Genomic DNA, 57,671 nt, shown 5'->3' on the forward strand with positions numbered 1-57,671 from the left:
TTTTGAAATCCTGCAGAAGAAGTATCTGCAATAGATAAACAAGATGCATTAAACATGCGAGAAAGATAATAGCATGACAAAAAATTTAATGCAAGCTCTGACTATCAAAAAATCCAAAAAGTTATTTTTTTATCAATTTAATTAAAGTATAATAAAACGGTTGAGGGGACAATATGACATAGAGATATGTCTATATAAGGAGGAGAAGAAAGAAATGGGGAGAATTTCTAAATTGATTCCTGTGCTCTCACGTATCGTGATGTTCATCGGAATCATCATGGTCTTCATGACCACAAACTTTAAGTCTGAAGCGGCTATGGATGTGGATGACATAGCGCAAATAAATCAGACTATGACTTCTGTCACTGTTGAGTTACACCCGAAGTTAGTAAAGCAAGTAAAAACGATCCGCTATGGTATCTGTGAGATTACCAAAGGTATGGAGACTATTAAAGCAGCTGATGCAGCCGATGCGCAGGCTAATAGTAAGAATGGTATTTCCTGCAAGCTTTCAGGCAATACTTATACCTTCAATAATCTTAAGCCGGGAACGAGTTATTATATATGTTTTGGATATAACGACTACAAGCATGATACATTCAGACATAAGATAACTACTTTGCCTGATAAGCCGACAGGAGTAAAGGCTTATGCATACAGTACTATTAGTACTACTTTGAAGGTGGACTACAGATCCGGTGTCAACGAATATAAGTATTCACTTTACAACGCTGAGGATGAGCTTGTTGACAAGGGTAGAGTGGGCAATAACACCTATGCTGGTACAGTTGATTTTTATACAAAATATAAGGATTTTCCCAGTGTTAAGAAGTTGGTTCTTACACCTGTAGCTGAAATCAACTCAAAGGATTATTACGGTGAGAGTGTTACCACTTACATCATTGATCAGCCCGATATTGTACGTGGTGCCAAGAAAAGAGCATGCACACTCAAAAACGGAAAGCTTTCTTTATCCTGGTATAAGGTAGATGGCGCCACCGGATATGATATTTATATTTCTGAAAACAGAACAAGTGGCTATGAAAAGGCAGCTACCGTTAAGGGTAAAAATGATTCAGTCACCATCAAAAAGTGCCACAAGAAAAAGATAAAGAAAAATAAGACATACTACGTTTCCATCAGACCCAAGTATAAAAAGAACGGTACTACATATACCGCCCATAATATTGTTGTGTGGGAAGTATCTAAAAAAGGGTCCAAAATCTGGCGTAACGACTAATATTGAAAGGGAAACAAATGAAAAACAAAATGAAGAAATATAGTTTAGGCATTCTAGGCGCACTTGCGTGCATTTTACTTTTTATAGCAGGACCGGGAAGGATAGAAGCAAAGGCTGAGTTCTCGCTTCCATATAAGGATTCTGTATTTGAGTACTATGTATATCCGGACAGCAATGCATTTACAATCACTAAGCTTCGCTCTAATGCTGCTACGATTACTATTCCTAAAACAATTACATACAACGGCAGACAGCTTCATCTCTATGAAGACATGAGCCAGCCTATCTCTTACAATCTTTTCAAAGATAAGAAAAATGTTAAGAAGGTAATATATTCAGAGGGTATAGAGAGGATATATGGTTGTCAGAATGCAGGCAGCGTTCAGACAGTAGTACTTCCAAACTCAACAAAGTATATTGATGCATATGCTTTCTATGACTGTACATCTCTTACAAATATAAATATTCCTGACGGGATTTATCATATTGGAAACTCTGCTTTTTCCGGATCAGGCATCACAACATTAAAGGTTCCTTCTAAAGTGAGAAGAATAATGAGCAGTACCTTTAGCAGATGTAAAAATCTTGATACAGTAGAGATACCTAATGGAGTGACCAAAATCGGTAGTTCTGCCTTTGCTTTTTCAGGTATAAAAAGCATAAGTCTTCCTAAGTCAGTAACAAGTATTGAAGACAGCGCTTTCAGAGATTGTGCAAATCTTGCAACCGTAAAGATATCATCAAAAGTTGAGTATATCGAGCAGCTTGCCTTTATGAACTGCACATCTCTTAAATCATTTTCAATAAAGAGCACTAAGCTTAAGCGTGTGGGTTATGATGCATTTAAGGCTACTCCCAAGAAGGTAAAGTTCTCTCTTCCAAAGAGCAAGAGATCTTCCTATAAAAGTATGCTGAAAAAGGCCGGCGCATCAAAGAAGGCTAAATTCAAGTAATGAGGGGATTATGTGGCGTAAATTAAAAAAGATCGCTGTTACAATACTGGCGGTACTTGGCGTACTGTTCATAATAATTATGCTTATGCCGGATGATGAGGAACAAGAGGACCGTCCAAGAGAAGAGGCGGAGGTTACTTCAGACATTGAGGAAAGTGCATCTGCTGAGAGCTCTGTGGTAGAACAGACTCCGGCAGATGCAGCGCCTTCGGAAGTAGAGACTATCTCGGTTGGCGTAGAGGCTAAATCAGCTACCATAATGATTTATATGAACGGTTCAGATCTTGAGACCAACGCAGGAGAAGCAACGGATGACATATCTGAGATGATTTCATCCGGAATAGGCGATAATGTAAATGTAATAATTCAGACCATGGGAACCAAGGAGTGGCAGAATTATGGCATTTCATCAAATACAGCCCAGACCTATAAAATTGAGAACGGCGATCTTACGCTTGTTAGGGATAATCTTGGACAGCTTGACTGTACATCAAAGGATACTTTGTCTGAATTTATCGGCTTTTGCAAAGATAACTATTCTGCGGAACGCTATATTTTCATTTTTTGGAACCACGGCGGCGGTCCGGTATACGGATTTGGATATGATGAATGGCAGCCGGAGGAGTCAAGTCTTACCATTGCTGAGATGGCAGCAGCTTTTTCTGAGCACAGTGATATATATTTTGACATTATCGGTATGGACTGCTGCATTATGGCCAATCTTGAGACCTGCTATGCACTGTCACCCTTTTGCAGATATACGCTTTTATCAGAGGATTTTGAATCGGGACTTGGCTGGAGTTACACAGCCTGGATGAAGAACCTTGAGGAGAATCCCGGCATATCGGCACCTCTTCTTGGTAAAAATATAATTGATGACATCATAAGCGATAACGAAGACAGCTTTATCGGAGATTCTGCCTGCATTGGACTTTTTAACGAGTCCACCATAAGGAATCTTTTTGCAGCCTGGAAAGCTTATGCCTATAAGAATGAGGAAGCTCTCCTTAATAAGAACTACAGTAAAAATCACATGGCCAAGGGTCGCATGAGCAAAGGCTTTTGGGATATGTGGGGATTAGATGACAGTGATGTTACTTTGTCTGATTATTACATAAGTGACATACTGGCGCTGGTGGAGGGTATTGACAGTAGCAGCAGTGAAGCAAAAGAACTTATGTCAGCCCTGAAGGCAGCGGTTTCCTACTATGGTCATACCTCAGATAAAAACGAGCTTACCGGATTATCTGTATCTCTTCCATACGGCGATTCATATTTTTATGACCAGCTAAGAAGTGTTTATAGTGATATAGATTTTGATGAAGATTATATAGATTGGCTTGAAGGTTTTGTATACACGGTAAGTTATGACGACTACTATGATTACGACAGCTTTGAAGATAGCTGGGGCGGCTGGGGCGCCTATGAAGATGAGTACGGTGGTAATATAAGCGGTGGCGGATCCTGCGAATATGGATATGATTACGACACCGGCGATTATTACGGCTATGGAGATGAGTGGGCGGCAGATAACTGGATTTACGACTATGAAGAGGAAATCTGGTACCTGTATGAAAATGAAACCCTGTATCTCTATGATGATATGACCGATACGACCTATTATTATGATGAAGATGCGGATGAGCTATACTATTATGACGAGAGCAGGGATGACTGGTTCCCGGCAGATTGAGGCTTCAGAATTTAAAGGTAAGTTTGCTTGACTTTTCCTTATCCCATCGTTAAACTATTGTGAAGAGCGTTGAGGATGTGGGGCTTGCCCCGGGATGTTCTGTTTTCCTATTCCAGAGAGATGAGTCACTGGCTGAGAGCTCATCAGGTAAAGACAGTTCGGAAATTTCGCATCGGAGCTACAATTTAATGAAATTAAGTGTCTGCCATGTTTTTTGTGGCAGGAATCAGGGTGGTACCGCGGATTATATTCGTCCCTTACATCTAAAAGATGTGAGGGACTTTTTTATCTTTATTTTTCAGGAGGTAAACATGATTAAAGAGCAATTAGACAAAATCAGGGAGAGCGCACTTAAGCAGATCGAAGAGACCGAAGGTCTTGATATGCTTAACGACATTCGCGTTAATATCCTTGGCAAAAAGGGTGAACTTACAAGTATCCTTAAAAGTATGAAGGACGTAGCACCTGAGGACAGACCTAAGGTTGGCCAGATGGTAAATGATGTTCGCCAGGAGATTGAGAATATTCTTGAGGATACCAAGAAGAAAATGGAAGCAGCTGCCAGAGAGGCAAAGCTTGCCAGCGAGACAATAGACGTTACACTTCCTGCAAAGAAGAATAATGTAGGACATCGTCATCCCAATACTATTACACTTGAGGATGTAGAAAATGTGTTCATCGGAATGGGTTACGAAGTAGCTGAGGGTCCTGAGGTTGAGAAGGATTATTATAACTTCGAGGCACTTAACATTCCCGCTGACCACCCTGCAAAGGATGAGCAGGATACATTTTATATAACAGGAGACCTTCTTCTTCGTACACAGACTTCATCCACTCAGGTTCATGAGATGGAAAAGGGTAAGCTTCCTATTAAGATGATCGCACCCGGTCGTGTATTCAGAGCAGATGAGGTTGATGCAACACACAGCCCCAGCTTCCACCAGATTGAAGGTCTTGTAATCGATAAGGACATCACATTTGCAGATCTTAAGGGAACTCTTGCTGAGTTCGCAAAGGAGATATTCGGAGAGGATGTTAAGGTTAAATTCCGTCCTCATCACTTCCCTTTCACAGAGCCTTCTGCTGAGATGGACGTAAGCTGCTTCAAGTGCGGCGGAAAAGGCTGCCGTTTCTGTAAGGGCGAAGGCTGGATTGAGATCCTTGGCTGCGGAATGGTACACCCTCACGTTCTTGAGATGAGCGGTATCAATCCCGAAGAGTACACAGGCTTCGCATTCGGTCTCGGTCTCGAGCGAATCGCAGTGCTTAAATATGAGATAGATGACATGAGATTACTTTACGAGAACGATATTCGTTTTCTTGAGCAGTTCTAATTTGGGAGGTTAAGAATGGACGCATCATTATCATGGATAAAAGCATATGTACCGGATTTAAATGCAAGTGATCAGGAGATCCTTGATGCACTTACTCTTTCCGGAACAAAGGGCGAGGGATTCCATCGCCTCGATAAAAACTTAGAGAAAATCGTAGTAGGTCAGATCGACAAGATCGAGCAGCATCCCGATGCTGATAAGCTTGTTATCTGTCAGGTGAACATTGGATCAGAGAAGATTCAGATCGTAACAGGCGCTAAGAACATGAAGGAAGGCGATAAGGTTCCTGTTGTTCTTGACGGAGGAAGAGTTGCCGGCGGACATGACGGAAGCCCTAATCCCGAAGAAGGAATTAAGATTAAAGCAGGTAAGCTTCGCGGAATCGAGAGTTACGGTATGATGTGCTCTATTGAAGAGCTTGGTTCATCAAAGGATTTCTATCCGGATGCTCCTGAGGACGGACTTTACATCCTTCCCGAGGATACAGAGGTAGGAGCAGATGCAGTAGAGGTTCTCGGACTTCATGACACTGTATTTGAATTTGAGGTAACAAGTAACCGTGTAGACTGCTACAGCATTCTTGGTATCGCAAGAGAAGCAGCTGCAACATTCAAGCTTCCCTTCAAGGCTCCCGAAGTTAAGGTTGAGGAGACAGATGAGAAAGCTTCTGATTATATCTCAGTTGAGATTAAGGATACAGACCTTTGCTCACGTTACTGCGCAAGAGTAGTAAAAGATGTTAAGATCGGACCTTCACCCGAGTGGATGCAGAGAAGACTTGCTGCCAACGGTGTAAGACCTATCAATAATATCGTAGATATCACAAACTATGTAATGCTTGAATATGGTCAGCCTATGCACGCTTTTGATCTTTCAACTATCGCTGGTAATAAGATCGTCGTACAGCGCGCTAAGGACGGCGAGAAGTTTGTAACGCTTGACGGACAGGAGAGAACTCTTGACAGTGAAGTAATCATGATCTGTGACGGCGAGAAAGAAGTTGCTGTCGGCGGTATCATGGGTGGTGAGAACTCTATGATCACAGAGGATGCTACTACAGTTCTTTTTGAGGCAGCTACCTTCAACGGACCCAACATCCGTAAGAGCTCAAAGAGAATCGGACTTCGTACAGATGCATCAGGATTCTTTGAAAAGGGTCTTGATCCCAACAATGCAGAGGATGCTATCAACCGTGCATGCCAGCTTGTAAACGAGCTCGGCTGTGGTAAGGTTACACAGGGCATTGTTGAGGTTAAATCTCCAATCAAGCCTCTTAACAGAATTAAGTTTGAGCCTGAGAAGATCAACAAGCTTCTTGGTACAGATATTGACAGACAGACAATGCTTGATATTTTCGCAAGAGAAGAGCTTTCCTATGATGAAGCGGCAAATGAGATCATCATTCCCAGCTTCAGACAGGATCTTATCGGTATGTGCGATATAGCAGAAGAAGTTGCTAGATTTTGGGGATATGACAAGATTCCTTCAACGCTTCCCAAGAATGCACCTACAACTGGTAAGCTTACCTTCAAGATGACAGTTGAGAAGACAGCAAGAGAGGTGGCTCAGTTCTGCGGATTTTCACAGGCATACGGATACTCTTTTGAGAGTCCCAAGGTATTTGATAAGCTTCTTTTGGCGCAGGATGCACCTGAGAGAAATGCTATTACAATTTCAAATCCTATTGGAGAAGACTTCTCTATTATGAGAACAATTCCTCTTAACGTAATCCTTACAAGCCTTGCTACAAACTACAAGCGCAGAAATAAGGACGTTAAGCTTTATGAGATAGCAAATATCTACGTTGCAAAGGAGCTTCCTCTTAAGGAACTTCCCGATGAGAGAGCACAGTTTGTTCTCGGATTCTACGGAGAGGGCGACTTCTTCTCAATGAAGGGTGCTGTTGAAGAGTTCCTTGGACAGATCGGCATGGCTGATGATCTTGAGTATGATGCTAAGGCTGGTAAGCCTTTCCTTCATCCCGGTCGCCAGGCTTTAGTTTCATTCAAGGGTGAGACCATCGGATATCTTGGTGAAGTTCATCCTGAGGTTCTTGATAACTACGGAATCGGAACGAGAACATATATTGCAGTTCTTGACCTTCCTGCAATCGTACCTCACGCAAATTACAACCGTGTATACACAGGAATTGCTAAGTTCCCTGCTGTTACCCGTGATATCTCAATGGTTGTTCCTACAGCTGTTACTGCAGGCGAAATCGAGAAGATGATCAGACAGCGCGGTGGTAAGAAACTTGAGAAACTTGAGCTGTTCGATATCTATGAAGGATCACAGATAGAGAAGGGCTTCAAGTCAATGGCATATTCACTGGCCTTCAGAGACAAAGAGAAGACTCTTGCAGATGACGAAGTAAACGGTGCTATGAAGAAGATTCTCAACGGTCTTGAGAGCCTTAATATTAAACTTAGAAGTTAATTAAAACCCTCATCCGTCAGCTTCGCTGACACCTTCTCCCAAGGGAGAAGGCTAAAAAGTGTTCCCCTTTGGGGGAAGGTGCCCGTAGTGCAGATGGAAGGCTAAAAAGCCTTCCCCCTTTGGGGGAAGGTGCCCGAAGGGCGGATGAGGGAAAAAGGAGTACACAATGAAAAGAACAAATATATGGACAAAATATAATGCAAAGCAGCTTAAAGAGCTCGAAGCTTTTGCAGATAACTATAAGACATTCCTTGATAATGCCAAGACAGAGCGTGAAGCTATCGACAGCATTGTCAACGAGATTGAGCAAGCAGGTTACCGCGAGCTTAACACTCTTATCGGAAAGAACACTAAGCTTAAGAAGGGTGACAAGGTATACAGCGTTTGGATGAATAAGTCTATCGCTATGTTCCAGATCGGTTCTGATCCACTTGAGACAGGTATGAACATCTTAGGTGCTCATATCGATTCACCCAGAATGGATGTAAAGCAGAACCCACTTTATGAGGATACAAATATTGCTTATCTCGATACCCACTATTATGGCGGTATCAAGAAGTATCTCTATGTTACAATTCCGCTTTCAATCCACGGCGTTGTAGTTAAGAAGGATGGCACAACAGTACAGCTTAACGTAGGTGAGGACGAGGACGATCCGGTATTCTTCATCAGCGATCTTCTCATTCACCTTTCAGGCGATCTTATGAGCAAGAAGGCTGCTACAGTAGTTGAGGGCGAGGCTCTTGATCTTGTAATTGGAAGCAGACCTTTTGTAATTGAGAGCGATGAAAAGAAAAAGGCTGAAAAGAAGAACACAAAGCTTACAGACGGTCAGCAGTATGCAGTAGCATATGAGAAGGAAGAGAAGGAAGTAAGCGGCAAGGTTTCAGGTGCTGTTAAGCGCGGAATCCTTGGCATTCTTAATGACCTTTACGGAATCGAAGAGGAAGACTTCCTTTCAGCTGAGCTTGAAATCGTTCCTGCAGGAAAAGCAAGAGATGCAGGTTTTGACCGCTCAATGATCCTTGCTTACGGTCAGGACGACAGAGTATGTGCTTATCCTTCAATGGAAGCACTTCTTGGTGTTAAGAATCTTAAGAGAACAGGCTGCTGCATCCTTGTTGATAAGGAAGAAATCGGAAGCGTTGGAGCTACCGGTATGCAGAGTAAATTCTTTGAGAACGCTGTTGCTGAGCTTATGAATCTCTGCGGTGATTACTCAGAGCTTAAACTTAGAAGATGCCTTGCAAATTCATGCATGCTTTCATCAGATGTTAATGCTGCATTTGATCCTATGTATGCAGGCCAGTTCGAGAAGAAAAACGCATCTCTCCTTGGCTATGGCCCTGTATTTAGTAAGTTTACAGGAAGCCGTGGAAAATCAGGCTCAAATGATGCTAATGCTGAGTACATCGCTCATCTCAGAAGCATCTTTGAAGAGGATGACGTTGACTTCCAGATGGCAGAGCTTGGTAAGGTTGATGTAGGCGGTGGCGGAACTATCGCATATATCCTTGCTCTTTATGGAATGAATGTTATCGATGCAGGCGTAGCAGTCCTTAATATGCATGCTCCTTATGAAGCAACATCCAAGGCTGATATCTATGAGGCGCTCCGCCTGTATAAGACATTCTTAAATAAGGCCGGAATGACTAATATGTAAAGCACCCTCATCCGGCACTTCGTGCCACCTTCCCCCCCCCCTTTAGGGGGAAGGCAAAAAAATAGCCTTCTCCCCAGGGGGATGGCAGGAAAAGAGCCTTTTCCCCAGGGGGAGGGCAAGAAAAGAGCCTTCTCCCTTGGGGAGAAGGTGCCCGAAGGGCGGATGAGGGATATTAGGAGAAAATATTGAGTACTACAGAAAATAATGCGCAGGACCCTAATCTGGGCCTTCGCACAAGTGATTATTATTTTGATCTTCCGGAGGAGCTGATCGCCCAGGATCCGCTCATGTCCAGGGATGATTGTAAGCTTCTTGTAATGAACAAGGAGACAGGTAAGACAGCCCATAAGATTTTCCATGACATCATAGATTACCTTAATCCGGGGGACTGCCTGGTTCTTAATGATACCAAGGTTATTCCCGCAAGACTTCTTGGAACCAAGAAAGATACAGGAGCTGCCGTTGAAATACTTCTTCTGAAAAGAAGAGAGAATGATATTTGGGAGACTCTTGTAAAGCCCGGCAAAAAGCTTCGGCCGGGAGCAGAAGTTACCTTTGGTGACGGCAGTCTTACAGCAAAGATTCTTGATATCGTGGAAGAGGGAAACAGACTCGTTCAGTTTTACTACGAGGGTATTTTTGAAGAGGTACTTGACAGACTTGGAGAAATGCCACTGCCGCCATATATCACGCATAAGCTTCAGGATAAAAACATGTATCAGACAGTTTATGCCAAGTATGAAGGTTCAGCTGCAGCACCTACTGCGGGACTTCATTTTACACAGGAACTTCTTCAGAAGATTCAGGATAAGGGAATAGATCTTGCCTATGTAACACTTCATGTGGGACTTGGTACTTTCAGACCTGTAAAGGTTACCAATGTACTTGAGCATCACATGCATACAGAGTGGTATCAGGTTACAAAAGAAGCGGCAGATAAGATCAATAAGGCCAAAGAAGGCGGCCACAGAGTAATATGTGTCGGTACCACCAGCTGCAGAACCATAGAGAGTGCAGCGGATGAGAATGGTCACATCGAAGAGTGTGCGGATAATACATCCATATTTATTTATCCGGGCTACAAATTCAAGGTGACTGACTGCCTTATCACAAACTTCCATCTCCCTGAGTCAACGCTTGTGATGTTAGTATCTGCTCTTGCAGGCAGAGAACATGTGCTTAATGCATACAAAGAAGCAATAGATAACAGGTACAGATTTTTCTCTTTTGGCGATGCTTGTTTCTTTACGGACGATGAAATATAAGCTAAGATATATTTATAATGGTATTGCTAAGTTCATTAAAATACATATGTGGGGGATATTATGGACGAGAGAAGAAAATACAAGAGACTTGATCTTGAAGGTGAGCTTATCATGAAGTCAATGTATGGAGGCGGTGACGGTGATGCAGAGACTGTCGCTATTTCCATTATGAACTGCTCAAGGGCAGGAATGGGCTTTATGTCTGATGTTCAGCTGGTCATGGGTGACAATTACGAAGCAAATATCACCATTTGGACCAAAGAAGTCTTGCATGTATTTATCAAAATTGTAAGAGGCACCATGCTTGAGAATGGATATGAATATGGTGCTATCTTTATTGGAATGCCGGAATATGACCGTCAGCGTATTTCTGTATATGAGACTGTACAGGAGACGCTTGCAGGAGAAGAATAACTCCAGGCACCCTAAATAGGAGTGAATATGCAAAATATTGATGATGTAAAGATTGCCGTTGCAGGTGCGGGATATGTAGGACTTTCAATTGCAACACTTCTTTCACAGAGACATCAGGTTACGGTTGTTGATGTAATCCCTGAAAAAGTAGAGATGCTGAATAAGCGTATATCTCCGATTCAGGATGAGTATATTGAGAAGTATTTTGAGGAAAAAGAGCTTAAGCTTTCTGCTACAACAGATGGCGAGGCTGCTTATAAGGATGCTGATTTTGTAGTTATTGCAGCACCTACCAATTATGATAGCAAGAAGAATTATTTTGACACCAGTGCTGTTGAAGCAGTTATCGATCTTGTAAAGAAGGTTAATTCTGATGCCTTCATGGTAATTAAGAGCACGATCCCTGTTGGCTACACCGAGAAGGTGAGAGAGAAGATGGGATCAGACAAGATAATGTTCAGTCCGGAGTTCCTTAGGGAGTCCAAGGCTCTTTATGACAATCTCTATCCCAGCAGAATCATTGTGGGTATGGATGAGAAGGATGAAAAGCTTGTAGAAGCAGCCCATACTTTTGCAAGGCTCCTTGAAGAAGCAGCACTTAAAGAGAATGTAGATGTTCTTTTCATGGGCACTACAGAAGCTGAGGCAGTTAAGCTTTTTGCCAATACTTATCTGGCACTCAGAGTATCATATTTCAATGAGCTTGATACATACGCTGAGATGAAGGAGCTTGATACAGCAAGCATTATCAGAGGTGTCTGCCTTGATCCCAGAATAGGAGATTTTTATAACAATCCTTCCTTTGGATATGGCGGATATTGTCTTCCCAAGGATACCAAGCAGCTTTTGGCTAACTACTCAGATGTACCTGAGAACCTTATAGAAGCTATCGTTGATGCCAATAGGACCAGAAAAGATTTCATTGCTGACAGAGTACTTGATATAGCCGGTGCTTACGGTAACAGCGCAAGCTATGACAAGAGCTTTGAGCATGAGGTTGTGGTAGGAGTTTACAGACTTACCATGAAGAGTAATTCCGATAACTTCCGTCAGAGCAGTATTCAGGGAGTTATGAAGCGCATTAAAGCTAAAGGCGCTACAGTGATCATATACGAGCCGTCTCTTGAGAATGGAACTACTTTCTTTGGAAGCAGGATTGTTAATGATCTTGATGAATTCAAGAAGGAAAGCCAGGCAATCATAGCTAACCGTTATGACAGCTGTCTTGATGATGTAAAGGATAAGGTATACACAAGAGATATCTTTAAGAGAGACTGATATAAATTTATGTAAATAAAAGGAATGTTGCTAAGAGAGAAAATTCTCAGATGCAACATTCCTTTTTTATTCCGTTATATTCACTGTATCCTGCAGGAGAACCCGCAGGTCTCAAAAAATGATTACTGTAAAAGTCTCTTAAGATCATTGAAGAAAGCGGGATAGGAGATACCTACGCATTTATCATCAATGATTCTGGTCTGACCGCTTGCTGCGAGAGCTGCGATTGCAAAACTCATGGCTATTCTGTGGTCACCCTCTGTTTCTATGTCTGCTGCTACAAAAGGACGTCCGCCGTTAATGATCATTCCGTCATCTGTGGGTTCTATATCAACGCCCATAAGTTTTAAGTTGTTGCAGATGGCATCAATTCTGTTTGATTCCTTGACCTTAAGCTCTGCAGCGTCCTTGATGATGGTGGTGCAGTTTGCGGAAGCGGCAACAACAGCAAAGATTGGAAGCTCATCTATCATTGTAGGAATAAGCTTACCTGAAAGCTCGAATCTGCCGTTTACTCCGCCATGGAGCTGTGAATAACGAACGTGAAGATCAGCTCTTGGCTCAATTGATTCATCCACATTCTCAAGTTCTATATCTGCACCCATCTGCTTAAGTACGCAGAGGATTCCTGATCTTGTCTTATTGATTCCAACGTTATGGATCACAATGTCTGAACCCGGAACAAGGAGAGCTGCAGCAATGAAATATGCAGCTGAAGAAATATCTCCGGGTACATTTACCTTGATACCTCTAAGAGGTGAACCGGGATGAAGGATAGCAGCGGCGCTTCCTTTTACATCAACTTCATTATGAATATCTGCACCATAAGCTCTTAGCATTATCTCTGTGTGATTCCTGCTGAGAGCGGGTTCATAAACTACGGTATCGCTGTCTGAATAAAGTCCTGCAAGAAGAATACTGGATTTAACCTGAGCGGAAGCGACAGGACTGTGATATGTGATACCATGAAGCCTTTTGCCTCCCTTGATGATAAGAGGAGCGCAGTCGTTTCCTTTAAGTGAAGATATGTCAGCTCCCATCTGGGTAAGGGGCTTGATGATTCTGTTCATGGGGCGCTGCTCGATGGAGTTATCACCTGTGAGCACAGTATCAAAAGGCTGAGCAGCGAGAATACCGGCAATAAGTCTTGTGGTAGTGCCGCTGTTGCCTGTAAAAAGTCCTGTATCCGGTGCTGAGAGCCCGTGAAGGCCTCTGCCGTGAACGGTTATGGTGGGAACTCCGTGAACGGGACGCTGAGTATGCTCTATCTGTATACCGAGCTTTCTGAAACAATCAATAGTAGAGAGGCAGTCTGCTCCCTCCAAAAAACCTGTGATTTCAGTTGTGCCCTCAGCCAGTGCGCCGAACATGACGCTTCTGTGAGAAATGGATTTATCCCCCGGGACATAAACATGTCCTTTTAACGGTTTAGAACTTTTTTCAATACTTATCATGGATTGCACCTCATTTATGTCTAAGAAAATTATGCAGTTACTTGGCGGATGGATATCCGTGATTGTCTAATAATTGTACAGCTTTTTCCATAGCTTTTCCATCATGAAACTCGATGCTGAGAGTTCCGTGTTCGTCCTCTCTGTTGTGAACAATACCGATATTCTTGATGTTGATCCCATTGACAGAAAGAAGAGTAGCAACAGAAGCAATGTTGCCGGGCTCGTCGGCAATATCGACCCTTGTGATATAGGTTTTCCTGATGGGACCTCTGTTGAGATCGTTGAAGGAATCCCTGTATTCTCTGGCAGATGAAAAGAACTCCATAAGGCCATCGCCGTCGGCCGCATCTATTACGTCTTTCATTTCCTTTATATAGCTTATGTATCTGTTCAGCAGTGTCACGATATTTTTTCTGTTGGTAAGGCATATCTGCTGGAGCATAACAGGCGAAGAGGAAGAGATTCTTGTGATGTCCTTAAAACCGCCTGCTGCTATTGTCTTCATAAGACCGTCTGAATAGTCGCTTCTCTCAACAAGATTCACAAGGCATCCGCTTATTACGTGGGGGACATGGCTTATGGCTGCGGTTGCAAAATCATGCTGCTCATAAGGAATGATGAGAGGAGTGGCACCCATAAGTTCAACAAGCTCTCTGTAGTTTTCAAGACGCTCATCTGAGGTCTTCTCTGTTTTAGTTAGGATATAATAGGCGTTTTCCAGTATTGAAGCCTTGGAGTTGATATATCCGATACGTTCGGTACCTGCCATGGGGTGACCGCCTATGAACTGATCTTCAAGATCCAGTTCCTTAACGTGTTCGTGGATACTTGTTTTTACTGAGCCGATGTCAGACAAAGTGGTCTTTTTATCAAGAAACGGCTTTAATAATGAAAGATTATCATTGTTTCTCTCAATGGGAGCACATAAAAAAATGTAGTCACATCCCGTGAAGTGTTCATCTATAGCGGGCGCTATCTCATCTACGATACCGTCAGCCTTGGCTCTTTCAGAGGTTTCGCGGTGGGGAGTGTAGGAAACTATGCGCATCCCCGGTGCTTTCTCCTTCAGAGCTCTTGCCATGGATCCACCGATCAGTCCAAGACCGATAAAACCACAGGTTATATCGTTTGCATTCATTGAATTTACCTCGAGTTTTTCTCTTTGACATTGCCAAATGCTTGGCGAAATCTATATCACTATAACACGTTAAAGTGTGAAAAGCAATAATTGTGCAAATTGTTTTGAATTACTTGTATTGTATGCACAATTTTAGTAAAATATCTCTATAGGGTTGGGGGAAATCTGAATATTCTCAAGCATTTTACCCAAAGAAATAAATTACTGGAGGAACAGAGATGAAAGTTTACACTAGTGACAAAATTCGCAATGTCGTACTCTTAGGTCACGGGGGAGCAGGAAAAACTTCTCTAGCTGAGGCAATGGCATATCTTGCAGGTATCACATCCCGTATGGGTAAGGTAGCTGATGGAAATACCGTTAGTGATTTCGACAAAGAAGAACAGAAGCGTCAGTTCTCAATCAGCACAACAAATATTGCGCTTGAGTGGGATGATCACAAGATCAACCTTCTTGATGCACCCGGATTTTTCGATTTTGTCGGAGAAGTTCAGGAAGCAATGAGCGTAGCAGATGCAGCGATCATCGTAGTTTCAGGTAAGGCCGGCGTTGAAGTTGGAACCGAGAGAGCATGGGATCTTTGTGAGAAATACGGAATACCGCGTATGTTCTTTGTATCCGACATGGATATTGATGATGCATCATACAGACAGGTAGTTCAGGATCTTACAGATAAATATGGAAAGAAGATTGCACCTTTCAATCTTCCTATTCGTGAGAATGAGAAGTTTGTAGGTTATGTAAATGTTATTCAGGAGAAGGGCTTCCGTTGGGAAGGCAAGGAAGCAGTTGAGTGCGAGATTCCTGAATATAATAAAGAATACTTAAGTCAGTATCGTGATACTCTTATGGAAGCAGTTGCTGAGACCAGTGAAGAGTTCATGGACAGATATTTCAGCGGAGAGACATTCTCTGAGCAGGAGATTCGTTCCGCACTTCGTAACAACGTTTGTGACGGTTCTATCGTTCCCATCGAGATGGGTTCAAGCATTCTCGCTCAGGGCGTTTATACACTTCTTGATGATATCATCAAGTACATGCCCGCTCCCGAGAACCGCAAGATGGCCGGCATCAACATGAAGACCAATGAGATCTTCGAAGCTAACTTCGATTTTGCAAAGCCCAAGACAGCTTTCGTATTCAAGACCATGATGGATCCTTTCATTGGAAAGTATTCCATGATCAAGGTTCGTTCAGGCGTTATCAAGACGGATGATGTTATGTACGATTCCAACAAGGATACAGAGCTTAAGATCGGTAAGATCTATGTAATGCAGGGTAACAAGACAATAGAAGTTCCCGAGCTCCATGCAGGTGATTTCGGTGCTCTTCAGAAGCTTGATATCAGTACAGGTGACACCCTTTCAACCAAGGCTAATCCTGTTCAGTATGCTAAGATGGATATTTCTGAGCCTTACACATACATGAGATATAAGGCAAAGAATAAGGCTGATATCGATAAGATTGCTCAGTCTCTTGCTAAGCTTGCAGCTGAAGATGCGACTCTTAAGGTTGTAAATGATGCTGAGAACCGTCAGTCACTTATCTATGGTATGGGTGACATGCATCTGGATATCGCAGTTAGTAAGCTCCTTAACGAGTACAAGGTTGAGGTAGAGCTGGATAAGCCCAAGGTAGCTTTCAGAGAGACTATCCGCAAGACTTCAGATGTTGAGTACAAATATAAGAAGCAGACCGGTGGACATGGTCAGTATGGTCACGTTAAGATGCGTTTCTCACCTTCAGGTGATGATACCCAGGCTTACACCTTCGAGCAGGAGGTTGTAGGTGGAGCAGTTCCGAAGAACTACTTCCCGGCTGTTGAAAAGGGTATTAACGAGGCATCACAGAGAGGACCTCTTGCAGCATATCCTGTTGTTGGCGTTAAGGCAGTTCTTTATGATGGATCATACCATCCGGTAGATTCCTCAGAAATGGCCTTCAAGGTTGCAGCAAGTAATGCATTCAAGAAGGGCTTCATGGAAGCAGGTCCTGTTCTCCTTGAGCCTATCGCAAGCCTTAAGGTTACTGTTCCGGATGCATATACCGGAGACGTAATGGGCGATCTCAATAAGAGAAGAGGCCGCGTTCTCGGAATGAATCCTACAGGTAACGGCAAGCAGGTTATCGAAGCTGACATTCCTATGATGGAGCTTTTCGGCTATTGCACAACTCTTCGTTCAATGACCGGTGGTGCAGGTGATTATGAATATTCATTTGCACGCTATGAGCAGGCACCTTCAGACATTCAGGAGAAGGAAGTAGCTGCAAGAGCAGAGAAGGTTAAAGAAAACGGAATAGAAGACTAATTAAGTATTTTATGGGGCATCGTCTTATGATGATGCCCTATTTTTTATACTTTTTTTAGCCTTTGTTTAATGTGAGTTGATACTATTATGCTACGATATTTAAAATGAAGGCTAACTTTAATTTGATAATTATGAGGGTTGAATCATGCCGATGTTTGGAATACAGAGCACTCTGAGATATGAGATTGTAGGTGAGTATGCGAGCCTTTTTCTTTCGCTGCTCATTCTTATTTTTATGTCGCTGACAAAACCCAGGCAATCCAAAGCCTTTAGTTTTCTTGTATGGGGCAATTTTACCTCTATTATTGCCACCATTTTAATGATCGTAATCGTGGAGATAGCCAGCAATACCGAGTATTATAGCAGAGGCTCCTTCACAGTACTGCTGATAGTATTTCTTATTCTTTATTCTTTTATTCTTGTTGATACCTTCAATTATATAAATCTTATGAGTGAGCGAAGGATAAAAAGGCGCGACGTTATTGTAATGATTTATATTTTTGTTGCAGTAGCTTATTTTTCAGGTGCAATCTATCAGGTTGCAATGAAAAATTTCTATTATGTTAGAACAGATGGTATCGATATTACACATTTCACAAGATATTACTGCATAGCCGGTATGATCTGTGCAACCATATGCTTTGTTATGTGCTTCCAGAGAAGGGCAACCATTTCAAGAATAGTTATGAGGGGAATCTATATAGTTATTCCTCTTGAGTTTGTCGTACTTATGGCACAGATACTGGACAGAAATTCAATTTTCAGTGCAGCTACTTATACTATGCCCTTTATTGCAATTTACCTCCTTTTCCATTCAAACCCTTATGATGAAGACACCGGATGTCAGAATGTGGGGGCAATGGAGAGCAGATTCATAACAAACAACAGAATGGGAAGAGTGTTCTACCTGGCATATATTGAGTTTCCGCAGCTCCTTGGAAATTCCAGAAATCCCAATTACGAGGTTCTTACACTTGAACTCGCGGATGTTTGCAGGAAAATTGAGCGCATATCAAGAAACATCCACATGTACCGTGTAAATTACGGAACCTTCATAGCAATTATGGAGGTAAAGGAACGCTCTGATGCAGAAAACTACGCGGATCAGATGCATGATATTCTGGATGAATTCTGCAGAACAGATATTGATCATATTCATTATTTCCTTGGTATCGGTGGCGATAGCAGGCGTTTTGTGGCCCAGGGAAATAAATGGACTCAGTTTTTCATGAAATACATAAAGCAAAAATATATGGTGGATGGACAAAATGTGTATGTTTTTGCTAACGGAAACGATTTTCGCTCTTATGATAATATCTATAATATCGAGCAGACACTGGCTGATATCAGAGCAAAGATGAATCCTGATGATGACAGAATCCTGTGCTACGCGCAGCCTATCTACAGTGTTGAAAAGGAAAGCTTCAGATCAGCGGAAGCTCTTATGCGTCTTTGCATAGACGGAAGGATGATTCCTCCGGATGAATTCATTAAGATTGCTGAGAACACCGGCTGCATCCATTCCCTTACCGTTATTATGATGCACAAGGTCTGCAAAGCTGTGGAAGAACTTTCAGAGCAATATGATTTTGATGCCCTTACCATAAACTGTTCAACAGCGGATTTTGTGGACAGAGAATTCTACAAAGAGATTATGGATATCATCCATACCTACAATATCGACCAGAAGAAGATTCGTTTAGAGCTTACAGAATCAATGATGGCGGATAGCTATGATGCGGTTAAGCACAATATGAATATGCTTAACATGGAAGGCATTCAGCTTTATATGGATGATTTCGGCACAGGTTATTCCAATTTGGAGCGTGTTCTTGATGTGCCGGTTCAGACTATCAAGTTCGATAAGTCCCTGCTTTATAAGTCAATTCAGGATTCACGAGTAGAGGATATCATTTCTTACATGATTGATACCTTTAAGAAGAACGGCTTCATCACACTGGTAGAAGGTGTAGAAGATGAGCTTCAGAAGAATTACAGTATAAAGCGAGGCTTTGACTATATTCAGGGCTATCACTATGCAAAACCCATGCCTATAGAAAACCTTAGTAAATATTTTAATAAGAAGTGATGATATCCTGAATTATAGGATTAAAATTTCGGAATTCTTGAATAAGCCCCTTTTATATGGTAAAATTTGAAAAGTTTATTTTCGCGAAAATCCATATAAAGAGGTGCTATAAATGTCAGAGTTATACAATCACAAAGAAGTCGAGCAGAAATGGCAGAAAATTTGGGATGATGAGGATGCATTCGCAGCTACAAATGATTACTCAAAGCCCAAATATTATGCTTTGGTTGAGTTTCCCTATCCTTCAGGACAGGGACTTCATGTAGGACATCCACGTCCTTATACAGCGCTTGATATCGTTGCACGTAAGCGCAGAATGCAGGGCTACAATGTTCTTTATCCTATGGGATGGGACGCTTTTGGTCTTCCCACAGAGAACTATGCCATCAAAAATCACATTCACCCCAAGATCGTAACAGCAAACAATGTAAAGAAGTTCAAGGATCAGCTTCATTCCCTTGGATATTCTTTTGATTGGAAAAGAGAGATCAACACTACTGATCCTAATTACTACAAGTGGACTCAGTGGATTTTCTTAAAGCTTTTCAAGGAAGGCCTTGCATATAAGAAGGAGATGCCTATCAACTGGTGTACTTCATGTAAGGTTGGTCTTGCTAACGAGGAAGTTGTTAACGGTGTTTGTGAGCGATGCGGATCTGAAGTAGTTCGTAAGGTAAAGAGTGAGTGGATGCTGAAGATCACAGAGTATGCTGATAAGCTCATCGACGGACTTGATAGTGTTGATTATATTGAGAGAGTTAAGGTATCTCAGAAGAACTGGATCGGCCGCAGTACAGGTGCTGAAGTTGATTTTGCGATCAAGGATACAGAGGACCATCTGACAGTTTATACCACAAGATGTGATACACTTTTTGGTGCTACATATATGGTAGTATCTCCCGAGCATCCTTATCTTGATAAGTATCAGGACAGAATTGCTAACTGGAATGATATCATTGCATACAGAGAAGCAGCTGCCAAGAAGTCTGATTTCGAGAGATCAGAGCTTGCAAAGGATAAGACCGGTGTTCAGATTGACGGCCTTATGGCAATCAATCCCGTAAATGGCAAAGAGATTCCGATCTGGGTTTCTGATTATGTACTTATGAGTTATGGTACAGGTGCTATCATGGCGGTTCCTGCACATGATGACAGAGACTGGGAGTTTGCTAAGAAGTTTGGTCTTCCTATTATCCAGGTTGTTGCCAAGGACGGTGAAGAGGTAGATGTTAACGCAGCAGCATTTACGGATGTGGCTACAGGCGTACTTATCAATTCAGATTTCATCAACGGTCTTTCTGTAAAGGATGCCAAGGAAAAGATGATTTCCTTCCTTGAGGAAAAGAAGATTGGACATGCACAGGTTAACTACAAGCTTCGTGACTGGGTATTCTCACGTCAGAGATATTGGGGTGAGCCTATTCCGATTGTTGACTGCCCTAAGTGCGGATATGTAGCAATTGATGAGTCAGAGCTTCCGCTTCTTCTGCCTGAGGTAGAGAGCTATGAGCCTACAGATAACGGTGAGTCACCTCTTGCAGCTATGACAGATTGGGTTAATACAACATGTCCCTGCTGCGGAGGTCCTGCTAAGAGAGAGACAGATACAATGCCTCAGTGGGCAGGTTCATCATGGTATTTCCTTAGATATACAGATCCTACTAATGATAAAGCGCTTGCAAGCAAGGAAGCACTTAAATACTGGATGCCTGTAGACTGGTACAACGGAGGAATGGAGCATACAACACTTCACCTTCTGTATTCCAGATTCTGGCACAAGTTCCTTTATGATCAGGGCGTTGTAACAACTCCCGAGCCTTACCAGAAGAGAACAAGTCACGGAATGATCCTTGGTGAAAACGGCGAGAAGATGAGTAAATCTCGTGGTAACGTTGTTAATCCTGATGATATCGTTGAGGATTATGGTGCAGATACACTTCGTACCTATGAGATGTTCATCGGAGCATTCGACCTTGCTGCTTCATGGTCTGAGGATGGCGTTAAGGGCTGCCGCAGATTCCTTGAGAGAGTATGGAAGCTTCAGGATATTCTTGTAGATGGCGATGAATATTCAGACGACCTTAAGGGTGAGATGCACAGAACCATCAAGAAGGTATCAAGTGATTTTGAGAATCTTAAGTACAATACAGCTATCGCAGCAATGATGTCACTTATCAATGACTTCTATAAAAAGAACGCTGTTACTAAGGCTGAGTACAAGACACTTATCACTATGCTCAATCCTGTAGCACCTCATATCACAGAGGAGATCTGGCAGAGAATCGGTGGCGAAGGCAGACTTTATCAGCAGACATGGCCTGAGTATGATGAGGCTCTCACTGTTGAGAACACTGTAGAGATCGCTGTGCAGGTTAACGGTAAGGTACGTGCTACAATCTCAATCGGCAAGGATGATCCTAAGGATGATGTTCTTGCAAAAGCAAGAGAAGCAATCTCAGGTAAGTTTGATGGCAATATCATCAAAGAGATTTATGTTCCAGGCAAGATTGTAAATATCGTTATGAAATAATAACAAAATAAAATGAATTGCAAAAGAACAGGCTGACTACGTGTCATGCCTGTTCTTTTTCTTATAGCTTCCTGCGGATTTCCTATTAAATTTTATTTATGATTTATTGGAATATATCTGCAAAAAAGATCTGTAATTCTCAGATTAACAGAAAATATAATCTTCATTATTTTTTGTTTGAAATATGTATTTAGCAATTCTTAAATTTTTGGAAAATCGTATATTAATGTATGTTTATTTCATTTGATTTGTGTAGAATTAAATTATGCATAAATACTATGCTGTCAAATTTCAGGAAGGTGATTTTTCTTTTAAGAAGGGAGTAGGCGGCGATGAGCGTGATAAATCTTGTACGTGTTGATGAGAAGAAAATTCATGATCTGAGTGTTAAGGAGAAATTCGACTCCACATTCAAACAGATAATCATTATGTTCTGCACAACGGCAGCAATTTTGGCGATAACCATTCTTGCAGCTCTTATCTCAGTAAGAACAATTTATCGTAAGTACTACACAATGAATACCTACCAGGCAGAGATAAGAATTGATGTTCAGGCATTATCCAAAGCTTTTCTGTGGGCACTTTCATCTCCTGATGATGCAATTCGTCAGGAACAGCTTGGAAAAGCTATGGAAAAGTTCGCTGAGTTTGATGCTAACCTTGCTAATCTTGAGACAGTGTTGGATGATACCTCAGCATTAACGGCAGTGTCAAATGATCTTAAGATAGTACAGCAAAATGGAAAGACGCTTGGTGATATGTTCACCGACGGATCAACCTCGGAAGAAATATTCTACTATTTCAATGATACACTGTATCCTTCCATTGATGCTGCGGTACAGGATTTTAAGAGCGTTTCTTCAGGTTCAAAGGAAGCAGCGGCATCTGCATACCGAGCTGCTCTCATTATGGGTATAGTGCTTTCAACGCTTTCCATAATCATTGTTATCATGGTTATGATTTATATCGTTGACGTAAAGAAAAAACTATCCAAGTCTATTCTTGAACCTGTTGAAGAGATTTCAAAGGCTGCAGACGATATGTCCAGAGGAAATCTTAATATCAACATTGATTACACATCAGGAGATGAGCTTGGCAGACTTGCCAAGGATCTGAATGAGTCTACATCAATCACTGAACGTATTGTTGCTGATATCAGAGAAACCCTGAGGATTGTCGCTGATGGCGATTTTACACAGGGAACGCTTCATCCCGAGCTTTATAAAGAGGATTTTGCTCCTATAAAGGAAGCTCTTAATAATATCACAGAATCTCTTTCAGATACTCTTTCACGTGTTAAGGATTCGTCCAACCACGTATCTGAGGGTGCAAGTGGAATGAGCAGAGGGGCTACTGATCTGGCAGAAGGCGCTACAGATCAGGCTGCAGCCGTTGAAGAGCTGACAGCATCTGTTAATACAGTTACAGAACAGACAAAACTCATGGCTGAAACAGCAGAGAAATCCAGAAAGATGGCAGAGAAGGTTCGTGAGGATGCAGATGCCAGCGCTCGTAAGATGCATCTTGTAACAGATGCAATGGTAAGGATCACAGAGGCATCCAACGAGATTGAGCAGGTAACCAATTCAATCGAATCTATTGCAAAGCAGACTCAGTTGCTTGCTCTTAATGCATCTATCGAGGCTGCAAGAGCAGGAGAGTCAGGAAAAGGCTTTGCAGTTGTTGCTGAAGAAATCAGCACATTGGCAAGTCAGAGTTCTGAGGCTGCAAAGAATACTCATCAGCTTATTCAGGATACAATGGAAGAAATCAGAAACGGTAATGATGTTGTTGGAGAGACAACAGATGCCCTTCAGCAGATGCAGGCATCAGTTGAAGAAATTACCGGCATGATAATGGAAACCGGAGAGATGGCACAGAATCAGGCCACCAGCATGGAAGAGATCAACGAAGGTATCGACCAGATCTCCACAGTAGTTCAGAGCAACTCTGAGACCGCTCAGGAATCCAGCAACGTATCCCAGACACTTACCGAGCAGTCCGAAGACCTCAACAGAATGATCAACCAGTTCAAACTTCGCTAGATATGAATCGCCCATCAGTTCATTTTCGGGGTTGGTTAGGCTCGCTTGTTTTTCTAATGTCGAGGCGCTTTCACTATTTCATGCTCCGAAAAAACTTGCAGGCCGAATATAGGTATTTGACTTTATCATGGTCATAACGGCGCAATGCGCCTACAACAAAAAGCAGAAAATCCTTTGAGCAAGCTCAGGATTTTCTGCTTTATTTGTTTTGCCGCTTGCTACGCAAGCTCTATGACCATGATTATTTACACTTTGAAGCGGCCTGCTGCAAACAGTTTTCTCCGCATGAGTGAAAGCGTCTTTCTCCATAAGAAAAACAGACACTCACCTAAAATACCCGAAAATGAACCGATGGGCGATTTCATAGAGCAAAGCTCTTCAAACTGAGATAAACTGCATTGTGCCGTTTGTATGACATTTATAGATAGTTTATAAAATAATAATGATTTTTTAGGTGCGAGTTAACTATAGTTTCATTTTGCATTGATAAAATCAAAATATAACAAACGCCTATAGATATATAACAGAAAATGGAAATTTACTACTTATTTGCCAAAGCTTTAGAAATAAAAAAGCACTAGAAACCTAATGCTTTAATTTTGATACCTTATATTGTGCAAACTCAATTAGTTCATTTTTGGATTCTTTATCTAATTTAGAAAAGTAGTAGAGGAGTTGTAGTTCCAGATTGTTTAATCCAGAATGACGACTATCTGATTTGAAGGAAGAAAGCTCGGCTTCTTCGAGTGTACGAGATGTATAGTCAGGAGCATCAAAATATATCTCATTATCGAGTGGAACGCAGAGCTTTAATAGCTCATCAGTTGTAAGACCATAGAAGTTGGCAAGTTTATATAACGAAATAATGCTTGGGGTACGTTTACCAGCTTCATACTGCTGATAGGTTGGTTGTTTTACATCAATATTGGCAGCAATATAACTTTGCGTATATCCATGAATAGAACGTAACTCTCTTAGTTTATTGGCGATTTTTTCGTTATCATTATCCATTAGTTGATTTGCCTCCGTTTAACAATAGTTTAGTCGAGATTAGGCAAAGGTAGATTAAGATGCGATATATCGATATAGGCAAATGCAATAATTCTCAAAAATCCATTTACGTCAGAACTAATCATCTGACAAAAATCATATATGAAGGGAGCGGTTTTTTATGGCTAAAATGATTAATTGTAAACATTGTGGGCAGGAAATTGCTGCCAGTGCAAAAGTATGTCCTCATTGTGGGGGGAAGAACAAAAAACCATTCTATAAAAAATGGTGGTTTTGGGTTCTTGTAGTATTAGTTCTTTTAATTGGTGCAGGTAGTAACGGAAGTAAAAATACTGATACGAAGAAGGTTGGCGAAGTAGAGACTGCGGATAAAAAGGAAGAATCCAAGTCTGCTGGTACTGAAACAGCATCTACTGAGGCTAAAGAAACCGAAGCAAAAGAAGCAAAGACTGAGTATCATGTAGGAGATATTCTTGAAGATGGGAATATGCGTATAGTTTATGTATCTTCTGGTGATTACCATGAAGATAATGAGTATATGCAACCACAAGATGGAAAGAAGTACATTTATGCAAAATTTGAGTTCGAAAATATTTCAGATTCAAAAGATGCATCAGTTTCTTTCTATAGTTTTGAATGCTATGCAGATGGTTATGCTTGTGATATGCATTATGGAAATGATGAGTCACTTTCCGCTACCTTGTCAGCTGGTAGAACAACTTCGGGTATCCTTGTATTTGAGGTTCCAATTGATGCAAAAGAAATAGAAATTGAATATACAACTAATATGTTCACGTCAGATAAGATCAAGTTTATATATGATGGAGAAAAGGACTCGGGCTACACACCTAAGACTAATACGGCAGCGTCTGCTGATGCTTATAGTGTAGGAAGTATTGTTGAGTCATCAAAAATGAATGTTACATATATTTCCTGTGAGAAAGATACATCATATAGTCAATTCTCAGAGCCTAAATCTGGATATCACTATATTACATGTACTTTTGAATTCGAAAATGTAGGTGATTCAGATCAGGGAGTAACATATTATGATTTTGATTGTTATGCTGATGGAGTAAATTGTGAACAGGCTTATTGGCGTGATGATGGAATCAGTGCAACCTTGTCTGCTGGAAGAAAAACAAAGGGAACAGTGACATACATGGTACCTGATAATGCTACAACTGTAGAAGTTGAATATGTAGCAAATTTCTGGACCTCCAATAGAGTAGTGTTCACTGTTGAGGAATAGGTTTAGTTACAAGATAATCTTACTTAGCGACGGTGCTTATGAATCATGATTAGTAGTGTAATAAGGATTTATCAAATATTAGGAGGAAAATATGAATCAGATTATAAAGAGAAGTATTGTTTTTATCGTTGTTATGACTATGCTTTTATGTATACGGAATGATGTCTAAGCAGCTACGCCTGAAGGAACGATGTACAATCCGGTGAATTTTGGGACAGGTAGATCTTATACAAAAATATGGACCAGATATAATGATGATTTGAATTTCTATGCATCATTTACAATGCTACAAAATGGTTATGTATCTATAAATGCTACTAAACCATTTGATGATTATGGTGAGGTTGCGTCATATAAACTCTATATGTACGATTCAAGTGGAAATGCGGTTTGGGATTGTCTTACTACCGGCCAAAGAGATATACCTACAAGTAGTTATAATTATACTGTTGGTTTAAAAAGCGGCATTTATATCCTGAGATTTGATCCCTCCTTTGTAGTATATTCAGGCGGTATTAGCAGTACTATATCTATTAACACTGTGGCAAATCCTTATTGGGAAGCTGAGAATAATGATAGTTATGAAAAAGCAACAACTCTTAAGCTGAAGAAAAAGTATAATGCCGTTTATGGTGAAAACAATGATATGGATCAGGATTTTTTTAGATTCAAGGTAAAAAAGGGTAAGAAATATGTTATAAGTTTAGGAAATTATAGCGATTTTTCAGCTACTTCTACAATAATTAAAATATATGATCCTAAAAAGAAGGATGCAAGGAAATATGGAAGCAAATATAGTAGTGCCGGTTATGAGCTGGAGAAAAAAGGGCGAGTGACAATTAAGGCAAATAAAAATGGCTACTATTATATTAGATTGTATAATTCTTTTGGATATAGTAATCCTGGTGTGAAATACTCGATTAAGGTCAAGCAAAAGTAAAATTTGGCATAGTTGTAAAAACGCAATGTTCACTTAATAAAAAATTGGATAATCTAAGTTTATATGCCATAAGCACTTTTATATTTTTAATAAGAAAGTGCTTATGGTATTTTGTTGTTATTGCTAAAAGTTTGTAAATATATGTTCGTGAATGGCGGATATTACATTTTGATACTTTAACGTTTTAAAGCGTTGACATACATGGTATTATTGTATACAATGATACGCAAGATTGAAATTAAGTCGTATAACCAATCTTACAATCACAGAAAAAATCTAATAGATTGAATTTTATTTAGCGCCGGTGGGGCCGGAAAACATATATGTTCCACGAAGCTGCTTTAAAAAACGTCGGTTCTTAGGCGGCGTTTTATGACGCCTTAGTACCGCTACGTTTTTTACAGAGCGAGAGCGCCAGCTGAGTGGAATATACATGTTTGCAGGCCAAAACGGTGCGAAGTTAACGCAACTACAGGAGGGAAAAATGCAGGATCAGACATTTCAGAACAGGCCAGTAACTATGAATGAGCACAACAATCTGTTACAGATTGAAGAGCATATGTATATTCTTGATGATGTTAAAAAACCTAATGTTTTCAGGAATATGTTCCCATATGATGAGGTACCAAAGATTCCTTTTAATGACAGAATCGTTCCCCATAATATGCCCAAGGATATCTGGATCACAGATACCACCTTTAGGGATGGACAGCAGTCCCGTGCGCCTTATAGCACTGAGCAGATTGTAAAAATCTACGACATGATGCATGAGCTTGGCGGTCCTAACGGAATGATCAGAGCCAGTGAATTTTTCCTCTACAGCAAGAAGGACAGAGATGCGGTTTATAAGTGCATGGAGAGAGGCTATGAGTTCCCTGAGGTTACAAGCTGGATCCGTGCAAGTAAAGAAGACTTTAAGCTTGTAAAAGAGATTGGCATGAAGGAGACAGGTATCCTTGTAAGCTGTTCTGATTACCATATTTTCTTAAAGCTTAAGATGACAAGAAAGCAGGCTCTGGAGCATTATCTTAGCGTAATCAGAGACTGCCTTGAAGAGGGAATCGCCTGCAGATGCCACCTTGAGGATATTACAAGAGCCGATATTTACGGATTCGTAGTACCTTTCTGCGTTGAGCTTATGAAGCTTCGTGAGGAGTATGGACTTCCTATTAAGGTTCGTGCCTGCGACACCATGGGCTATGGCGTTAATTTTTCAGGTGCTGTTATTCCCAGAAGCGTACAGGGTATCATTTATGCCATAAATACCAATGCCGGTGTTCCCAGTGAGCTTATTGAGTGGCATGGACATAACGATTTCTATAAGGCTGTTACTAACTCAACCACTGCATGGCTCTATGGCTGCTCAGGTGTAAATGCTTCACTTTTCGGAATCGGAGAGAGAACAGGAAATACACCTCTTGAAGCTATGATCTTTGAGTATGCTCAGCTTAAGGGCACTCTTAATGGAATGAATACTCAGGTTATTACTGATCTTGCCCGTTATTATGAGAAGGAGCTTGGGTATCATATTCCGCCTCAGACACCTTTTGTAGGTAAGAATTTCAATGTTACAAGAGCAGGAATTCACGCTGACGGACTTCTTAAGAATGAGGAGATATACAATATTTTTGATACTGATAAATTCCTTGGAAGACCTCCGGTAAGTGCTGTTTCCAACACATCAGGTCTTGCAGGAATAGCACATTGGATCAACGTTCATTATCACCTTAAGGGTGATCAGGCTCTTGGAAAAGATGCTCAGATCGTACAGCTCTTGAAGGAGTGGGTAGATGGCGAGTATGAAAACGGCCGTGTAACCGTTATGTATGATGAGGAGCTTACAAGCAAGATTGATGAGGTATCCAAACTTATCGGAATAGAGATTACAGACGGAGCCGTTAAAACGCTGTAAGAGAGGGCTTATGAATAATAAAGATTTAAAGCAGGAAGTTACAGATAAATATTCTTTGAGGGGCCGTGTTTTTAACAGAATACGAGATGATATACTGAATGGAAAATACTCTGACGGTGAGGAGCTTAAGGAAGTTGCCATAGGTAAGGAGCTTGGCGTAAGCAGAACTCCTGTAAGAGAAGCACTTCGTCAGCTTGAGCTTGAGGGCCTGGTGCAGATCATTCCCAACAAAGGTGCCTATGTTGTAGGTATAAGTATTGAGGATATTCACGATATTTATATGATAAGGTCCAAGCTTGAAGGGCTTTGCGCAAGATGGGCCTGCGATAATATAACTGACGAACAGATGGAAGAGCTTGAAGAAATCGTGTATCTGGCAGATTTTCATGAGAGTAAGGGACATCAGGAGCAGCTCGCCGAGCTTGATAACCGTTTCCATACAATACTCTATGAATCCTGCAATTCCAAAATGCTGGAGCATCTTTTGAAGGATTATCATCAGTATGTCTGGAGGATCAGGCAAAAGACCTTGTCGGGAAGTCGCGGCAAAGACTGCAATAATGAACACAGAGCAATAATGGAAGCTATCAGGGATAAGAACCCCGATAAGGCTGAGGAATTTGCCAATAGGCATATGCGCAGTGCTTATGATAATATGGTAAAGAATGGTTTACTTAACTACAAAAACAATTGACCGGGAGGAGTAGAAATGGCAAAAGTACAGATGACAACACCCATCGTAGAGATGGACGGCGATGAGATGACCAGAATTCTCTGGAAGATGATCAAGGAAGAGCTGATTGAACCCTTTATCGAGCTTAAGAGTGAATACTATGATCTCGGTCTTAAATATCGTGATGAGACTGACGATCAGGTTACAATTGACAGTGCCAATGCCACAAAAAAATATGGCGTAGCTGTTAAATGCGCTACCATTACACCCAACGCTGCACGTGTTGAGGAGTACGACCTTAAGAAGATGTGGAAGAGTCCCAACGGAACAATCCGTGCAATGCTGGACGGTACTGTTTTCCGTGCACCTATCCTTGTAAAGGGAATAGAGCCTAATGTAAAGACCTGGGAGAAGCCCATTACTCTTGCACGTCACGCATACGGTGATGTTTATAAGAATGTTGAGATAGCTGTTCCCGGAGCAGGTAAAGCTGAGCTTGTTTTCACAGGTGCTGACGGAACAGAGATCAGACAGACAATTCAGGAATTTGACGGCCCCGGAATCATTCAGGGAATGCACAACAAGGATGATTCAATAAAGAGCTTTGCAAAGGCATGCTTTGAATATGCCCTTTCAACCAAGCAGGATCTCTGGTTTGCAACAAAGGATACTATCAGTAAGACCTATGATGCCAGATTCAGAGAGATTTTCGATGAGACCTTTGCCAAGAATTATAAGAACAGATTTGATGAGGCAGGAATCGAGTATTTCTATACTCTGATCGATGATGCTGTTGCTCGTGTAATGAAGTCCAAGGGCGGCTTTATCTGGGCCTGCAAGAACTACGACGGCGATGTTATGAGCGATATGGTTTCATCTGCCTGCGGAAGTCTTGCAATGATGACCTCAGTTCTTGTTTCACCCGATGGAATCTACGAGTATGAGGCAGCTCACGGAACTGTTCAGAGACACTATTACAAGTATCTCAAGGGTGAGGAGACATCCACCAACCCTGTAGCAACTATTTTTGCATGGACAGGCGCTATGAGAAAAAGAGGAGAACTTGATGGAATTCAGGGGCTTATCGACTGGGCTGACAAGATGGAAAAGGCCACACTTTCCACTATTGAAAGCGGTCAGATGACAGGAGACCTTCTCCTTATTACCTCTAATCCAAATGCAAAAAAACTTAATTCCGAGAACTTTATCAAAGCTATCAGAAATACTTACGAATCAATGTAAATAAGCTTTGACAATGCTCCAATAATTTAATAAGGTATGATAGTAAACACGCATAAGCTGAGGGGAAAAATGCGTGTTTATTTATGCCCTATAGACAGTTTTAATAGAGTGGAGAAATACAATGGCTTTTTGTCTTAAAGATCTGTTGGAGTTCGATGACATTGTAATCCAATGTCACGACAATCCTGACGCTGATGCCCTCGCCAGCGGCTATGCCCTTAAGTGGTATCTGAAAAAACATGGAAAAGATGCAAGATTCATATATGGTGGAAGATCTCCCATAAGTAAGAGCAATCTTGTTCTCATGAAAGAAAATCTTGGTATTCCCGTAGAATATGTAAATGAGCTTAAACCTCCGCAGCTGCTTGTAACAGTAGACTGCCAGTATGGTGAGAGTAATGTTAAGCATTTTGATGCTGAGAATATAGCGACTATTGATCATCATCAGATATCCGGTACGCTTCCGGAAATGGCTGCCCTTAGGAGTAATTACGGCTCCTGCTCAACAGTAATCTATGAGCTTATGCAGCTGGAAGACATAGATATCAATGAAGATGTGAATATCGCAACAGCGCTTTACTACGGTCTTATGACCGATACCAGCGGATTTGAAGAGATATCTCACCCTTCTGACAGGGACCTTAGAGATTATGCCAGACCCCGTATGGCTGACATAGTTCTTTTCAAAAATTCCAATTTGTCCAAGGACGAGCTGGTTATAGCGGGCGATGCTCTAAAGCATGCCTATTATGACGAGAAGAGGCTTTATGCCATCGTTGAGTCCAAGCCCTGTGATCCCAATATCCTTGGTATCATCAGCGACATGACTCTTGAAGTAGACAGTATAGATGCATGTCTTGTTTACAGTGTTATGCCCTTTGGCGTGAAGATATCCGTAAGAAGCTGTGTCAGAGAGATTAAGGCCAGCGAGCTTGCGGCATTTCTTGCGTCCGGATATGGCGGCGGTGGTGGTCATCTAATTAAGGCAGGAGGACTTCTTAAAAAGGACCTTCTTGAAAAAGCCGGTATAAGCTATGACAATGCTTCCATCAGGAGCTTCCTTGACGACAGGCTTAAAGATTATTTTGAGAATTCTGAGATTATCTTTGCAGGTGAGAAAGTTGAAGATATTTCTGAGTATGAGCACTATATCAAGAAGGAACTGTCTCTTGGTTTTGTTCGTGCTGTAGATCTTGCTGCGCCCGGAACCAAGATTATGATCCGTACTTTGGAAGGCGATATAGATACTATTGTTGAAGAGGATATTTTTATAATAATCGGTATTGATGGAGAGGTTTATCCCATAAGGAAAAAGAGATTTGACGAAAACTACACTCTTTCGGATGACGAGTATGTCTATCCGGGAGAATATGCTCCTTCAGTTATGAATCATGTTAGCGGTGAGAGAGTAAAGATTCTGCCTTTTGCAAGAAGCTGTGTATCAAGGGGCGGATGCGGCATTTATGCCAAAAAGCTGGACCACAGGGTAAAGGTATTTACTAAGTGGGATCCGGAAAAATACTATCTCGGTACAGAGGGTGATTATCTGGTTGTAAGAGCAGATGACCACTCCGATATGTATGTCATCGCAGAAGAAGTATTTAAGAAAACATATATCAAGGAGCAGGCATAATGAGATACGCTGCATTTATCAGCTACAGACACACACCCGGTGACATGGAGATTGCGAAAAAAGTTCACACCGGGCTTGAAACATATAAGATTCCCAAGGGAGTAAGACAAAAGACAGGCAAAAATAAAATAGGACGAGTTTTCAGGGATCAGGAAGAACTGCCTATCGGAAGCGACCTGGATGATAATATTTCTCAGGCGCTTCGCGAATCAGAATTCCTGATCGTTATCTGTTCACCCAGAACTCCTGAATCTTACTGGGTTTGCAAGGAGATCGAGACCTTTATAAAAATGCATGGCAGGAATCATATTCTGGCTGTACTCGTTGAGGGAGAACCCTCAGACAGCTTCCCTGCACAGCTCCTTGTTGATGAGAACGGAGAGTCCGTTGAGCCTCTTGCGGCTGATGTAAGAGGAACAACTCAGAAGGAGATAAACAAAAAGTTCAAGACAGAGATACTTCGTCTTGCTGCCCCTATCATCGGATGTACCTATGATGAGCTTAAACAGCGTGACAGAGAGCGAAGAATAAAGAGAATGTCCAGTATCTTCGGACTTGCTGCATCAGGACTTACCCTTGCCGGAACTGCTTTTGGTATCTATAACGCCAATGTGGCTGAGCAGATGAAACAGCTGGCGGATGAAAAATCAAGACTGGCAGAGGAGATATCCATACAATACGATGGAAAGCTGGAAAATCAGTCCAGATTCTATGCAGAAGAAGCCCTTACTCTTCTTGATCAGGGAGCCCGTGAGGATGCCGCTCTGGTGGCAATCGAGGGACTTCCTTCAGAAGATAATGAAAGACCGTATGTGGCAGATGCAGAGTATGCTTTATCAAAGGTATTATATGCTTACAGTAATTCAAATGATTTTACTGTGGACAGAGTGCTTACACATGAGCTTCCTGTCAAATATATGAAGAGAATAGATGATTCATCAAAGCTTGTGACAATTGATGAAGGAAGCAGGGTCTATGTATGGGATGCACAGGACTGGTCCCTTATGACTCAGATTGAGCCTGCCATAGATGATTTCAATTACTATGAGGATATCAAATACGCTGACGCCGACAGTACGGGCTTATTTGTGGCTGCTGAGCACAATGTCACTAAATATGATTTTGACGGCAATAAGTTATATGAGCTAAAGACTGATGACGTTATCGTACAGTGTGAAGTCTGCGCTGAACAAGGTAAGCTGATTCTTGTGGGACTTAGGTCCATTAGCATCATTGATACCAATGATGGCTCTGAGATAGCATATTTTAACAATGATACAGGTGCTTACTTCAGATCGGAAGGTAAATACATAGAGGAATATAATAAGTTCTATGTGTGTGGAGACAATAGCGATACAGACGGAGCCTGCGTTGCGATAGTTGATTTAAATGACAATACCTACAGAAGTGTTGAGGTCTCAGATGGAATTTATCTTGATTTTACAGTTACACAAAACGGCAGTATAGTCACACTTTATGGCAATAAAGATATGATCAGTGAGGGAGTCACACAGCTTACTGTGGAACTCTTTAACTCTGATTATGAAAAGGTTTGGTCAAAACAGCTTGATGCCAACTACAAGAACCTTTTGACCTATTATGCAAATATCAGATCCAATACATATACAGAAAACGGCGTAACAAACAGTTATGTTTTAGTCACATCTGCTACATATGCTTTTGCTATTGATGAGAATACAGGTGACATTATTAAGACCTTTAATCTTCCTGGAGATGCCACAATGGTTGCAATGACCGTTGATTCTCCCTATGGAAGGGTTGGATACAGACAGGGTAATATCGATTTTGTTGACTTTGTAGAAGGTCGAATCTATTCAGAATTTGAGATTCCAACCAATTTTGCCATTAAAGAAGCCTCACTTTTTAAGGATAAGATAATACTTAGTTCTTATTCAGCTGAGGAGTTATATGTTCTTACGTGGCATGACGCACCTGATCTGGAAGATTTTGTTACCTTTGAAGGAAAAGAAACACCAAGCATGACATCGCCGGATGGTTTATATTTTGCAACTACCGATTATGGCGAATATACCAATGTTAACTTCTATGATAAGGATGGAAAAGAAATCTATTCCTTTGATGAGGGAGAGTTTATCTATAGTGTCCATCTATTTAATGATAAGGCTATTTTGCAGGATAAGCGCAGCTTTTGGATAATCAATCCCTATGAAGGTACCTGTGAAGAGATCACCCTTGAAGAGCTGGGCATTGATATGTATACATATGACATGACACTTTCAAAGGACGGTACAGGAGCTGCTTTATGGAATGCCAGGGATCTTGCTGCTGTTGACCTTGATACCAAAAAGGTAATGATAGAGGCATCTACCGAATCAACTATCGGTAAAGTGATTATGGATTCCGCCCATAAGAAACTCTATGTATCTGAGGGTAAAGATGTTCTTTACGAGATTGACATTGAAGGCAAGACCACAAAGGAATTTAAGGACGAGAATCTGAGCACGGTAGCTAACAGCTACACCAAAGATTTCATTGCACTTAGTCCGGATGATAAGCATATCGCTATCTGCTGTAAGGATGGATATGTAAGGCTTGTAAGTACTGAAAACTATGAGACCGAGGCAAAGATTCCGCTTCAGTCATATCTTAGCGCATTTATCGGATTTACAGATGACGGCACTCATATAATCATGCAGGGAGATGATTATAAGATCCGTATCTGGGACATAGAAAATGAATGCACTGCGTCGTCTATTGACACTTCAGCAACAGTACGACAGATCATCTGTGATGAAGAGGATGGCCTTATGGCATTGTCAGTTGGTTACGGCACAATGCTTTATGAAACAAAAGGGTATGGATGTGTTGGATTTGCTCAGGAGGGTATGTTTTATTTAAAGAGCAACAATTCAATTCTTGTAAGCAGTGATCAGACAGAGGTTAAGAGGACTTATTATAAGAACTACAAGCAGCTTGTGGAAGAGGCCAAAAGACAGTTCCCCGGAGCTGAGCTCACTGAAGAAAAGAAGGCAAAATACAATATAAATTAATGGGAAAATGTATTAAAATGTGCTGAGAAGGTATTTTAGGAGGTATTTAGGGTATGGCAAATTTTAAGACAGTAAAAAATGAGGGCGGACCCACACTGGGTGTTACAAGTGCGCCTGTCATTGAGATGGATGGGTTATTTTTCAGAGATCTTGAGCGCACAGGAGAGCTTGTTCCATATGAGGACTGGAGACTTTCTCCCGAGGAGAGAGCCAAGGATCTGGCATCAAGGATGACTGTTGAAGAAATCGCAGGTCTTATGATGTACAGTGCGCATCAGATAGTTCCCGCTGAGGGTGGCGGCTGGTTCCCTGCAACCTATAGGGGAGGTAAGACTCTTGCAGAGAGCGGCGCTGATGAATGGGAGCTTACAGATCAGCAAAAGAAGTTTCTTACTGAGGATCATGTGAGATATGTTCTTGCCATGGTTCTTAAGAACGGCGAAATTGCAGCTAAATGGAATAATGAAATGCAGGCACTTTGTGAGGAGATGCCTCATGGTATTCCTGTAAATACAAGTACTGATCCAAGACACGGCGCAGGCAGTGCATCTGCTGAGTTTAAGACGGAGGCAAAGGGCACAAGTAAATGGCCCCTTGGACTTGGCCTTGCAGCAACATTTTCAGCTGACACAGTAAAGAACTTTGCCCGTATTGCGGCAAGAGAGTACAGAGCACTTGGTATTACAACTGAGCTGGGACCTCAGATTGATCTTGGAACTGAGCCCAGATGGATGAGAGTATCAGATACCTATGGTCCTTCCAGCAAGCTTGTAACAGAGTATGCCAAGAATTATTGTGAAGGTCTTCAGAATGATCCTGAGGCAGACGGCTGGGGTGAGACAAGTGTAGCAGCCATGGTTAAGCACTGGCCGGGCGGCGGCCCCTGCGAGGCAGGAAGAGATGCACATTATGCTTACGGTAAGTTTGCTGTATATCCGGGAGACAATCTTAAGGAGCACTTAAAGCCTTTCCTTGAGGGTGCATTTAAACTGGATAAAACAGGGCAGGCTTCAGCAGTAATGCCTTATTATACAGTCAGCTACGGTGTTGATCCTTCCGGAAAAAATGTAGGAAACAGCTACAGCAAATACATAATCGGTGATCTTTTAAGAGATAAATACGGTTATAAGGGCGTAGTATGTACAGACTGGGGCATCACACAGGATCCTAATTCAAAGCTTGATTCCTTTGGTTCAAGATGCTTTGGTACAGAGGATTTATCCGAGGCAGAGAGACACCTTTGCATCATCGAGAACGGTGTTGACCAGTTTGGCGGCAATAATAATATCAAGCCTATTCTTGAAGCTTATAAAATAGGCTGCGAGCGTCATGGTGAGGATGCCATGAGAAAGCGCTTTGAGGAAAGTGCTGTAAGACTTCTTTTAAACAGCTTCAGATGCGGACTTTTCGAGAATCCTTATCTTGATCCCGAGGAGAGTAAGAAAGTACTTGGCTGCGATGAGTTCGTAAAAGAGGGCTTCGATGCTCAGCTTAGAAGTATCGTAATGGTTAAGAACAACGGTGTTCTTCCTGTAAGCGGACGTAAGAAGGTATACATCCCCGGAAGACATATCGATGCTCATAAGGGCTTCATGAGAGATATGATGCCTGCCATGGATATCCCGGGAGCAAATCCCGCAGATGTAATACCTTTCTATGATGTTACGGATGATCCTGCAGAGGCAGATATGGCTATTTGCTTCATTGAAAGTCCTATCAGTGACGGATATACAGAGGAGACAGGCTATAGACCTGTGACCCTTCAGTACAGACCTTATACAGCAGATGCTGCAAGAGAGGTCAGCATTGCAGGAGGAGATTTCCGAGAGGATTCAAATAACAGAACATACAAAGGAAAATCCAATACACCTGCCAACGAAAGCGATCTTGATCTTGTAATCAAGGCAAGAGAGCAGATGGGTGATAAGCCCGTCATTGTATCTATCAGAATGAATAATCCCTGCATGGTTTCTGAATTTGAGAAATATGCAGATGCGATCCTTGTTAACTTTGGAGTTGAGACAAAGGCTACACTTACCATCGTGAGCGGTGGCGCAGAGCCTTCAGCAATGCTTCCAGTTCAGCTTCCTGCTGATATGGAAACAGTTGAGAAGCACTGTGAGGATAAGCCCTTTGATTACACTCCTTACACTGATTCTGTAGGTAATACCTATGACTTTGGTTTTGGCCTTAACTTTAGCGGTGTTATCAGGGATGATAGATACGAAAAATATGTATCTAACAGATAAGTTTTTGAAAATCAGAGGTTTACACAATGATCTTAAATTGTCATGATCTCTCAAAGTCGTTTGACGGAAAAGACATTCTGAAAGGAGTGTCTTTTCATATTGAGGATAATGAAAAAGCAGCAATAGTAGGAATTAACGGTGCAGGCAAGACTACACTCATCAGAATGCTTATTGGAGAGCTGACTCCGGATACCGGAACAGTTACACTTTCCAAGGATGTGACAGTTGGATATCTTGCACAGAATCAGAATATCGACAGCGCTCACAGTATCTACGAAGAACTTCGTGAGATGAAAAGAGATGTTATTAATCTCGAAAAGGAGATTCGCAGTGCTGAGGCACAGATGGATGTGCTTCGAGGCGAAGAGCTGGACAGACTGATGGACCGTTATGCCCAGATGAATCACGAGTTTCAGCTTAAAAACGGCTATGCCTGGGAGAGTGAAGTAATAGGCGTTGCAAAGGGACTTGGTTTTACAGAAGAGGAATTCGATAAGAGAATCTCCACTCTTTCAGGTGGTCAGAAGACCAGAGTGGCTCTCGGTAAGCTCCTTCTTCAGAGTCCTGACCTGATAATCCTTGATGAGCCTACCAACCACCTTGATATGAATTCCATCAAGTGGCTTGAAGGTTATCTTATGAATTACAAGGGTGCTGTACTTATCGTATCCCACGATAGATATTTCCTTGACCGTATAGCACAGAAGATAATTGAGATTGATCAAACAAGTGCTGAGGTATATCAGGGTAATTACACAGCCTATGCACATAAGCGTGAGAAGATCAGGGCAGCTAAGCTTAAGGCATACCTCAATCAGCAGGCTGAGATTAAGCATCAGGAAGAGGTCATTGACAAGCTAAGACAGTTCAACAGGGAAAAGAGCATTAAAAGGGCTGAGAGCAGAGAGAAGATGCTTGATAAGATTGAGCGTCTTGAAAAGCCCACAGAAGTTCGTGATGACATGAGAATCACTCTTACTCCTTCCTGCGTAAGCGGTAATGATGTAATGAATGTTGACTCTATTGCCAAATCCTTTGGTAATGAGAAGCTGTTTGAGAATATAAGCTTTGAAATTAAGCGCGGTGAGAAGGTGGCAATTATCGGTGACAACGGAACCGGTAAGACCACAATGCTTAAGATAATTAATGGCATGGAATCCCTTGATGCCGGTGAAATAACACTGGGTGTGAAGGTTCATGTAGGATATTACGATCAGGAGCATCAGGTACTTCACAATGAGAAGACTCTTTTTGAAGAGCTCTCGGATGCTTATCCATCCATGAACAATACAGAGATCAGAAATACTCTGGCTGCATTTTTGTTTACAGGTGATGATGTATTTAAGAGAATCGGAGACCTCTCAGGCGGTGAGAAGGGCAGAGTATCTCTTGCCAAGCTTATGCTTTCAGATGCCAACTTCCTTATTCTCGATGAGCCTACAAACCACCTTGATATCACCAGTAAGGAGATATTGGAGGATGCCATAAGCGGCTACGAGGGTACTGTTTTATATGTAAGCCATGACAGATATTTCATCAATAAGACTGCCACCAGAATCCTTGATCTTACCCATGGAAGAATGATCGGTTACATTGGTAACTATGATTACTACCTTGAGCACTGCGAGGAGCAGACCGCAAGAATCTTAAATGAAAGCGGCAGTGCATCTTCCTTTGGAAGAGGAATAGAGATGGCATCTGAGGATGCTGCCAAGGGCAATTCCTTTGGTAAGCTTGCAGGTTCATCACAGCCTGCCCAGAAGGAGAGCGCAGGAGCAGCTGACTGGAAAGCTCAAAAGGAAGAACAGGCTAAAAAGCGTAAGATTGAAGCGGCCCTTAAGAAGTGTGAAGAGGAAATTGCAAAGCTTGAGGAGAGGAATGAGAAGATCAACGAAGAACTATCTGATCCTGAGGTAGCAACAGATCTTTCGAAAGTGAGAATGCTATCTGATGAGCTTGGCGCCAACGAGGAGAGACTAAGCGCTCTTTATGACGAATGGGCCGAGCTTAGTGAATAAAATAGGATTTCGCTTGAGAAATCCTTGCGCGTAAGCAGTATTTAGAAGCAATAAGTTAGTAAAAGTAAAAGAGCATTCGCAGGATTAAGTCTTACGAATGCTCTTATTTTCTGCTTTATAATGTTCGAATTTCAGGCAAATGCATCAAATGAACTACCGACCTGGCTATAGGAATAACCACCCATATCTCTGCCGTAGCCAACTGTCATGCCGTTATATTTTGATGCGATATTGTTGAACTGCTGGCTTACTCTCTGGGTCTCTTCCTGACCATCTGTGCTGGCAACTTCGCCAACTTTTACTTCCTGTGCGTTTGGATATACCACAGGAGCAACTGTAGATATGTTCCCAACAGCCTTATGCTCATCATAAACATCGGAAACCGGTGCCTGATTGGAGAGAGCATAATTCATTGGCTGTGTCTGATACATACTATATCCACTTATTCCGCCAATTGACATTCCCATATATTTCTACCTCTACAGTCTGTAAGAACACCCATTTACAGACAATAGAATTATAAAATATATTCCTTAAAATATTATAAACTTGCTCTTAAAGAAAACCGAAATATGCCTGTTTTTGAAAGAAAAATTCAGTATTTTTGAAACTTTTTGAATGTAGAGTTCGCAGATTGACTAATTTTTAACAGATAGTATAATCTATATAGAACTAAATACCTATAATGACAACGGAGGAAGTATGGCGGAGAAAGAAATCTCGCAGGCAGTTATCGGCAGACTGCCGCGCTACTTCAGATATCTGGGAGAACTTAAGGAGCAGGGAATCGAGAGAATTTCTTCTCAGGATCTCAGTGATCTGATGAAAGTAACAGCCTCACAAATAAGGCAGGACTTTAATAATTTCGGAGGTTTTGGGCAACAGGGATATGGGTATAATGTCGAATATCTTTATGATGAGATCGGTAAGATCTTAGGTCTCGGAAGAGAACATACTCTTATCATTATCGGCGCAGGCCACTTAGGACAGGCGCTTTCAGGTTACAATAATTTCTTCAACAGAGGATTTATTTTCAAAGGTGCATTTGACCTTAATCCCGAACTTCACGGAAAGAAAATAAGAAATATCGAAATTCGTCCTATCGAAGAGATGGAGCAGTTTGTAAGAGATAATAAGATTGAGATTGCTGTGCTTGCAATTCCCAAGGACCAGGCTGTCAAAATGGCAGAGAGACTGGTTAATTGCGGTATCAAAGCGATCTGGAATTTTGCTCACGTGGACCTGGATGTTCCTGAGAATGTTCAGGTTGAAAACGTTCATTTATCTGATTCCCTTATGAAGCTTTCTTATGGAATCGACAGATATGAGAAGAGTCAGGTAAAGACCAGAAAGTAACCGTTTTCTTATGACGGGGGAATGCCTATGGCAAAAGATACAAATAATTACTCGGAAGCCCTTATCGGCAAGGACATTCCTATTTTGTCCAAGGATGAGAGGTGGCAGAAGCTTTTCATACTGAGTCCCAAGACAGATAAGATAAAGAAACTTGAGGCTGAGCTTAATAAGCTTGTGGATAAGCAGGAAAAGACCAGGGAAAAGATTAAGGATATAAAGCGTCTTAAAAAGAGGCTTCTTGGCGAGATAGTTATGCTGAGGGATGATGCCGATAAGAATCCGAAGCAGAGGAAAAAGATCGAAGCCCAGATTGATGACCACACGAGGCTCATCAAGGAAAGCAACGAGAAGATCGAAGAATGCGAAGACGAAATGCTGGGGCTTCCAAGAGAGATTTACAAGACAGATGTTGACCTAATGGTTGAGACCATGAACGTTTTTTATGGCAGAATGGATGCCAATACGGTTGAGATTCAGGCCATAGATGAGTGGGTATCCAAGGTCAGGGTGCAGCTTAAGAAAAATATCGTTCGCATGCAGGAAAAGGAAATCGAGAATTTCAATGTTTATTCCTACATGCATGATATTTTCGGACCGGAAGTAATAGACCTGTTTGATCTTAGATATGACCCTGAGAGACGTCATCCCGTGATTCCTAAGGATGGGATGAGAGTTGAGAATGGAATAGTCATTGAAGATGAAAAGTTTACAGATACTTGATAAAAAATCAAAATTTGCAGTTAATGCCGCGGAAATGCGAAGATGTGATAACACCACAATTGAGCATTTCGGCGTTCCTCAGGATGTCCTTATGGAACGTGCGGCGCTTTCTTTATGTGAAGCTGCCATAGAAAAATGCCCTAAGGGCGGAAGCGTAGTTGTGTTTGCAGGTACAGGGAATAACGGCGGCGACGGAGTTGCTGCGGCAAGACTTTTGTATCAGGCAAGAATAGATGTGGCGCTTCTTTATGTGAATCACAAAAAGGGCAGAAAGAGCGACGCCCTTAAAAGACAGGTCAGTATCGCAGGGAAATATGGAGTACCAGCCTACTATTTGGAAAAAGCAGATAACCCCAAGTGGCTTGTAAAAAAGAGTGACGTCGTTATCGATGCAATGCTTGGAACAGGCTGCAGCAGGTCTCTTGGCGACGAATATGAGAAGGCTGTTATGCTGATAGATGAAGTATGCGCTGAGTCTGAAAAGAGACCCTACGTGATCGCAGCTGATATCCCTACGGGTATTAACTCGGATAACGGTCAGATTTGCGGTTGCTGCGTAACAGCGGACATGACAGTTACCTTTGAATATGTAAAGCTTGGTCAGCTTCTTTTCCCTGGCAGTGAATATGTGGGAGAGCTTAGGCTTTTCGAAGTTGGAATAACTGAGGATGGATTTTTATCTGATTATCCTGCGTACAAATACATAGACAGAAATGCCTCTGTTAACGAGCTGATTCCAAAGAGGTCACCTTCGGGAAATAAAGGGACTTTCGGAAAGGTGCTTATTGTGGCAGGTAGCAGGCGTGTCAGCGGTGCATGCATTATGGCTGCTGAAAGTGCCCTAAAAAGCGGCGCCGGAATGGTTCGAATTTTTACTGAAAAAGCTAATCTTAGCGCTGTGCAGACGCTTCTCCCTGAAGCTATGTCAGATGTTTACGACGAAGATGATACCGATGTTTTGAAAAAGATAAGAGATGCGCTGCCCGGGGCTATTGACTGGGCTGATGCTGTGGTATGCGGCCCCGGTATCGGAACGGGTGAGATAGGAAAAGAGCTGCTGAGGACAGTGCTTAAGGGCCTTGATAAAAAGCTGGTTCTTGATGCGGATGCTATAAGTATTCTTGCAAATGATAAGGAGCTTAGGGATAAGTTCAGGCTTTATCGTGGGGATAAGGTGCTTACACCGCATCTGGCCGAGTTTTCAAGACTGGCGGGCGAGAACCTTAAAAAGTGCAGGGAGAATATTCTGACATTGCCCTGCATACTTGCAAAAGATTTTGATGCGAGTATCATATGTAAAGACGCCAGAAGTGTGATCACTGACGGCAATAGAAATTATATTAATATCAGCGGAAATGATGGTATGGCCACTGCAGGCAGCGGTGATGTGCTGGCAGGGCTTCTTGGTGCACTGTGCTGCCGCGAATATGAAGATATTTTCAGTGCTTCCGTAATCGGATGTTTCCTTCACGGAAAAGCAGGAGATATAGCTGCTGACAGACATGGAAAATGTGCCATGACTGCAAGAGATATTTCAGAAGCGCTTCAGGATATTTTTGCTGATAAGACAGAGGTTTTGAAGTAACAATGTTGGAAGAATACTCAAGAGTTTACGCTAAGATCAATCTGGATGCTATCCATTCAAATGTAGAAAATATGTACAATGCAATGCCGCGGGGAACAAACATCCTCGCGGTTGTTAAAACTGACGGGTACGGACTTGGCGCTGTGCCGATTTCCAGAATGCTCATGAAGGAGCCCTATGTATGGGGCTTTGCCACAGCAACAGCTGAGGAGGCATTTGAGCTTAGAGAGGCAGGAGTAAGCAAGCCTATTCTTGTGCTTGGATACACTTTTCCCTATGCCTACGACAGAATGCTCAAGGAAAATATCAGACCTGCAGTATTTAGATATGATATGTTAAAGCAGCTCTCTGAGCGCGTTAAAAAGCGCAGAGGCCAGGGCGGAAGCGAAGTTTTTCATGTACATGTGGCTGTTGACTGCGGAATGAGCAGAATAGGTGTAAGACCTGATGATCAGGGACTTTCTCTTTTTAAGACTGCTCTGGCAACAGATGGAATCGAAGTTGAGGGTATTTTTACACACTTTGCAAGGGCAGATGAGGCTGACCTTACCAACGCCCATGAGAGTCTTAAGAAGTTTCAGGATTTCGTAAACAGGGTAGAAAAAGAGACCGAGTATCACATTCCGATAAAGCACTGCTCCAACAGTGCCAGCATAATTGAGATGCCCGAAGCACACATGGATATGGTGCGCTGCGGTGTTACCATGTACGGCATGTGGCCATCAGATGAAGTAAGCAGGGATAAGATAAAGATAAGACCTGCGTTATCTTTGTATTCGCATATTTCATTTATAAAGGATATTCCTGAGGGCACACCTGTAAGCTATGGCGGTACTTTTATAGCAGATAAGAGAATGCGTATTGCAACTATTCCTGTTGGTTACGGCGATGGTTATCCAAGAAGCCTCTCAGGTGGCAAGGGATATGTGCTGATTCATGGTGAGAAGGCCAGAATCCTTGGCCGCGTCTGCATGGATCAGTTTATGGTGGATGTATCCCATATTCCCAATGCAAAAGAGGGAGATGAAGTTATCCTTATCGGCGAGAGCGAGAAGGAATTTGGAGAAAAAGAGTCAGAGAAGATTACTATCGAGGAGCTGGGCGAGATCAGCGGAAGATTCAACTACGAATTTGCCTGTGATCTTAATCACAGAGTTCCGAGACTGTATGAGAGAGGTGGAAAGATATTGGGGATGGCGGAGCTGTAATAACTCCGCTAAAATATAAGCATGATTTCGGTATTTTTTGAGTTTGTTACCAGGATCCTAATTTGGATCTTTAAGAATATATTTGAGATGATCTCATTTTTTATGCGCCAGATATTCCGTCTGCTGCGCATGTTTTTTGTTGCGCTTCCTGTTACAGCGCTTGTCTATTCGGTTTTCCTGATATTGTTAATAGTGTCATTGTTTGCAGGTGACGGCTTTTTGGCAGCATTTCCTGTTCGGATAAGTTCAGGTGTTGCAAGGGCTGCGCTTGTAAAAGTCGCTTCCGATTATCTGGGATTGATGTCAAAGTACGGCGGGACGATGATGTTTTTCGTACTGTTATTTCTTGCATTAATTCTTATTATCCCCATAGGCTTCATATTGATTGCGGCAAGTGCTTTTTCGTTCTGCGGAAGATTTCTTGTTTTTGCGCTTCTTGCAGATGTGGCTATTTATTTATTTGGTTCTGTCATAACAGGACGAGGGTTTATGGATATGGCCGTAGGCAGGTATAAGCTGTTGTTTCCGGGAGCAGGACATAAAATTGATCAGAAAAACTACAACAGCTGGCTTCGCCGCCATAGCAGAGAGTTTGAGGATGACACCTTTGGACAGAATCAGTATGAAGAGCCCGAGAATGCACGCCGCAGACCTGAGGAATTCTATGAAGATGATGAGTATGAAGATGATTACGAGGATGAACCCGATGAATATTATGATAGACCTCGTTCAAATCGCAGAAGGCATTCGCGGACATATGATATCGATGAATACGATGAGGACTATGATGATGAGTACGATGTGGATTACTACGAAGATGATGAAGAAGCAGAGGACTATGACGATTATGAAGAATATGAAGATTACGAAGAATATGATGATCGCATAGAGGATAAAACTTACCGACGCAATAAGCAATCTAATAACCGTAGTACGTCCCCTAAGAGCGAACCCGCAGGCAACTTCAACTTCTTTGCCGGCTGCAACTCATTGGAATCAGCTGATAAGAAATATAAACAGCTTGTAAAGCTCTATCACCCGGACAATATGGACGGCGACACCTCAGCACTTCAGGAGATAAATGTACAATACGGCGAAATTAAGAAAAAATTCAGAGCATAAAATTTCACGGGAGGCAATTAAGCCTCCTTTTTTCAAGTCCGAGAATAATGGCAGTGGAAAAATTACACCACATATGTTATTAATAGTGAGCATAAAAATCGAGGGAATAATATGGAACCTGTCATAAAGATGGTTGTTTAGGGAGCTATTATTACTGTATGGAGAAACAAAAGGATATTAGAAATAAAACAATATCAAATTTGATATGGCGATATGCGGAGCGCTGCGGTGCACAAGGAATAAGTTTTATTGTTACGATTGTCTTGGCAAGATTATTATCACCGGATGAATATGGTGTAATAGCACTTGTAACAATTTTCTTGTCTATATCTCAGGTATTTGTTGATGGCGGATTGGGAAACGCTTTGATTCAAAAAAAGGATGCAGACGATCTGGATTTTTCGACAATATTCATATGCAACGTTATTTCCTGTTGTGTGGTATATCTGGGTATATACTTTTTGGCACCTGTGATAGCTGGATATTATGAAAATGATTCACTTACAGCTATTATCAGAGTACTTGGTGTTACAGTCCTTATTTCCGGAGTCAAGAACGTTCAGCAGGCTTATGTTTCAAAAAAGCTTATTTTTAAGAAATTTTTCTTTTCAACTCTTTTAGGAACGGTATCAGCGGGAGTTGTAGGAATTATACTTGCTTATGCTGGATTTGGTGTTTGGGCGCTTGTAGCACAGAATATTGTTAATGCTCTTATTGATACGATTGTATTGTGGATTACAGTAAAGTGGAGACCAAAATTTATCTTTTCTTTTGAGAGGCTTAAAGGGCTTTTTTCCTATGGATGGAAGCTGCTTGCCTCTAATTTATTAAACACAGTATACAATGACATACGACAGCTTATTATTGGTAAAGTGTATACGGAAGCGGATTTGGCATATTTTAACAGAGGTCAGACATTCCCAAGTTTTATTGCAAACAATATCAATGCTTCAATAAACAGTGTGCTTTTGCCTGTAATGTCGCAGGCTCAGGATGATGAACAGCGTATCAAGAGAATGACACGATATTCTATTATGACCAGTAGCTTTATTATGTGGCCGATGATGATCGGATTGATGGCTACAGGTAAGACGTTGTTTGTATTGCTACTTACAGAAAAATGGCTGCCCAGCTTGCCGTATCTATATATTTATTGCTTCGTTACAGGAATGCAGCCTATCCAGACGGCCAATCTGAATGCGATTAAAGCAAAGGGCAGAAGTGATATTTTTCTTAAACTGGAGATTATTAAAAAGGTAACAGGACTACTTTTAGTGCTTGCCACAATGAATATAAGTGTACTTGCAATTGGTTTGGGAGGCATATTCTACACTATTTTTGCCAGTGTTGTAAATTCATTCCCCAACAAAAAACTGCTCAATTATAGTTACTTTGAGCAGATCAGAGATATATTACCGTCGTTTCTACTGGCCGTAGTGATGGGGGCGGTAGTTTATCTTTTGCCATTGCCAGGTACATTGCCGGTTATAGTCGTTTTGATTATTCAGATTGTTGTAGGTGCAATAGTTTATGTATCCGGAGCTATGTTTTTCAAACTTGAGGCAGCTTCTTTTGTTAAGGATTCATTGGTTAAGTTTCATAACAGAAAGAATAACTAATCTTATGAGGATAAAAGAAAAAAATAAAAAAATCAAAATTCTTTTAGTTATTTATGGTGATGTTCATTTTGGCGGTGTATCTGTGCTTATAAATAATCTACTAGCCAAAATGGATAGAAGTAGATTGGACATAACGTTATATGCTTTCGGGAATGTTGCTGACGAAGGCTGTTACCGATTTTATGAAGAAAATGGCGTTAAAATCGTGTTGGGAGAACATGACAGATATCGAAGGAAGCTTATAGCATGGGACTTGCTGAGAATCATTGCAAAAGGAAAGTTTGATGTGATTCATTGCAATACCGGCGGATTGGAATTAACGTTCATATCTATGGCTATTGCTCGAGTATTTGGTGTAAAAAAGAGAATTGCTCATTCTCACGGTAGTAAAAGGTCCTCCGTACCATACGGCAGAAGAGAGCAATTCTATCAAAGAGCAAATGACAGGCTGGCAAATATACAGCTTTCATGCTCTGTTGAAGCAGCACAGCATTTATTTGGTCATTCAGATGTGAGACTCTTGTACAATGGCATCGACCTGAATAAATTCACTTTTTCTTCTGACTTGAGAAAAAAAGCGAGATCAAGCATGGAATTGGACGGGAAGTTTGTCATTGGTACGGTGGGAAGGCTCGATTATATCAAGAATCAGAAGTTTATTTTTGATATTGTTAAAATACTAAAAGAGAAGTCTGAAGTTAGGGCTCTGATAGTTGGAAGCGGTAGCTTTAAAGATGAGCTTGTCAAATACAGTGAGGAGCTTGAGATAGAAGAATCAATTATTTTTATTGATGCCAACGACAGGATAGAGTATTATCTTTGCGCAATGGATGCATTTGTGTTTCCGTCCTTATCAGAGGGATTAGGCATTTCAGCAATTGAGGCGCAGGCCATGGATCTGCCTGTATGGAGTTCTACCAATGTGCCTAGAAAGGCAGCGGTTACAGAGAAAGCTTTCTTTATGGATCTTGAGGACGGGGCCGGTAAATGGGCTGACGATATTTTTGAGTATTGCCAGTGTCATGATCTGGAAAACAGATATGACAGGAGTATAGATATACGTAAAAAAGGCTATGACATTTGCGACTCTGCCAAGGTGTTACATGACATTTATTTAGACAGAAAATGAATATGGTTTGGATGTGGTAAATAGGCAGAGAATCCTCTGCCTATTTGTTATATACAAGAGTCCCTTTTTATAGCCCGATTTCTTGACGGAAAAGCGCCAAAATGCTATATTTTAACTTGACGCATTTTGCAATCATGAATAAAAGGAGATGAAATTTAATGGACGACGATGGGCCTACTGCCACTGCTTTTCTACTGATATTTGTAGTCATGATACTCATAGATGTGCTCTTTTACGGATTTGGTGCTTCTATTGAGAATCTCAAGCCTGAAGACATTAACAGACTGGATAAAGATAAGGACGATAACGGTTCTGCCCACCTCATCAAGAGAAATGGCAAGAACGCTGAGAAAATCCTTGAAATCCTGGATCATCCGGGACGATATATCAATACCATCCAGCTGGTAACATTGCTTGTTAATATGTTTTTCGGACTTACCTATGTCAGGGAGCTTAGCAGTTTCACATTCGGACTCATAGGCGGTTATATTCAGAATACTGTAGCTGCACAGATTATTTCTTATTTTGTAGCGGTTATGGTTCTAATGTATGTAGTACTTACCATAGGCGTGCTGATACCAAGGAAGCTTGGCGCGAGATACCCTGAGAAATGGGCTCTTGTGTGCGTAGGAGCAATCAGTGCAATCATAAAGATTCTCAGTCCTTTTACCGGGATTGTCAGATTCACTGCTATGGCTATTCTCAGACTCTTTGGTTTTCATTGGGAAGCAGATGAGAATGATGTCACAGAAGAAGAGATCAAATCCATGGTTTCGGAAGGTCAGGAACAGGGTGTTCTGCAGGATTCCGAGGCTGACATGATCAGTAATATTTTCGAATATTCTGATAAGCAGGCCAGGGATATCATGACCAATCGTAAGGCTATGGTTTGTATTGACGGTAATACCACATTAAAAGAGGCTGTAAACTTCATGCTTGATATGAACAACAGCCGATTCCCTGTTTATCTTGATAATATTGATCACATCATTGGTATCCTTCATATCAGGGATGCAATGAAAAGACTTTCTGAGCATATAGATGATGATACACCGCTCAGGAAGACCAGAGGACTCCTTCGTTCTCCCAAGAACGTTCCGGAGACCAGAAATATTGATACTCTTTTCCACGAGATGCAAAAATCAAAGACGCAGATGGTTATCGTAATAGATGAGTACGGACAGACTGCGGGACTTGTTTCCATGGAGGATATCATCGAGGAGATCGTTGGTAATATCATGGATGAGTATGACGAGGAAGAGGATTACATCGAGGCTACATCCAATGAGGATGAGTTTATCATTGAAGGCAAGACGCCACTTGAGGACCTTGAGGAGAAATTCGGACTTACCTTTGACGACGAGGAGTTCGAGACAGTAAACGGACTTTTGATTTCAAGGCTCGACAGAATTCCGGAAGAGAATGAGGATTTCACTGCACAGATAAGCGGATATTCATTCAAGATTCTTTCGGTCAAAAATCACATGATCCAAAGCGTTCTGGTTAAAAAGATAAAGGATGATGAGTCCTTGGAAGAATCAGACGATCAGGAATATAAAGCAATTTAGTATTTTTAGGAGGACAATATGTCAGGACATTCAAAATTTGCGAACATTAAGCATAAGAAAGAGAAAAATGACGCTGCCAAGGGTAAGATTTTCACAGTTATCGGACGTGAGATCGCAGTAGCAGTTAAGGAGGGCGGCCCTGATCCGTCCAATAACTTCAAGCTCGCACAGGTAATCGCTAAGGCAAAGGCAAATAACATGCCTAACGATACTATTGAGCGTGGTATCAAGAAGGCTGCAGGTGCTGACGGAAGCGTTAACTATCAGACACTTACATATGAAGGATATGGCCCCGGCGGCACAGCTATCATCGTTGATACACTTACAGACAACATCAATCGTACAGCAGCTAATGTAAGAGCAGCTTTCTCAAAGGGTAACGGTAACGTTGGAACACCCGGCTGTGTATCTTACATGTTCGATAAGAAGGGTCAGATCCTCATCGATAAGGAAGAGTGCTCTATGGGTTCAGATGACCTTATGATGCTGGTTCTTGATGCAGGTGCTGATGATTTCAATGAGGAAGATGACAGCTATGAGATCCTTACAACTCCTGAAGCTTTCCAGGGCGTTGTTGAGACTCTTGATAAGGAGAAGATCGTTTCTGCATCAGCTGAGATCACAATGATTCCTCAGAACTACGTTGAGGTTACAGACGAGAACAACGTTAAGTGCATTCAGAGAATTCTTGATATCCTTGAAGAGGATGACGATGTACAGGCTGTTTATCACAACTGGGATGACAGTGCAGCAGAGTAAATAATACACTGAGTTTTGGCAGGACCCGACATGAAATGTGCTGGGGCGTCGGAACGTTAACAGAAATTCATAATACTTTGGGACTTGGGGAGGTCTTGAGATGAAGCTTAAAAAGACATGGATTGGGATTTGTGTCTTCGTAATCTATACAGTAGGAATAATCTTTGCTACAGGAGTTACAGGCTTTATTTCAGGGCTTTTTCCTGTTTATGACAAAAGAATGGTGACAGCTCTGATAGTAGCGGCGCTTGCAGTAATAGCGCTGGTTGTTTCGGCAGTTGGTATTACCATCGGAAAAGCTTTGAATAAAAACTCCGGATCGGATATAAAATGGGCACCGGAGATAATACTCCCGATAATCCTTTTTATCGCAGGAGGCTGCGTTTATACGTGGTACATAAACGGTATTATGCCCATAACCGGAGATATGAAGCTCTTTGAGAGTGCCCTTGTAACAAAAGATGGCGTAAAAGCTGTACCTGGCAGCATTCTTGGTAGCTTCTATGTATCAGGACTCAATATTATTATGAGCTTTCTTGGCAATGAGCTTAAATCTGTTCTGATTTATCAGCTTGTACTTAGGATGATAATGCTTATTGCATTATACTTTGCACTCAGGAATTCCATAGGAATTTTTGGAGCGCTTGCGGGATCCATTGCTACTGTAGCAATTCCCTTATTTGGTTTATCCATTAAGCATGTGTATGCAGGAAATATGTTTTTTGCACTTGTAATGCTTGATGCTATGTTGGTTGTTTTGTTTGCAAAAAGTGTTTCAAGGTCAGATTCCATAAAGCCCTATCATGTGATCTTTGGCATCTTAACAGGTGCACTTACAGGTTTTGCTGTATATGTTGATCTTGCAGCTGTAGCGGTTATTGTTTTCATGATCACAGCACTTTTTAGCGACGAGGAAGAGTTTTCATTTAAATCGGCAGTTGTCGATGTCATTATATTTATTTTGGCAGGACTTATTGCATTTGGATGCTCAGTATACTTCATTGGAGGTATGAGACCTTTTTATGTAAGCTTCTTTGAGTATGCAAACAAATTTTATGGAATAAACAACAGTGCATGGTTTGCATCGGTTTCAGCATCCTGGTGGAATCTTGTGATCTCACTTGGAATGCTTGGCGGTGCTATCGCAGTTATATTTGGTTTTATTTTCTCAAAGAGAAACGAGAGAATAGTACCATGGCTTTTCTTCACAATAGTCTCATGCGTTCTTTCAGTGGTTTGTGGAAGCACGGTGATCAACTATGATATGTATCTTTTCCTGATGCTTAGTATTCTTGTGGGCTGCGCAGTATCATGCTTTGCTTACAAAGATAAGCAGCCGGTTGTAGAGAAGGCATCAGCTACAGAAGCAGCTGAAGAACCTGAAGCTGAGCCTGAGCTGAAAAACGAAGCTGAGCCTGAGCTGAAAAACGAAGCTGAGCCTGAGCCGGAAACCGAGGCTGAGCCAGCGGAGGATGAGACCCCTCGCTTTGTTCCTGAGGGTATGGTGCTTCCTACAGGAGATGAGGACGAGGAGAATCTTGTTCCCAACTTCAACATGAACAGACCTGAGATGGAGAACATCGGCATTCTCTCGGTTGGTAAGAAGGAAGAAAACACCGGCTGGAAGGTTGTTTGTTCTGAGGATGACACAGAAGAGCCTGAAGTGAATGAAATAGCCGATGAAGCAACTGAAATTGCTGATGAGGCGGAAATGGTTGTAGAAGCTAAGAAAGATGACTTTGATATCAGCATCGACCCCGATGATGATTTTGATATTTGATTTTAGATATAAACGCTGCCGATGGCAGTAAATTGTAAGAAAAAGAACGAGGAACACGAATGAGAGTTGAAGACCTTGCCGCTTACGAGGTATTAGAGAAAAGAAGAATAGATGATCTTAATTCTGAGAGCTATATTGTCAGACATAAAAAGACTGGCGCCAGAGTTGCTCTTCTTTCAAATGATGATAATAACAAGGTTTTTTATATAGGATTCAGAACTCCGCCCAAGGATTCTACAGGTGTTGCGCATATAATCGAGCACACTGTTCTTTGCGGATCAAAAGAGTTCCCTATTAAGGATCCTTTTGTAGAGCTTGTAAAGGGCTCTCTTAACACATTTTTAAATGCCATGACATATCCGGATAAGACTGTTTATCCCGTGGCAAGCTGCAATGATACAGATTTTCAGAATCTGATGCATGTTTATCTTGATGCAGTTTTTTATCCCAATATTTATAAGACTAAAAAGATATTTGAGCAGGAAGGCTGGCACTATGAGATGGAGAATGAGGATGATGACCTCACCATCAATGGTGTTGTTTATAACGAAATGAAAGGCGCCTTTTCATCTGCTGATGAAGTTGTTGCCAGAGATATAAGGAAATCACTTTTTCCTGATACCACATACGGAATAGAGTCAGGCGGAGATCCTGATGAGATATATGAGCTTAAGTATGATGATTATCTTGATTTCCATAGGAAGTATTATCATCCTTCAAACAGCTATATCTATCTCTATGGTGACATGGATATGGCAGAAAAACTCGATTATATAGATAAAAACTACCTTTCAGCTTTTGATAAGATCACTGTTGATTCTGAGATTGAGCTTCAGAAGAGCTTTGATGGCAGAAAATATCTTGAGAGCCAGTTCCCTATTATGAAGGGCGAATCCACAGAGGATAACACATATCTGACTCTTAATTATGCAGTTGGAAGCAGTCTTGATCCCAAGCTCTATATCGCATTTGATGTTCTTGACTATGCGCTTTGTTCTGCCCCCGGTGCGCCTATTAAGCAGGCCCTCACCGATAAGGGAATAGGAAGTGAGATTTTCAGTGAGTACGACAACGGCGTAAGACAGCCGGTATTTTCAATAGTTGCAAAGAACGCTAATCCTGAACAGAGAGACGAGTTCCTTAAGACAATCGAGGACGTTCTCAGAGATCAGGTTAAGAGCGGAATAGATAAAAAGGCTCTACTGGCTGGTATCAATGCAGATGAGTTCAAGTACAGAGAGGCTGATTTTGGAAGATTCCCCAAGGGACTTCTCTATGGCCTTCAGGTTTTGGACAGCTGGCTTTATGATGACATGAAGCCCTGGATCAATATTGAGGCCAATGAGACCTTTACAGAGCTGAAAAAGGAAGTAGAGACCGGATATTTTGAAAGACTTATTCAGGAATATCTTCTTGATAATCCTCACTGCACAACTCTTGTAGCAACTCCCAAGCAGGGACTTACAGAGGAGAAGGAAGAGCAGCTTAAGGAGAAGCTTAAGGCGTATAAAGAGACCTTAAGCAAAGAAGAGATTCAGGCTATTGTTAAGAACACAGCTGAGCTTAAGGCATATCAGGAGGAACCTGACAGTCCTGAAGATCTTGCTAAGATTCCTCTTCTTACAAGAGAAGATATGAAGAAGGAAGCTGATAAGTTCATTTATGAAGAGAGATTTGTAGGTGAGCAGAAGGTTCTATTTCATGATGTATTTACAAATGGCATTGGATATCTGAATTTTGTTTTTGATATGACTAAGGTTCCTGACAGACTTTTACCTTATACACCTCTTTTAAAGCTTCTTCTGGGACTTATGGATACTGAGAATTATTCCTACAGTGATCTGTATAATGAGATAAATCTTCAGACCGGCGGAATTAACGGATCAATCAGTACATATACTGATGCAAGGGATGTCAGCAAGTTCAGGACTACTTTTGAAATCACTGTAAAAGCGCTTTATCCTCAGCTTGGTCATGCATTTGAGCTTGTTACTGAGATTCTTATGCGTACAAAGTTTGATGATAAGAAGCGTATTATTGAGATCTTGGACGAGAACTGTTCAAGACTTCGCTCAGAGCTTGCTGCAGCAGGCCATCACAGCGCAGCTTTAAGGGCAATGTCATACGTTTCAAGTGCGGCAAAGCTTTCTGATATGACTTCCGGAATCGGTGGATACCGTATGATGGAAGAGACCAGAGAGAAATTCTCATCTGATGAAAAGGCAGCTGATGAGATTATCGGATATATGAAGGAATTATCTACCATTATTTTCAGAGCAGAGAATCTTATGGTGGATTACACAGCTTCAGAGAAGGAATATGACGGAGTAAGCTCAAGAATAGAGGGATTTGCTGCAGGTCTTCACACTGAGGATTTTGATGGAAGCGGATTTACAATTGTTCCAAATAAGCTTAATGAGGGCTTCCAGACTGCAGGACAGATACAGTATGTATGCAGAGCCGGTAATTACGCATCCAAGGGACTTAAGTATGACGGTTCACTTAGGGTTCTCAAGGTTATGTTTGCTTACGATTATCTGTGGAAAAACATCAGAGTGCTGGGCGGGGCATACGGCTGCATGAGCGGCTTTGCCAAGAATGGTGATTCATATTTTGCAACCTACAGAGATCCTCATCTTAAGAGAAGTGTTGAAGTATTTGAGAAGGCTTCCGAGTATCTTAGAACCTTTGAGGCAGATGAGAGAACAATTACACAGTTCATCATCGGTGCCATTAGCGAACTTGATACACCCAAGACTCCTGCCACAAAAGGAGCTTACGGTCTTACCGCTTATCTATGCCATGCGGATATGAAGGATATTCAGAAGGACAGGGATGACCTTATCTCTACAGATCAGGAAAAGATAAGAAGCCTTGCAGCATATGTTGATGCTTTCATGGAAGATGACTGTATCTGCGTTGTAGGTGATGGTAACAAGCTCGAAGAAAATAAAGATATGTTTGGAAAAGTGGAGCAGCTTATTTATGCAGGAAAATCAGAATAATAATAATGCAGCATTAAGGTGCGGATATGTGACACTTATAGGCAGACCAAATGTGGGTAAATCCACGCTTATGAATCATCTTATTGGTCAGAAGATTGCCATTACTTCACATAAGCCTCAGACCACAAGAGGCCAGATTCTGACTGTTTATACCGATGAGAGAGGGCAGATTGTTTTCCTCGATACTCCCGGTATTCATGAGTCCAAAAACAAGCTTGGAGAATACATGGTTAAGGTGGCAACCAAGACTATGGAAGAGGTTGATCTTATTCTTTGGCTTGTTGAGCCCTCAACCTTTATCGGGCAGGGTGAGCATATGATTATCGATCAGCTCCGCGAATGCGGAAAGCAGGTAATTCTTGTAATTAACAAGATTGACACCGTTGATGCAGCTGATCTGCAGTCTTTTATCGATGCATATAAAAAGGAAATGGACTATGCGGATATAGTTACTGTATCTGCTCTTAAGAGTGAGAACTTAGATGATCTTATGCAGATCATTTTTGACAGACTTCCTTATGGTGATCCTTTTTATGATGATGAGGTTTTGACTAATCAGTCTGAGAGGGAAATCGTTGCGGAGATTATCCGTGAGAAGGCTCTTAGACTTTTAACTGATGAGGTGCCTCATGGTATCGCCGTAACTGTTGAGACCATGAAGACACGAAAGGCGGCAGCACCTGCCAAAAAGAAAAAATCAAAGCATGTACATCCACCAAAGAAATCAGCAAATGCAGCTTCAGGTCCTATATCAGTTTCAAATGCTGACGGAACTCCTGATCTTGATGCCATGCTGGCAGCTCTTGCAGGAGGAGCGGAGGATGCAGCAAATGTAGATGCTGCGGATAATATCATGGATATCGAAGCATCCATTATCTGCGAGAGAGATTCACATAAGGGTATCGTTATCGGAAAAGGCGGCTCCATGCTTAAAAAGATTGGCAGCCAGGCAAGAGAAGATATCGAGAAAATGGTTGGATGCAGAGTTAATTTACAGCTTTTCGTAAAAGTTCGACGAGACTGGCGAAATGACTCACTTCAGATGAAGAATTTTGGATATAACAATCCCAAGTAATGTAACGACCGGAGGATGAGGATTTAGCAAGGTAATGACGGAATTATCCACTGTAAACGGAATGATTATAAAAAGAGCCCCGGTTGGGGAGAATGATTTCCTTGTGACTATCCTTACATCCGAACAAGGTAAGATTACAGCCTTTGCAAAAGGGGCAAGACGACCGGGGAATCAGTTATCAGGTGTCGTCGAGCCTTTTTGTTTTGGGAGCTTTAAGATTTTTGTTGGAAGAAATTCATACACTGTCAGGGATGCTGAGATAAAGAATTTTTTTGAGGGCTTCAGGAAAGATTTTGACTGCTCCATTTATGCCACGTATTTTGCGGAGATAGCAGACTACTACACAAGAGAGAACAATGACGAAAAAGATATTCTGAAGCTTTTATACATGTCATTCAGGGCTCTTGAAAAAGATTCTATAGATAACAGGCTTGTACGATTTATTTTTGAGATAAAAACTCTTATGCTTGAAGGGGAATTTCCCGGAGTGCCAAGGGATCGAAGCTACGAAGCATCAACAACATATACACTTGAATTTATCTGGAATACACCTATAGAGAAGCTTTTTACCTTTAAGGTCAGCAGAGATGTTCTGACAGAACTTGATCATATCTGCGATGTTTACAGAAAAAGCTCGATTGACAGAAAATTAAACAGTCTTGAGATGATTAGAATGATTGAAAAAGACATGGAATAAATAAAGGAAGATATGGAGGTAGACATGGATAAGGTTTTGGAAGAAAAATTACAGGCTTTTAGGGACGTACTTAAAGAGGCAGAAATCTATGCCCATGCAACAAGATTGATTTCTTTTGACCAGGAGACAATCTGCCCTGCTAAGGGAATGCAGGATGAGGGAGAAGTAAGCGCGTTCCTTGGAAATCAGGCATTTAAGCTTATGAAAGCACCTGAGTTTATTGAAAATGCTGAATATCTCTATGA

General features: G+C 41.6%; 40 protein-coding genes (1 of these 40 running past the window's edge). 36 read left to right on the forward strand and 4 right to left on the reverse strand.

The features are described 5' to 3' along the window. Nucleotides 1-214: 214 nt before the first annotated feature. From G610_RS20030 to G610_RS0106835, 9 genes are all read left to right on the forward strand, one after another. Nucleotides 215-1,240: a hypothetical protein gene (locus tag G610_RS20030; protein ID WP_035797148.1), complete on the forward strand. Its 1,026-nt coding sequence runs from the start codon at nt 215-217 to the stop codon at nt 1,238-1,240. A gap of 17 nt (nt 1,241-1,257) precedes the next feature. Then, nucleotides 1,258-2,193 (forward strand): leucine-rich repeat domain-containing protein, encoded by a 936-nt coding sequence (locus G610_RS20035; protein WP_051197775.1) that lies wholly within the window; start codon nt 1,258-1,260, stop codon nt 2,191-2,193. Nucleotides 2,194-2,203: 10 nt separating this feature from the next. After that, nucleotides 2,204-3,886: a clostripain-related cysteine peptidase gene (locus G610_RS22030; protein ID WP_026524193.1), complete on the forward strand. Its 1,683-nt coding sequence runs from the start codon at nt 2,204-2,206 to the stop codon at nt 3,884-3,886. A 314-nt stretch (nt 3,887-4,200) separates the two neighbouring features. Continuing rightward, entirely contained in the window at nt 4,201-5,220 is a 1,020-nt protein-coding gene (pheS, locus tag G610_RS0106805) for a phenylalanine--tRNA ligase subunit alpha (protein WP_026524194.1), read from the forward strand. A gap of 15 nt (nt 5,221-5,235) precedes the next feature. After that, the gene (pheT, locus tag G610_RS0106810) at nt 5,236-7,656 is read left to right on the forward strand and encodes a phenylalanine--tRNA ligase subunit beta (protein WP_026524195.1); all 2,421 of its coding nucleotides are present in this window, start codon (nt 5,236-5,238) and stop codon (nt 7,654-7,656) included. A gap of 166 nt (nt 7,657-7,822) precedes the next feature. Next, a complete protein-coding gene (locus tag G610_RS0106815) occupies nt 7,823-9,319 on the forward strand; it encodes an aminopeptidase (RefSeq protein WP_026524196.1) in 1,497 nt (498 codons plus the stop codon). A gap of 185 nt (nt 9,320-9,504) precedes the next feature. Then, nucleotides 9,505-10,584 carry a tRNA preQ1(34) S-adenosylmethionine ribosyltransferase-isomerase QueA gene (queA, locus tag G610_RS0106825; protein ID WP_305803306.1) on the forward strand — a complete coding sequence of 360 codons (1,080 nt, stop codon included), beginning with the start codon at nt 9,505-9,507 and terminating at the stop codon, nt 10,582-10,584. Nucleotides 10,585-10,644: 60 nt separating this feature from the next. Further along, nucleotides 10,645-10,998, forward strand: a complete 354-nt coding sequence (locus G610_RS0106830; RefSeq protein ID WP_026524198.1) for a PilZ domain-containing protein — start codon at nt 10,645-10,647, stop codon at nt 10,996-10,998. 27 nt (nt 10,999-11,025) lie between these two features. Next, nucleotides 11,026-12,276, forward strand: coding sequence for a nucleotide sugar dehydrogenase (locus G610_RS0106835; protein ID WP_026524199.1), 1,251 nt, complete (start codon nt 11,026-11,028; stop codon nt 12,274-12,276). 122 nt (nt 12,277-12,398) lie between these two features. Here G610_RS0106835 and aroA read toward each other — a convergent pair whose 3' ends face one another. Together aroA and G610_RS0106845 are read right to left on the reverse strand one after the other, a co-directional pair. Further along, a complete protein-coding gene (aroA, locus tag G610_RS0106840) occupies nt 12,399-13,730 on the reverse strand; it encodes a 3-phosphoshikimate 1-carboxyvinyltransferase (protein ID WP_051197777.1) in 1,332 nt (443 codons plus the stop codon). 37 nt (nt 13,731-13,767) lie between these two features. Beyond that, nucleotides 13,768-14,868: a prephenate dehydrogenase/arogenate dehydrogenase family protein gene (locus G610_RS0106845; RefSeq protein WP_026524201.1), complete on the reverse strand. Its 1,101-nt coding sequence runs from the start codon at nt 14,866-14,868 to the stop codon at nt 13,768-13,770. Between the two features lie 218 nt (nt 14,869-15,086). On the opposite strand from G610_RS0106845, the gene G610_RS0106850 reads away from it, so the two are divergent. The 4 genes from G610_RS0106850 (at nt 15,087) to G610_RS0106865 (ending at nt 23,841) form a co-directional block, all read left to right on the forward strand. After that, nucleotides 15,087-17,177, forward strand: coding sequence for an elongation factor G (locus G610_RS0106850; protein ID WP_026524202.1), 2,091 nt, complete (start codon nt 15,087-15,089; stop codon nt 17,175-17,177). Nucleotides 17,178-17,322: 145 nt separating this feature from the next. After that, on the forward strand, nt 17,323-19,266 hold the full coding sequence (locus tag G610_RS0106855) for an EAL domain-containing protein (RefSeq protein ID WP_026524203.1): 1,944 nt from the start codon (nt 17,323-17,325) through the stop codon (nt 19,264-19,266). Nucleotides 19,267-19,378: 112 nt separating this feature from the next. Then, nucleotides 19,379-21,796, forward strand: coding sequence for a leucine--tRNA ligase (leuS, locus tag G610_RS0106860; protein ID WP_026524204.1), 2,418 nt, complete (start codon nt 19,379-19,381; stop codon nt 21,794-21,796). Between the two features lie 332 nt (nt 21,797-22,128). Then, entirely contained in the window at nt 22,129-23,841 is a 1,713-nt protein-coding gene (locus G610_RS0106865; protein WP_026524205.1) for a methyl-accepting chemotaxis protein, read from the forward strand. Nucleotides 23,842-24,426: 585 nt separating this feature from the next. Here G610_RS0106865 and G610_RS0106870 read toward each other — a convergent pair. Then, the gene (locus G610_RS0106870) at nt 24,427-24,852 is read right to left on the reverse strand and encodes a helix-turn-helix domain-containing protein (protein ID WP_026494369.1); all 426 of its coding nucleotides are present in this window, start codon (nt 24,850-24,852) and stop codon (nt 24,427-24,429) included. A gap of 160 nt (nt 24,853-25,012) precedes the next feature. On the opposite strand from G610_RS0106870, the gene G610_RS22035 reads away from it, so the two are divergent. The 9 genes from G610_RS22035 to G610_RS0106915 all read left to right on the forward strand — a co-directional run bounded on the left by G610_RS22035 (nt 25,013) and on the right by G610_RS0106915 (nt 39,803). Beyond that, a complete protein-coding gene (locus G610_RS22035; RefSeq protein WP_051197779.1) occupies nt 25,013-26,104 on the forward strand; it encodes a DUF4352 domain-containing protein in 1,092 nt (363 codons plus the stop codon). Between the two features lie 190 nt (nt 26,105-26,294). Continuing rightward, nucleotides 26,295-27,044: a pre-peptidase C-terminal domain-containing protein gene (locus G610_RS0106880; RefSeq protein WP_026524206.1), complete on the forward strand. Its 750-nt coding sequence runs from the start codon at nt 26,295-26,297 to the stop codon at nt 27,042-27,044. Between the two features lie 484 nt (nt 27,045-27,528). After that, entirely contained in the window at nt 27,529-28,956 is a 1,428-nt protein-coding gene (locus G610_RS0106885) for a hypothetical protein (protein WP_026494371.1), read from the forward strand. 10 nt (nt 28,957-28,966) lie between these two features. After that, the gene (locus G610_RS0106890; protein WP_035797152.1) at nt 28,967-29,650 is read left to right on the forward strand and encodes a GntR family transcriptional regulator; all 684 of its coding nucleotides are present in this window, start codon (nt 28,967-28,969) and stop codon (nt 29,648-29,650) included. 15 nt (nt 29,651-29,665) lie between these two features. After that, a complete protein-coding gene (locus G610_RS0106895) occupies nt 29,666-30,871 on the forward strand; it encodes an NADP-dependent isocitrate dehydrogenase (RefSeq protein ID WP_026524208.1) in 1,206 nt (401 codons plus the stop codon). Between the two features lie 121 nt (nt 30,872-30,992). After that, a complete protein-coding gene (locus G610_RS20050) occupies nt 30,993-32,504 on the forward strand; it encodes a DHH family phosphoesterase (RefSeq protein WP_051197782.1) in 1,512 nt (503 codons plus the stop codon). Continuing rightward, complete coding sequence (locus tag G610_RS0106905; RefSeq protein WP_026524209.1) at nt 32,504-35,536, forward strand: toll/interleukin-1 receptor domain-containing protein; 3,033 nt, start codon at nt 32,504-32,506, stop codon at nt 35,534-35,536. Before G610_RS20050 ends, G610_RS0106905 begins: the two co-directional genes overlap by 1 nt. Before the next feature lie 53 nt (nt 35,537-35,589). Beyond that, nucleotides 35,590-37,785, forward strand: a complete 2,196-nt coding sequence (locus G610_RS0106910; RefSeq protein WP_026524210.1) for a glycoside hydrolase family 3 protein — start codon at nt 35,590-35,592, stop codon at nt 37,783-37,785. Nucleotides 37,786-37,811: 26 nt separating this feature from the next. Next, nucleotides 37,812-39,803 carry an ABC-F family ATP-binding cassette domain-containing protein gene (locus G610_RS0106915; RefSeq protein WP_026524211.1) on the forward strand — a complete coding sequence of 664 codons (1,992 nt, stop codon included), beginning with the start codon at nt 37,812-37,814 and terminating at the stop codon, nt 39,801-39,803. A gap of 131 nt (nt 39,804-39,934) precedes the next feature. Here the strand turns inward: G610_RS0106915 and G610_RS0106920 are convergent, their stop codons facing one another. Then, nucleotides 39,935-40,270: a hypothetical protein gene (locus G610_RS0106920; RefSeq protein ID WP_026524212.1), complete on the reverse strand. Its 336-nt coding sequence runs from the start codon at nt 40,268-40,270 to the stop codon at nt 39,935-39,937. 235 nt (nt 40,271-40,505) lie between these two features. Between G610_RS0106920 and G610_RS0106925 the strand changes: the two genes are divergently transcribed. From G610_RS0106925 to G610_RS20060, 14 genes are all read left to right on the forward strand, one after another. After that, nucleotides 40,506-41,159, forward strand: coding sequence for a redox-sensing transcriptional repressor Rex (locus G610_RS0106925; protein WP_026524213.1), 654 nt, complete (start codon nt 40,506-40,508; stop codon nt 41,157-41,159). A 27-nt stretch (nt 41,160-41,186) separates the two neighbouring features. Continuing rightward, nucleotides 41,187-41,879 carry a hypothetical protein gene (locus G610_RS20055; protein WP_196809818.1) on the forward strand — a complete coding sequence of 231 codons (693 nt, stop codon included), beginning with the start codon at nt 41,187-41,189 and terminating at the stop codon, nt 41,877-41,879. Further along, nucleotides 41,857-43,464 (forward strand): NAD(P)H-hydrate dehydratase, encoded by a 1,608-nt coding sequence (locus tag G610_RS0106935; RefSeq protein ID WP_026524214.1) that lies wholly within the window; start codon nt 41,857-41,859, stop codon nt 43,462-43,464. Before G610_RS20055 ends, G610_RS0106935 begins: the two co-directional genes overlap by 23 nt. Nucleotides 43,465-43,466: 2 nt before the next feature. Then, nucleotides 43,467-44,672 (forward strand): alanine racemase, encoded by a 1,206-nt coding sequence (gene alr, locus G610_RS0106940; RefSeq protein WP_035791736.1) that lies wholly within the window; start codon nt 43,467-43,469, stop codon nt 44,670-44,672. Nucleotides 44,673-44,759: 87 nt separating this feature from the next. Continuing rightward, nucleotides 44,760-45,794 carry a hypothetical protein gene (locus G610_RS0106945; protein ID WP_155830981.1) on the forward strand — a complete coding sequence of 345 codons (1,035 nt, stop codon included), beginning with the start codon at nt 44,760-44,762 and terminating at the stop codon, nt 45,792-45,794. Between the two features lie 158 nt (nt 45,795-45,952). Next, nucleotides 45,953-47,413, forward strand: coding sequence for a lipopolysaccharide biosynthesis protein (locus tag G610_RS0106950; RefSeq protein WP_051197784.1), 1,461 nt, complete (start codon nt 45,953-45,955; stop codon nt 47,411-47,413). Beyond that, on the forward strand, nt 47,352-48,542 hold the full coding sequence (locus tag G610_RS0106955; RefSeq protein ID WP_196809819.1) for a glycosyltransferase: 1,191 nt from the start codon (nt 47,352-47,354) through the stop codon (nt 48,540-48,542). Before G610_RS0106950 ends, G610_RS0106955 begins: the two co-directional genes overlap by 62 nt. 158 nt (nt 48,543-48,700) lie before the next feature. After that, complete coding sequence (locus G610_RS0106960; protein WP_026524219.1) at nt 48,701-50,110, forward strand: hemolysin family protein; 1,410 nt, start codon at nt 48,701-48,703, stop codon at nt 50,108-50,110. Nucleotides 50,111-50,128: 18 nt separating this feature from the next. Continuing rightward, nucleotides 50,129-50,869: a YebC/PmpR family DNA-binding transcriptional regulator gene (locus tag G610_RS0106965; RefSeq protein WP_026524220.1), complete on the forward strand. Its 741-nt coding sequence runs from the start codon at nt 50,129-50,131 to the stop codon at nt 50,867-50,869. A 100-nt stretch (nt 50,870-50,969) separates the two neighbouring features. Then, entirely contained in the window at nt 50,970-52,649 is a 1,680-nt protein-coding gene (locus G610_RS0106970; protein WP_026524221.1) for a hypothetical protein, read from the forward strand. A 59-nt stretch (nt 52,650-52,708) separates the two neighbouring features. Continuing rightward, nucleotides 52,709-55,654, forward strand: a complete 2,946-nt coding sequence (locus tag G610_RS0106975; RefSeq protein ID WP_026524222.1) for an insulinase family protein — start codon at nt 52,709-52,711, stop codon at nt 55,652-55,654. Further along, nucleotides 55,635-56,729 (forward strand): GTPase Era, encoded by a 1,095-nt coding sequence (gene era, locus G610_RS23455; RefSeq protein ID WP_035797154.1) that lies wholly within the window; start codon nt 55,635-55,637, stop codon nt 56,727-56,729. Before G610_RS0106975 ends, era begins: the two co-directional genes overlap by 20 nt. A 34-nt stretch (nt 56,730-56,763) precedes the next feature. Continuing rightward, the gene (gene recO, locus G610_RS0106985) at nt 56,764-57,426 is read left to right on the forward strand and encodes a DNA repair protein RecO (RefSeq protein ID WP_026494384.1); all 663 of its coding nucleotides are present in this window, start codon (nt 56,764-56,766) and stop codon (nt 57,424-57,426) included. Between the two features lie 24 nt (nt 57,427-57,450). Then, nucleotides 57,451-57,671 carry the 5' end (the start) of a carboxypeptidase M32 gene (locus tag G610_RS20060; protein ID WP_051197785.1) on the forward strand. The gene runs 1,294 nt beyond the window's last position, so 221 of the gene's 1,515 nt are visible here — the first part of the coding sequence; it begins with the start codon at nt 57,451-57,453; its stop codon lies off the right edge, out of view.

The sequence above is a fragment of the Butyrivibrio sp. MB2005 genome (assembly GCF_000424285.1).
Taxonomy (GTDB): domain Bacteria; phylum Bacillota; class Clostridia; order Lachnospirales; family Lachnospiraceae; genus Butyrivibrio.

What these genes read in the sequence shown, in the direction of transcription:
- G610_RS0106965 (WP_026524220.1), top strand. Translation starts at nt 50,129, where the DNA reads ATGTCAGGACATTCAAAATTTGCGAACATTAAGCATAAGAAAGAGAAA.
- aroA (WP_051197777.1), bottom strand. Translation starts at nt 13,730, where the DNA reads ATGATAAGTATTGAAAAAAGTTCTAAACCGTTAAAAGGACATGTTTAT.
- G610_RS0106910 (WP_026524210.1), top strand. Translation starts at nt 35,590, where the DNA reads ATGGCAAATTTTAAGACAGTAAAAAATGAGGGCGGACCCACACTGGGT.
- alr (WP_035791736.1), top strand. Translation starts at nt 43,467, where the DNA reads ATGTTGGAAGAATACTCAAGAGTTTACGCTAAGATCAATCTGGATGCT.
- G610_RS0106905 (WP_026524209.1), top strand. Translation starts at nt 32,504, where the DNA reads ATGAGATACGCTGCATTTATCAGCTACAGACACACACCCGGTGACATG.
- G610_RS0106945 (WP_155830981.1), top strand. Translation starts at nt 44,760, where the DNA reads ATGATCTCATTTTTTATGCGCCAGATATTCCGTCTGCTGCGCATGTTT.
- G610_RS0106865 (WP_026524205.1), top strand. Translation starts at nt 22,129, where the DNA reads ATGAGCGTGATAAATCTTGTACGTGTTGATGAGAAGAAAATTCATGAT.
- G610_RS0106920 (WP_026524212.1), bottom strand. Translation starts at nt 40,270, where the DNA reads ATGGGAATGTCAATTGGCGGAATAAGTGGATATAGTATGTATCAGACA.
- G610_RS0106880 (WP_026524206.1), top strand. Translation starts at nt 26,295, where the DNA reads ATGTACAATCCGGTGAATTTTGGGACAGGTAGATCTTATACAAAAATA.
- G610_RS0106850 (WP_026524202.1), top strand. Translation starts at nt 15,087, where the DNA reads ATGAAAGTTTACACTAGTGACAAAATTCGCAATGTCGTACTCTTAGGT.
- G610_RS0106950 (WP_051197784.1), top strand. Translation starts at nt 45,953, where the DNA reads ATGGAGAAACAAAAGGATATTAGAAATAAAACAATATCAAATTTGATA.
- G610_RS0106885 (WP_026494371.1), top strand. Translation starts at nt 27,529, where the DNA reads ATGCAGGATCAGACATTTCAGAACAGGCCAGTAACTATGAATGAGCAC.
- recO (WP_026494384.1), top strand. Translation starts at nt 56,764, where the DNA reads ATGACGGAATTATCCACTGTAAACGGAATGATTATAAAAAGAGCCCCG.
- G610_RS0106870 (WP_026494369.1), bottom strand. Translation starts at nt 24,852, where the DNA reads ATGGATAATGATAACGAAAAAATCGCCAATAAACTAAGAGAGTTACGT.
- G610_RS0106830 (WP_026524198.1), top strand. Translation starts at nt 10,645, where the DNA reads ATGGACGAGAGAAGAAAATACAAGAGACTTGATCTTGAAGGTGAGCTT.
- G610_RS0106855 (WP_026524203.1), top strand. Translation starts at nt 17,323, where the DNA reads ATGCCGATGTTTGGAATACAGAGCACTCTGAGATATGAGATTGTAGGT.
- G610_RS0106975 (WP_026524222.1), top strand. Translation starts at nt 52,709, where the DNA reads ATGAGAGTTGAAGACCTTGCCGCTTACGAGGTATTAGAGAAAAGAAGA.
- G610_RS0106970 (WP_026524221.1), top strand. Translation starts at nt 50,970, where the DNA reads ATGAAGCTTAAAAAGACATGGATTGGGATTTGTGTCTTCGTAATCTAT.
- pheT (WP_026524195.1), top strand. Translation starts at nt 5,236, where the DNA reads ATGGACGCATCATTATCATGGATAAAAGCATATGTACCGGATTTAAAT.
- G610_RS0106815 (WP_026524196.1), top strand. Translation starts at nt 7,823, where the DNA reads ATGAAAAGAACAAATATATGGACAAAATATAATGCAAAGCAGCTTAAA.
- G610_RS20035 (WP_051197775.1), top strand. Translation starts at nt 1,258, where the DNA reads ATGAAAAACAAAATGAAGAAATATAGTTTAGGCATTCTAGGCGCACTT.
- G610_RS20055 (WP_196809818.1), top strand. Translation starts at nt 41,187, where the DNA reads ATGGCAAAAGATACAAATAATTACTCGGAAGCCCTTATCGGCAAGGAC.
- G610_RS0106935 (WP_026524214.1), top strand. Translation starts at nt 41,857, where the DNA reads ATGAAAAGTTTACAGATACTTGATAAAAAATCAAAATTTGCAGTTAAT.
- G610_RS0106960 (WP_026524219.1), top strand. Translation starts at nt 48,701, where the DNA reads ATGGACGACGATGGGCCTACTGCCACTGCTTTTCTACTGATATTTGTA.
- G610_RS0106925 (WP_026524213.1), top strand. Translation starts at nt 40,506, where the DNA reads ATGGCGGAGAAAGAAATCTCGCAGGCAGTTATCGGCAGACTGCCGCGC.
- G610_RS0106845 (WP_026524201.1), bottom strand. Translation starts at nt 14,868, where the DNA reads ATGAATGCAAACGATATAACCTGTGGTTTTATCGGTCTTGGACTGATC.
- G610_RS0106915 (WP_026524211.1), top strand. Translation starts at nt 37,812, where the DNA reads ATGATCTTAAATTGTCATGATCTCTCAAAGTCGTTTGACGGAAAAGAC.
- G610_RS0106890 (WP_035797152.1), top strand. Translation starts at nt 28,967, where the DNA reads ATGAATAATAAAGATTTAAAGCAGGAAGTTACAGATAAATATTCTTTG.
- G610_RS20050 (WP_051197782.1), top strand. Translation starts at nt 30,993, where the DNA reads ATGGCTTTTTGTCTTAAAGATCTGTTGGAGTTCGATGACATTGTAATC.
- G610_RS20030 (WP_035797148.1), top strand. Translation starts at nt 215, where the DNA reads ATGGGGAGAATTTCTAAATTGATTCCTGTGCTCTCACGTATCGTGATG.
- G610_RS0106835 (WP_026524199.1), top strand. Translation starts at nt 11,026, where the DNA reads ATGCAAAATATTGATGATGTAAAGATTGCCGTTGCAGGTGCGGGATAT.
- G610_RS22030 (WP_026524193.1), top strand. Translation starts at nt 2,204, where the DNA reads ATGTGGCGTAAATTAAAAAAGATCGCTGTTACAATACTGGCGGTACTT.
- G610_RS22035 (WP_051197779.1), top strand. Translation starts at nt 25,013, where the DNA reads ATGGCTAAAATGATTAATTGTAAACATTGTGGGCAGGAAATTGCTGCC.
- G610_RS0106895 (WP_026524208.1), top strand. Translation starts at nt 29,666, where the DNA reads ATGGCAAAAGTACAGATGACAACACCCATCGTAGAGATGGACGGCGAT.
- leuS (WP_026524204.1), top strand. Translation starts at nt 19,379, where the DNA reads ATGTCAGAGTTATACAATCACAAAGAAGTCGAGCAGAAATGGCAGAAA.
- era (WP_035797154.1), top strand. Translation starts at nt 55,635, where the DNA reads ATGCAGGAAAATCAGAATAATAATAATGCAGCATTAAGGTGCGGATAT.